This window comes from Corynebacterium phocae (genome assembly GCF_008693075.1).
Lineage (GTDB): Bacteria > Actinomycetota > Actinomycetes > Mycobacteriales > Mycobacteriaceae > Corynebacterium > Corynebacterium phocae.
Map to the genome: position 1 here is coordinate 114,547 of NZ_VXKJ01000030.1, position 57,671 is coordinate 172,217.

General features: G+C 59.6%; 47 protein-coding genes and 1 pseudogene (2 of these 48 only partly in view). 37 read left to right on the forward strand and 11 right to left on the reverse strand.

The window, feature by feature from the left end; translation table 11 throughout:
* The 21 genes and pseudogenes from F4V58_RS02750 to F4V58_RS12840 all read left to right on the forward strand — a co-directional run.
* Window positions 1–689, forward strand: partial view of a valine--tRNA ligase gene (locus tag F4V58_RS02750; RefSeq protein WP_075733159.1) — the 3' portion only. 2,074 nt of this gene lie to the left of the window's left edge; the window shows 689 of its 2,763 coding nt (coding positions 2,075–2,763); its start codon lies off the left edge, out of view; the stop codon is at window positions 687–689.
* A gap of 2 nt (window positions 690–691) precedes the next feature.
* Window positions 692–2,233 (forward strand): bifunctional tetrahydrofolate synthase/dihydrofolate synthase, encoded by a 1,542-nt coding sequence (gene folC / locus F4V58_RS02755; protein WP_075733161.1) that lies wholly within the window; start codon window positions 692–694, stop codon window positions 2,231–2,233.
* Window positions 2,230–2,685, forward strand: a complete 456-nt coding sequence (locus F4V58_RS02760) for a DUF4233 domain-containing protein (RefSeq protein WP_075733163.1) — start codon at window positions 2,230–2,232, stop codon at window positions 2,683–2,685. The genes folC and F4V58_RS02760 overlap by 4 nt, the downstream gene beginning before the upstream one ends.
* A 48-nt stretch (window positions 2,686–2,733) precedes the next feature.
* On the forward strand, window positions 2,734–3,063 hold the full coding sequence (locus F4V58_RS02765) for a hypothetical protein (protein ID WP_075736422.1): 330 nt from the start codon (window positions 2,734–2,736) through the stop codon (window positions 3,061–3,063).
* A gap of 60 nt (window positions 3,064–3,123) precedes the next feature.
* Window positions 3,124–3,534, forward strand: a complete 411-nt coding sequence (gene ndk, locus F4V58_RS02770) for a nucleoside-diphosphate kinase (protein WP_075733165.1) — start codon at window positions 3,124–3,126, stop codon at window positions 3,532–3,534.
* A 392-nt stretch (window positions 3,535–3,926) separates the two neighbouring features.
* Entirely contained in the window at window positions 3,927–8,066 is a 4,140-nt protein-coding gene (locus F4V58_RS02775) for an Rne/Rng family ribonuclease (protein ID WP_342743290.1), read from the forward strand.
* 236 nt (window positions 8,067–8,302) lie between these two features.
* Entirely contained in the window at window positions 8,303–8,608 is a 306-nt protein-coding gene (rplU, locus tag F4V58_RS02785; protein WP_075733167.1) for a 50S ribosomal protein L21, read from the forward strand.
* A 43-nt stretch (window positions 8,609–8,651) separates the two neighbouring features.
* Window positions 8,652–8,930 (forward strand): 50S ribosomal protein L27, encoded by a 279-nt coding sequence (rpmA, locus tag F4V58_RS02790; RefSeq protein ID WP_075733168.1) that lies wholly within the window; start codon window positions 8,652–8,654, stop codon window positions 8,928–8,930.
* Between the two features lie 172 nt (window positions 8,931–9,102).
* Window positions 9,103–10,632: a GTPase ObgE gene (obgE, locus tag F4V58_RS02795; protein ID WP_075733170.1), complete on the forward strand. Its 1,530-nt coding sequence runs from the start codon at window positions 9,103–9,105 to the stop codon at window positions 10,630–10,632.
* Window positions 10,633–10,800: 168 nt separating this feature from the next.
* Window positions 10,801–12,450: a SpaH/EbpB family LPXTG-anchored major pilin gene (locus F4V58_RS02800; RefSeq protein ID WP_075733172.1), complete on the forward strand. Its 1,650-nt coding sequence runs from the start codon at window positions 10,801–10,803 to the stop codon at window positions 12,448–12,450.
* Between the two features lie 68 nt (window positions 12,451–12,518).
* Entirely contained in the window at window positions 12,519–13,418 is a 900-nt protein-coding gene (locus F4V58_RS02805; RefSeq protein ID WP_075733174.1) for a class C sortase, read from the forward strand.
* Window position 13,419: 1 nt separating this feature from the next.
* Window positions 13,420–14,718, forward strand: a complete 1,299-nt coding sequence (locus F4V58_RS02810) for an isopeptide-forming domain-containing fimbrial protein (RefSeq protein WP_075733176.1) — start codon at window positions 13,420–13,422, stop codon at window positions 14,716–14,718.
* Window positions 14,719–18,897, forward strand: a complete 4,179-nt coding sequence (locus tag F4V58_RS02815) for a DUF5979 domain-containing protein (RefSeq protein WP_150385685.1) — start codon at window positions 14,719–14,721, stop codon at window positions 18,895–18,897. It begins immediately after the preceding gene.
* 10 nt (window positions 18,898–18,907) lie between these two features.
* Window positions 18,908–19,861, forward strand: coding sequence for a class C sortase (locus tag F4V58_RS02820; protein WP_245803021.1), 954 nt, complete (start codon window positions 18,908–18,910; stop codon window positions 19,859–19,861).
* A gap of 869 nt (window positions 19,862–20,730) precedes the next feature.
* Window positions 20,731–24,618 carry a DUF5979 domain-containing protein gene (locus tag F4V58_RS02825; protein WP_170252484.1) on the forward strand — a complete coding sequence of 1,296 codons (3,888 nt, stop codon included), beginning with the start codon at window positions 20,731–20,733 and terminating at the stop codon, window positions 24,616–24,618.
* Between the two features lie 413 nt (window positions 24,619–25,031).
* The gene (gene proB, locus F4V58_RS02830) at window positions 25,032–26,156 is read left to right on the forward strand and encodes a glutamate 5-kinase (protein ID WP_075733182.1); all 1,125 of its coding nucleotides are present in this window, start codon (window positions 25,032–25,034) and stop codon (window positions 26,154–26,156) included.
* A gap of 24 nt (window positions 26,157–26,180) precedes the next feature.
* Window positions 26,181–27,116, forward strand: a complete 936-nt coding sequence (locus tag F4V58_RS02835; protein ID WP_075733184.1) for a D-isomer specific 2-hydroxyacid dehydrogenase family protein — start codon at window positions 26,181–26,183, stop codon at window positions 27,114–27,116.
* A 3-nt stretch (window positions 27,117–27,119) separates the two neighbouring features.
* Window positions 27,120–28,025, forward strand: coding sequence for a D-isomer specific 2-hydroxyacid dehydrogenase family protein (locus F4V58_RS02840; RefSeq protein ID WP_075733186.1), 906 nt, complete (start codon window positions 27,120–27,122; stop codon window positions 28,023–28,025).
* A gap of 143 nt (window positions 28,026–28,168) precedes the next feature.
* Window positions 28,169–29,332 (forward strand): DNA cytosine methyltransferase, encoded by a 1,164-nt coding sequence (locus F4V58_RS02845; RefSeq protein WP_075733188.1) that lies wholly within the window; start codon window positions 28,169–28,171, stop codon window positions 29,330–29,332.
* A pseudogene (locus F4V58_RS12835) lies at window positions 29,325–29,636 on the forward strand (GIY-YIG nuclease family protein); the annotation flags it as partial. The gene F4V58_RS02845 and the pseudogene F4V58_RS12835, both read left to right, overlap by 8 nt.
* A gap of 198 nt (window positions 29,637–29,834) precedes the next feature.
* Complete coding sequence (locus tag F4V58_RS12840) at window positions 29,835–30,125, forward strand: hypothetical protein (RefSeq protein ID WP_245803071.1); 291 nt, start codon at window positions 29,835–29,837, stop codon at window positions 30,123–30,125.
* Between the two features lie 57 nt (window positions 30,126–30,182).
* Here the strand turns inward: F4V58_RS12840 and F4V58_RS02855 are convergent, their stop codons facing one another.
* Window positions 30,183–31,646 carry a PepSY-associated TM helix domain-containing protein gene (locus F4V58_RS02855; protein WP_075733192.1) on the reverse strand — a complete coding sequence of 488 codons (1,464 nt, stop codon included), beginning with the start codon at window positions 31,644–31,646 and terminating at the stop codon, window positions 30,183–30,185.
* Window positions 31,647–31,961: 315 nt separating this feature from the next.
* Between F4V58_RS02855 and F4V58_RS02860 the strand changes: the two genes are divergently transcribed.
* The 12 genes from F4V58_RS02860 (at window position 31,962) to F4V58_RS02915 (ending at window position 42,405) form a co-directional block, all read left to right on the forward strand.
* A complete protein-coding gene (locus F4V58_RS02860; RefSeq protein ID WP_075733194.1) occupies window positions 31,962–33,266 on the forward strand; it encodes a glutamate-5-semialdehyde dehydrogenase in 1,305 nt (434 codons plus the stop codon).
* A 20-nt stretch (window positions 33,267–33,286) separates the two neighbouring features.
* Complete coding sequence (locus tag F4V58_RS02865; RefSeq protein WP_245803022.1) at window positions 33,287–34,162, forward strand: hypothetical protein; 876 nt, start codon at window positions 33,287–33,289, stop codon at window positions 34,160–34,162.
* A 43-nt stretch (window positions 34,163–34,205) separates the two neighbouring features.
* Window positions 34,206–35,120, forward strand: a complete 915-nt coding sequence (locus tag F4V58_RS12695; protein ID WP_075733196.1) for a hypothetical protein — start codon at window positions 34,206–34,208, stop codon at window positions 35,118–35,120.
* On the forward strand, window positions 35,117–35,737 hold the full coding sequence (gene nadD, locus F4V58_RS02875) for a nicotinate-nucleotide adenylyltransferase (RefSeq protein WP_281247310.1): 621 nt from the start codon (window positions 35,117–35,119) through the stop codon (window positions 35,735–35,737). The genes F4V58_RS12695 and nadD overlap by 4 nt, the downstream gene beginning before the upstream one ends.
* A gap of 88 nt (window positions 35,738–35,825) precedes the next feature.
* Window positions 35,826–36,296, forward strand: coding sequence for a ribosome silencing factor (gene rsfS, locus F4V58_RS02880; RefSeq protein WP_075733200.1), 471 nt, complete (start codon window positions 35,826–35,828; stop codon window positions 36,294–36,296).
* Window positions 36,297–36,303: 7 nt separating this feature from the next.
* Window positions 36,304–37,002 carry a histidine phosphatase family protein gene (locus F4V58_RS02885; protein WP_075733202.1) on the forward strand — a complete coding sequence of 233 codons (699 nt, stop codon included), beginning with the start codon at window positions 36,304–36,306 and terminating at the stop codon, window positions 37,000–37,002.
* Window positions 37,002–37,886, forward strand: a complete 885-nt coding sequence (locus tag F4V58_RS02890) for a DegV family protein (protein WP_075733204.1) — start codon at window positions 37,002–37,004, stop codon at window positions 37,884–37,886. Before F4V58_RS02885 ends, F4V58_RS02890 begins: the two co-directional genes overlap by 1 nt.
* Window positions 37,887–38,183: 297 nt before the next feature.
* Window positions 38,184–38,885, forward strand: a complete 702-nt coding sequence (locus F4V58_RS02895; RefSeq protein ID WP_075733206.1) for a ComEA family DNA-binding protein — start codon at window positions 38,184–38,186, stop codon at window positions 38,883–38,885.
* A 17-nt stretch (window positions 38,886–38,902) separates the two neighbouring features.
* Window positions 38,903–40,411 carry a ComEC/Rec2 family competence protein gene (locus F4V58_RS02900; RefSeq protein WP_245803023.1) on the forward strand — a complete coding sequence of 503 codons (1,509 nt, stop codon included), beginning with the start codon at window positions 38,903–38,905 and terminating at the stop codon, window positions 40,409–40,411.
* Between the two features lie 9 nt (window positions 40,412–40,420).
* Window positions 40,421–41,362 (forward strand): DNA polymerase III subunit delta, encoded by a 942-nt coding sequence (gene holA / locus F4V58_RS02905; protein ID WP_075733208.1) that lies wholly within the window; start codon window positions 40,421–40,423, stop codon window positions 41,360–41,362.
* 5 nt (window positions 41,363–41,367) lie between these two features.
* On the forward strand, window positions 41,368–41,736 hold the full coding sequence (locus tag F4V58_RS02910; protein WP_075733210.1) for an ankyrin repeat domain-containing protein: 369 nt from the start codon (window positions 41,368–41,370) through the stop codon (window positions 41,734–41,736).
* 21 nt (window positions 41,737–41,757) lie between these two features.
* On the forward strand, window positions 41,758–42,405 hold the full coding sequence (locus tag F4V58_RS02915; protein WP_075733212.1) for a LysE family translocator: 648 nt from the start codon (window positions 41,758–41,760) through the stop codon (window positions 42,403–42,405).
* Here the strand turns inward: F4V58_RS02915 and F4V58_RS02920 are convergent.
* The 4 genes from F4V58_RS02920 to F4V58_RS02935 form a co-directional block, all read right to left on the reverse strand.
* Complete coding sequence (locus F4V58_RS02920; protein WP_075733214.1) at window positions 42,402–43,625, reverse strand: type II restriction enzyme; 1,224 nt, start codon at window positions 43,623–43,625, stop codon at window positions 42,402–42,404. The genes F4V58_RS02915 and F4V58_RS02920 overlap by 4 nt on opposite strands.
* Window positions 43,612–44,445 (reverse strand): DNA adenine methylase, encoded by an 834-nt coding sequence (locus F4V58_RS02925; protein ID WP_075733216.1) that lies wholly within the window; start codon window positions 44,443–44,445, stop codon window positions 43,612–43,614. The genes F4V58_RS02920 and F4V58_RS02925 overlap by 14 nt, the downstream gene beginning before the upstream one ends.
* 117 nt (window positions 44,446–44,562) lie before the next feature.
* Complete coding sequence (rpsT, locus tag F4V58_RS02930; RefSeq protein ID WP_075733218.1) at window positions 44,563–44,826, reverse strand: 30S ribosomal protein S20; 264 nt, start codon at window positions 44,824–44,826, stop codon at window positions 44,563–44,565.
* Between the two features lie 236 nt (window positions 44,827–45,062).
* Window positions 45,063–45,608: a type II toxin-antitoxin system PemK/MazF family toxin gene (locus F4V58_RS02935; RefSeq protein ID WP_084559662.1), complete on the reverse strand. Its 546-nt coding sequence runs from the start codon at window positions 45,606–45,608 to the stop codon at window positions 45,063–45,065.
* Window positions 45,609–45,628: 20 nt separating this feature from the next.
* Between F4V58_RS02935 and lepA the strand changes: the two genes are divergently transcribed.
* Complete coding sequence (gene lepA / locus F4V58_RS02940) at window positions 45,629–47,476, forward strand: translation elongation factor 4 (RefSeq protein WP_075733222.1); 1,848 nt, start codon at window positions 45,629–45,631, stop codon at window positions 47,474–47,476.
* A 165-nt stretch (window positions 47,477–47,641) separates the two neighbouring features.
* On the opposite strand, the gene F4V58_RS02945 is transcribed toward lepA, so the two are convergent.
* Window positions 47,642–48,772 carry an alpha/beta hydrolase gene (locus tag F4V58_RS02945; protein WP_075733224.1) on the reverse strand — a complete coding sequence of 377 codons (1,131 nt, stop codon included), beginning with the start codon at window positions 48,770–48,772 and terminating at the stop codon, window positions 47,642–47,644.
* A 62-nt stretch (window positions 48,773–48,834) separates the two neighbouring features.
* Here F4V58_RS02945 and F4V58_RS02950 point away from each other — a divergent pair, with 62 nt between their 5' ends.
* From F4V58_RS02950 to F4V58_RS12445, 3 genes are all read left to right on the forward strand, one after another.
* Entirely contained in the window at window positions 48,835–50,190 is a 1,356-nt protein-coding gene (locus F4V58_RS02950; protein WP_075733226.1) for a M20 metallopeptidase family protein, read from the forward strand.
* Between the two features lie 248 nt (window positions 50,191–50,438).
* Window positions 50,439–51,491: an HNH endonuclease signature motif containing protein gene (locus F4V58_RS02955; protein ID WP_075733228.1), complete on the forward strand. Its 1,053-nt coding sequence runs from the start codon at window positions 50,439–50,441 to the stop codon at window positions 51,489–51,491.
* Between the two features lie 218 nt (window positions 51,492–51,709).
* Window positions 51,710–51,853 carry a hypothetical protein gene (locus tag F4V58_RS12445; RefSeq protein ID WP_169833299.1) on the forward strand — a complete coding sequence of 48 codons (144 nt, stop codon included), beginning with the start codon at window positions 51,710–51,712 and terminating at the stop codon, window positions 51,851–51,853.
* 162 nt (window positions 51,854–52,015) lie between these two features.
* On the opposite strand, the gene F4V58_RS02960 is transcribed toward F4V58_RS12445, so the two are convergent.
* The 5 genes from F4V58_RS02960 to F4V58_RS02980 all read right to left on the reverse strand — a co-directional run.
* A complete protein-coding gene (locus F4V58_RS02960; RefSeq protein ID WP_075733230.1) occupies window positions 52,016–53,464 on the reverse strand; it encodes an ATP-binding cassette domain-containing protein in 1,449 nt (482 codons plus the stop codon).
* Window positions 53,457–54,281, reverse strand: coding sequence for an ABC transporter permease (locus F4V58_RS02965; RefSeq protein ID WP_075733232.1), 825 nt, complete (start codon window positions 54,279–54,281; stop codon window positions 53,457–53,459). The genes F4V58_RS02960 and F4V58_RS02965 overlap by 8 nt, the downstream gene beginning before the upstream one ends.
* Complete coding sequence (locus F4V58_RS02970) at window positions 54,278–55,213, reverse strand: ABC transporter permease (protein ID WP_075733234.1); 936 nt, start codon at window positions 55,211–55,213, stop codon at window positions 54,278–54,280. The genes F4V58_RS02965 and F4V58_RS02970 overlap by 4 nt, the downstream gene beginning before the upstream one ends.
* The gene (locus F4V58_RS02975; RefSeq protein WP_075736432.1) at window positions 55,210–56,727 is read right to left on the reverse strand and encodes an ABC transporter substrate-binding protein; all 1,518 of its coding nucleotides are present in this window, start codon (window positions 56,725–56,727) and stop codon (window positions 55,210–55,212) included. The genes F4V58_RS02970 and F4V58_RS02975 overlap by 4 nt, the downstream gene beginning before the upstream one ends.
* A 274-nt stretch (window positions 56,728–57,001) precedes the next feature.
* Window positions 57,002–57,671, reverse strand: the 3' portion of a protein-coding gene (locus tag F4V58_RS02980) for a GntR family transcriptional regulator (RefSeq protein ID WP_075733236.1). 92 nt of this gene lie beyond the right edge of the window; only the last 670 of its 762 coding nucleotides appear in the window; its start codon lies off the right edge, out of view — the gene reads right to left on this strand; the stop codon is at window positions 57,002–57,004.

Sequence of the window (57,671 nt, forward strand, 5' to 3'; positions counted from 1 at the left end):
TTTCCAAAACCCAGATTCCGCGCGATGGCCAGTCCCAGCAGGGCCGCAACACCCAGATTGTGCTGGGCCGGGTGCTAGATGTGCTGCTGCGTATGTTGCACCCCACCATGCCGTTTGTGACGGAGGTCCTGTGGAAGGCGCTGACTGGCAAGGAGTCCATTGTCATGGCGCCGTGGCCCACGGTGGCTGACACCAACGGCGGTGCCAGCGTGGATGAGGTGGCGGCCCGCCGCATTGCGGACGCGGAGAAGCTCATCACGGAGCTGCGCCGCTTCCGCTCGGACCAGGGCGTGAAGCCTTCCCAGAAGGTCCCTGGGCGCCTGGATTTTGCCAAGGTGGACTTGGAGGGCCAGGAAGAGATGATCCGCAATCTGGCTAACACCACCGCGCCGGAGGAGGACTTTGAGGCCAGCGCCTCCATTGAGGTGCGCTTAAGCCAGGGCACCGTGGAAATCTCGCTGGACACCTCTGGCACCGTGGACCTGGTGGCAGAGTGCAAACGCCTGGAAAAGGATTTGGCGAAGGCCAACAAGGAGCTGGAGCAGACCGCCAAGAAGCTGGGCAATGAGGCTTTCTTGGCCAAGGCGCCCGATGCCGTGGTGGACAAGATCCGCACCCGCCAACAGGTTGCACAAGAAGAGGTGGAGCGCATCAATGCCCGCCTTGCTGCCATGCCAGGGGCCAAGTAACAGTGACGGACAATCAGCCAGACAACCAGCCCGACTTCGAGATCGTTGACGCCCTCAAGGAGGGTACCGAGGACTCCCCGGTGGAAATCACGGAGTCCGGGTTGAAGCTCAACCTGGGCTTTGGCGATGAGGATGAGTACGCCGAGCCCGCCCCGGAAAAAGCCACCCCGGAGGAGCTCGTGGAGCTGGCCCGGGTGGACGCGGAGTTAAACCAGCGCTGGCCGGAGACCAAGATTGAGCCCAGCCTGGACCGTATCCAGCTGCTTATGGATTTGCTGGGCAACCCGGAAAAGTCCTTTGACGTCATTCACGTGGCCGGCACCAACGGCAAGTCCTCGACTTCGCGGATGATTGATTCGCTACTGCGTGGTTTCCACCGCCGCGTGGGGCTGCTCACCAGCCCGCACCTGCAGCTGGTGACTGAGCGCATAGGCATTGACGGCCACCCCATCCACCCGCGCGACTTTGTGCGCATTTGGGAGGAAATCAAGCCTTTTGTGGATATGGCGGATGCCCAATCTGAGGTCCCGCTGTCCAAGTTTGAGGTGCTGGTGGCCTTAGCTTATGCCGCCTTCGCAGACGCCCCGGTGGACGTTGCCGTGGTAGAAGTTGGCCTGGGTGGGACCTGGGACGCCTCCAACGTGGTCAACGGTGAGGTGGCCGTCATCATGCCCATTGGGCTAGATCACACGGACTACCTGGGGGAGAGCCTTAAAGAAATTGCTACCGAAAAAGCTGGGATCATCAAAGCACGTGAAAAAGACTCCCAAGACTTTGCCACCCCAGGGGAAAACATTGCCATCATCGCGGAACAGGACCCGGCCGTTATGGAGGTCATCATAGACCGCGCCGTGGAGGTAGATGCCGGCATTGCGCGCGCTGGAAAAGAGTTTGCCGCCCTGGAATCCCGCATTGCCGTGGGCGGCCAGCAGCTGATTATTCAGGGCCTGGGCGGGGTGTATGAGGACATCTTCTTGCCCCTGCACGGCGAGCACCAAGCCAAAAACGCTGCCGTGGCCCTAGCCGCTGTGGAGGCATTCTTTGGTGCCTCCAGCGACCGCCAGCTAGATGTTGCTAACGTGCGCAACGGCTTTGCCAAGGCCATTAGCCCCGGGCGCTTAGAGCGCGTGCGGACCTCACCCACCACGTTCATTGATGCCGCGCACAACCCGCACGGCGCTACCGCGTTGGGTAAAGCCTTGGACCGCGACTTTGATTTTGCCCGGTTAATTGGCGTGGTGGGAATCTTTGATGACAAAGACGCCGCCGGGATCCTCACCGCCTTGGAGCCCTACCTCAAAGAGGTGGTCATCACGCAAAACTCTTCCCCGCGCGCCATTGACGCCTATGAGCTCGCCGATATCGCGCTAGATATCTTCGGCGATGAGCGCGTTTACACCGAGCCGGACTTGCCTGGTGCCTACGCGCGTGCGGTGGAGCTGGCCGAAGACGCGGAGGTTCAGTCCGGCTCCGGTATCATCATCACCGGGTCGGTGGTCACCGCCGGTGACGCCCGCGCCATGTTTGGAAAGGAACCAGCATGAAATATGAGGACATCCCTGTAGCCGAGGAAAAGGAGCTGGGCCCCCTAGGGATTGGCCGCAAGCCGGTCAAAGACCCGCTCAAGCAGTTCAACGGCATGGTCACCGCCAACGGCCTGACCATGGAAATTATCACCCTGCTGCTGGTACTGCCCATGCTGCGCATGCTTTACGAGGGTTCCTTGTGGACCACCCCGAATATCATTTTCGTGGTGGCGCTCATTGTTATCCACGCGGCCATGTTTGCCGTCCTGCGCAAGCCTTGGGTGCTTACGCTCATCCTGGCTGTCCAGGTGGTAGCGGGTATTGCCGGGTTCTTTGTCCACTGGTCACTGACTTCCATCATGGTCATCTTCGGTTTGGTGTGGCTGCTGGCCATCTACCTGCGTTCAGTGCTCATTGAGCGCCTGCGCCGCGGTTACCTCACCACCCAGCACCTAGGAACAAAGGAATAGCCCCAGCTGGCAGTGCGGCACCCCAACCAGTCAGCTAAGCTCGTTGTTATGAAAGTTCTGTACTTTTTCATCGCCTCCCTAGCGTGCGTGGCAGCTATTGCTGCGCAGTGGCTGGGTCAGCCCCGCTGGATGGCTCTGCTTGCACTAGCGGTCGCGGGGCTGTGTCTGGTGCTTGGGCTTCTTCGTTCACAACCAGGTATGTCACGGAAGAGAATTGATTGGGATGATGAAAAGCAAGCCGAAATTGAAAGGCTTTTAGCTAACAACCAATACGGTACTGCTATTTCCCAAATAAAGCTGTGGTTTCCCCATACCAGTGATGGGGAGGCCAAGACGGTAGTGGAGTTCATCCAAAAAACGGGGAAGTACCCCAGCTAGATTTGGAGCGTCGTAGCACCCACCGCGAGTTCTTAGGAGGTCTGCGGTAACATGTGCCCTATGACTGAACGTACACTCATCCTGATCAAGCCAGACGGCGTAAACAACGGCCACGTAGGTGAGATTATCTCCCGCATTGAGCGCAAGGGCCTCAAACTTGTGGCCATGGACCTGCGCGTGACTGACCGCGAGACCGCTGAAAAGCACTATGCGGAGCACAAAGATAAGCCCTTCTTTGGCGAGCTCGTTGACTTCATCACCTCCGCACCCCTGGTTGCCGGTGTTGTGGAAGGCCCCCGCGCGATTGAGGCTTGGCGTCAGCTAGCCGGCGGCACTGACCCTGTGTCCAAGGCAACCCCCGGCACCATCCGTGGTGACTTTGCGCTCAACGTGGCAGAAAACGTAGTCCACGGTTCTGACTCCGCGGAGTCCGCGCAACGCGAAATCTCCATCTGGTTCCCCAACCTTTAAAACCCCAACCCCGGCACGTGCGCTGGCGTACCAACGCCACCTTATGTGTACTTAGTCCCAGGTGAGCTTGCTATAGGCTCTCCTGGGTTCCGGGCGTTTTGCTCTGCCGTTTGCTTCTACTGCTTTCCTTGCGCCGCCTGATATTGGCCAAAATTCCTAGGTGCGCGGCCAGACTTTCCCGAAAGTGTGAAACAATTAGGGGAGGCTATGACGGCAAGAACCTATAGCCACGATCTTTACCCAAAATTTAATACCTGTAAAACGCATACCTTTTGACACCGTTCCCGCGCGGCGGCCTTGTCATCTCATCGGTGGATTCATTTTCCGGTGTGGTGGCTTGTGCGCCCGGGGCGGCATGTCACCGAGACAAAAGAAAGAGTCAGGTGTGGCCTGTGGCTGCAAAGACTAAAGACAATAAGACTAAAGACAATAAGAGCAACCAAAACGAGCAGGGCGAAGCTGAATCTTCCACCGCGAAGACTTCCAAGCAGCCGGCCGCGAAGCGTACCCGAAAGACTACGCGCAAGACCACCTCTAAATCCTCCGCGCAAAGCAAGGAGGCTCCCGGCGCTGAGAAGAAGACCAAACGTAGTTCTACCCGGAAGACCGCCACTACTCGCCGTGGCACTACTACGGCCAAGAAGGCAGCGGATGGCACCAATGTGGGGGATTTCTCTGCAGCTGCGTCCCTAGCTTCCCGCCTGGACCGTTCGGAGATTCCCAACAAAATCCGTTTGCACGCCGTGGCAAAAATGGTGGGTTTGCAGACTAAGCAGGCCGTGGAACTCCTGGCCCAGCAGGGCATAAAGAAGGTTGCCCAGTCCTCGGTTACCGGGGAGGAGGCGAATGCGTTGCTGGATTCGATTATCGCTGCCGGCAAGCCGGCTGAGAAGCCTGCGCGCAAGACTACCCGCAAGCGCGCTACGGCAAAGACCGAGGACGTTGAGCCAACCAATGCTGCCGTTGAACCCGCGGCTGAACCCGCAGCCCTAGATTCCCCCGCAGAGGACAAGCCCGCCAAGCGCACCCGCAAGCGCGCCACTAGGCGCTCTGCCCGTTCAGGTGGCGAGCAGGAAAAATCCACCGCTACCCTTGCGGAGGGCCAGGGCGACGTGACTGGTGGCTCCGCAGCAGAAGCCCCTAACGCCGGTGTCCCCAACGCCGATGCCCCCAACGCCGGCGTCCCCAACGCCGAAGACCCCGCCAAGCTTGAGGAACGCGTTCGCAAGAACGTGGACAATGAGATTTCCCAGATTGAGCGCAAGGTGGAAGAGGAGCTGGACTCCCAGCAGCCAGCGGATGAGGCTCATCCAGACTCCCCGGCCGAACAGGACGCGGGCCAACCCCAGGACGGGCAACGCGACCGTGGTGATAACCGCCACGTAGACACCGGCACCGTTGACGTAGCTCAGCTACACGAGGCGCTGGTTGAGGCCGGTTTAGACCTGGAGGATCCTTTTGCACCCGTAGTTACTCCAAAGCCGGATTTGGATGATGATGAAGACGGCTTTGAATACGCCCCCATCTTCATGCCGCCCAAGGAGCCTTCTAAGCCCAAGCGCCGTTCCACCCGCAAGGCCAAGGAAGAGTCAGCGGCGGAGCCGGAGGAAGTCGAACAGATCGAAGAACCCCGCGGCATTCGCGGTTCCACCCGGATTGAGGCGCAGCGCCGCCGCCGGCAGGAACTGCGGGAAAAGGGCCGTGAGCGCAAGCACCTGGTGAGCCAGGCGGAGTTCTTGGCCCGCCGCGAGTCCGTGGAACGCACCATGGTGGTGCGGGAGAAAGAGCGCAACGACGGCGGTGGCAAGGTCACGCAGGTGGCGGTCTTGGAAGATAACCTCCTGGTGGAGCACTTTGTCACTAGTGAGACCCAAGCGTCCATGATTGGCAACATTTACTTGGGACGCGTCCAGAATGTTTTGCCATCCATGGAGGCCGCCTTCATTGATATCGGGCAGGGCCGCAACGGTGTGGTCTACGCCGGTGAGATTAACTGGCGCCAGGCTGGCCTTGGCGGACGCTCCCGCAAGATTGAACAGGCGTTGAAGTCCGGGGATCAGCTTCTGGTCCAGGTGGCTAAGGATCCGGTAGGGCACAAGGGGGCGCGTCTGACTACCCAGATTTCTTTGGCCGGGCGCTATTTGGTGTACGTGCCTAATGGGCGCAGCGCCGGTATTTCCCGCAAACTTCCCGTCCCGGAGCGTAAACGTTTGAAGGGGATTTTGGAGCGAGTTGTCCCCGATGATGGCGGAGCTATCATCCGTACGGCTGCGGAAAATGTTCCTGAACAGGCCATTGCTAAGGACGTTAACCGCCTGCATTCCATGTGGGAAGACATCCTTAAGCGGGCGAACAAGGAGAAGAGCTCTAAGGGCGCTAAGCCGGTTACTTTGTACGAAGAGCCCGACCTGCTGGTCAAGGTTGTCCGCGATCTTTTCAATGAGGATTTCCACAAGCTGGTAGTGGATGGCAACCGCTCTTTTAACACCATTGACCACTATGTTCAGTCGGTGGCGCCGGACCTTGCGGACCGCGTTGAGCGCTACGACCGCCGCGCCAACGGTGGGCAGGACGCCTTTGAGAGCTACCAGATTGATGAGCAGCTGCAAAAGGCGCTGTCGCGTCAGGTGTGGCTGCCCTCCGGCGGAACCCTGGTCATTGACCGCACTGAGGCCATGACGGTCATCGACGTCAATACTGGAAAGTTCACCGGGTCGGGCGGAAACCTTGAGGAGACCGTTACCAGGAACAACCTGGAGGCAGCTGAGGAAATCGTACGGCAGATGCGCCTACGGGACCTGGGCGGCATGATTGTGGTGGACTTCATTGACATGGTCCTGCCGGAAAACCAGGATTTGGTTTTGCGCCGCCTCAAGGAGGCCCTGGGCCGTGACCGTACCCGCCACCAGGTCTCCGAGGTCACCTCGCTGGGCCTAGTCCAGATGACCCGTAAGCGCCTGGGAACCGGCTTGGTTGAGACTTTCTCCACCGAGTGTGAGGCCTGTAACGGCCGCGGCATCTTGGTCCACGAGTACCCCGTGGATGAGGATGAGGAGTTCAACTCACAGCAGTCCCGCAAGGGCGGGAAGCCCCGCAAGCGCGCGAACGACCCCGCGCGCCATCCCGCTATTGTGGCCCTGCACCAGGACGGCCAAGACAGCCAGGACGACCAAGACGCTCAGGACGGCCAAGACAGCCAGGACGACCAGCTCAACCAAGACAGCCAGCACGATCAAGACTCTCACGATGACAGTGCGAGCCGGGAGAACCGCAACGGCCGAGGCAACCGAAATTCCAGGGGACGGAAGAAGCTACGCCGGGATGCTCGTTATCGCGAGGACGCTAGCCAGGATGACGCAACCCAGAATGGAGCGAACCCGGATCACGCGAACCAGTCCTCATCTTACGAGGACTTGGCGGACGCCGTTATCGCGCCGAGCACGGATTCATCCGCGCACGGTAGTGGTGACGCGGATTCCCAGGATGGGGATGAGCAGTCAGGCCGTGGCCGGGACCGGCGTGCCAAGCGCCGCCGGGGTACCCGCGGTAGCTCGCGTGGCCGCGCCGGGCGCTTAGGCACCCAGGATGGGGACCATCCCGACCCCGGGACCAACGCCCAGGAAGATACCAGCAACATTGAGGCCATTGCCCACGCGGCGGCCGATAACGCTGAGGCAACCGATGAGGTAGGGGAGTTCACCTCCTACATCCCGGACAATCAGGAGCAGGCCCAGGAGGCGCAAGAGCAGTCCCGCCGCAACCGACGCCGTCGCGCTACCAAGAAAGTCTCCGCTAAGAAGGACCGCCACCAGGTCAAGGACCAGAGTAAAGATCGCGGCAAGGAAGAAACCGGCAGGCGAAGCCAAGATAGTGACGCGCCACAGCCAGCCGGACTGACCTATGATGAGGCCCTGGCTGCGTTCGAGGCCTCGCCGCGCCGCAAGCGCAAAACTCGTGGTAATTCCCGCTCAGATCACAAGCCACGGCGCGAGGACTTCGCTCCTAGCGAGCAAGGGCAGGCCGGGCCGGAGCCGGAGGAAAAGCGGGAGAAGCGCACTCGCGTGAAGCCACAGCAGGACAAGGCACCGCGCGCCGCCAAGAGCGAGCGCAGCAGCGAGCAGGAAGTGGAAAGCGCCGCTTCGGCGCGTCGTCGCCGCCGGGTCGTCCGCAAGCTGACCCCGGAGCGCGCCGAAAAAGACGCCCCTAACAAGACCTCAGTAGCCAAGGCAGAGCCGAAGGCTGCCAAGGCCGCCCAGGCGGACGTTGAGGCTGGGAAGGCGTCAGAACAAGCGGAGGGTACGCAGCAACGCTCCCGACGCAGGGCGCGCAAGCGCGTAGCCGTTCGCCGCACCACGGGCGAAAGCACCAGCCCTAGCGCCGGCACTCCCGCTGGTTCAACCGCTGCTGGCAATGCGCCGGACGCGCAGGACCGGAAACCGTCTGAGAAGCAAGCCAAGGCTGACAATTCGAAGAAAAAGACGGTGAAGGGCCCTCACGGCCGCCGCCGTGTGGTGCGCAGAAGTACCACATAGGGCGCGTGTGGGGCGGGCGCAACACCCGCCCCTTTTACGCGGTTTGTAATTTGTGGCCTAAACGGGGTAGTCTTTGACAGTCGCTGTTTAGGCCACATCTGCGCACCGGCGTCCTCCTTGTGGGGCCCGCATGGTAAGCGCAGAGCCTAAACGCAATATTTTCAAAGTAAATGTCCATTCAAGGTCCATTCAAAATAGAAGGCCTTGAGCCGAGTTTAGATAAGGGGTAGCCCTCTATGTACGCGATCGTCAAGACCGGCGGCAAGCAGTACAAGGTTGCTGAAGGTGACCTCGTCAAGGTCGAGAAGATCGAGGGAGAGCCAGGTTCCACTGTTGCTCTCACCCCGGTTCTGCTCGTCGATGGCGCATCTGTTAAGTCGAAGGCAGAAGACCTGGAAAAGGCTTCCGTTTCCGCTGAGATCATTGAGCACGTTAAAGGCCCAAAGATCCGCATCCTGAAGTACAAGAACAAGACTGGTTACAAGAAGCGTATGGGACACCGTCAGCCCCTAACCGTTTTGAAGATTTCTGGTATCAAGTAAGCCTTAACCGGCTGTAGATTTTCCTTAAAAGGAGGGAAACCACATGGCACACAAGAAGGGTGCATCCAGCTCAAGCAACGGTCGCGATTCTGAGTCCAAGCGTCTTGGCGTCAAGCGTTTCGGTGGTCAGCAGGTTAATGCCGGCGAGATCATCGTGCGTCAGCGCGGTACCAAGTTCCACCCCGGTGAGAACGTTGGCCGTGGCGGTGACGACACCTTGTTCGCACTTGAGGCAGGCGCAGTTAAGTTCGCCATCAAGCGCAACCGTCGCGTCGTGAACATTGTTCCGGCTGAGGAAGTTGCTGCAGAAGTTTCTGCGTAAATTCCTTAAAAATCCGTTCTAGGGCTTGGGCTCCCATTCGTGGGAATCCCCAAGCCCTAGTTCTTTTATGTATGGCCATTTCGGGGAATAATCCTTGGGCCGTACGCATTGTTAGTAGCAGTAAGAATTATTTTGCCAATTAGTGATCTTTCTACGGAAAGGAAGAGGTTTCATGGCTCGTTTTATTGACCGCGTCGTATTGCATCTGCAGGCAGGCGACGGTGGGCACGGCTGTGCCTCTGTCCACCGTGAGAAGTTCAAGCCCCTGGGCGGCCCTGACGGCGGCAACGGTGGGCACGGGGGAGACGTCATCTTGGAGGTTTCCCCACAGATCCACACCTTGATGGATTTCCATTACCGTCCCCATATCAAGGCCGGTCGTGGTGGCAACGGTGCCGGGGACTGGCGCAACGGCGCCCGCGGTGAGGATCTCATCATGGAGGTCCCTGCCGGTACTGTGGTGTATTCGGAAAAAGGGGACATGTTAGCGGACCTTACGGTTCCAGGTACCCGATTTATCGCGGCTGAGGGCGGCTTTGGCGGCCTGGGTAACGCAGCCTTGGCCTCGTCCCAGCGCAAGGCTCCCGGTTTCGCGTTGCAGGGGGAACCCGGGCAGGCGCATGACCTTATCCTGGAGCTGAAGTCCATGGCGGACGTCGGCCTGGTGGGCTTTCCGTCTGCAGGCAAGTCCTCGCTTATCTCTGTCCTGTCTGCCGCCAAACCAAAAATCGGTGACTATCCCTTCACCACCCTGCAGCCCAATTTGGGCGTGGTGGACATGGGCAATGAGTCCTTCACCATTGCGGATGTCCCGGGCCTTATCCCGGGTGCTGCGGAAGGCAAGGGGCTTGGCCTGGATTTCCTCCGCCACATTGAGCGCACTGCCGTCCTGGCGCATGTTGTGGACACCGCCACCATGGAGCCTGGCCGCGACCCCATGTCGGATATCGAGGCCCTGGAAAAGGAACTCGAGGAGTACCAGCAGCTATTGGACAATGACACGGGTTTGGGCGATCTTAAAAACCGCCCCCGCATCATCATCCTGAATAAGGCTGACGTCCCTGAAGCCCAGGAGTTGGCTGAGTTTGTTAAAGAGGATCTGGAAGAGAAATTCGGCTGGCCGGTATTTATTATCTCCGCCGTCGCGCGCAAGGGGCTGGATCCTCTCAAGTACAAGCTGCTGGAGATGGTGAAGAAGCACCGGCGTACCCAGCCCAAGGTGAAGGCCGACAAGAACAAGACCATCATCCATCCGTTGGCTGTGGGTAAGAAGAAGGGCCACTTTGCTGACTTCCATGTCAAGGCTGACCCACAGGTTGAAGGCGGCTTCATTGTGGAAGGTGAGAAGATTGACCGGTGGATCACCCAGACTGACTTCGAGAATGAGGAGGCAATCGGCTACCTGGCGGACCGCCTGGCAAGGGCTGGCGTAGAGGATAAGCTCTTCAAGCTCGGTGCTGTGGAGGGCTGCCCGGTCACCATTGGTGGCATTACCTTCGAGTGGGAGCCTATGACGGGCGGTAACGCTACTGACGCCGGCCGTGGATTCGACGGCCGCCTCCATAGCACGGACCGCATGTCCGCTGCTGAGCGCAAGCGCGCCTCTCAGGCCCGCCGCGGCCTCATCGACGAACTCGACTTCGGTGATGAGGACAAGATTGTCACCCGTGAGCAAGCTAACAGGGACCGTTGGCAGGGTTAGGGCGACACATTATAGCATAAGGGGAGAATATTACAGTTGATATAGCATCGGGTTTGGTCTAGATTTTTTACTAAAGCGACAGAAAACTGCCAGCAAACTTTTCGCAAAGCGTTAAGCAGGCGGAAGCAGTGTCGCCCAAGTCCCTTCTAGTTCAACATAAGGATTCTTATGAACAATTTCTCCCGCAAAATGATCTCACTTTGCGCTGCCACCACCATTGCATGTGCTGGTGCCGGAATTGGCCTTCCTGTCGCTTTCGGACAGGACACTTTCCCTCGCACATTGGCACCCACCGATCTCCAAGACCAAACAAAATTCCTGGATAATGACCATGAGGTCACAATCAAGGTATCCAAGTACGTTGGTGAAGCTGGAGACCAGACCTCCCCACTTGCAGGAGTTGCTTTTGAGGTGCAGCAAGTGCAGGCTGCAAGCGGCCAAGGATTTGACTTCACCACCCAAGAAGCCTGGGAAGAGTTGAACCAACTGGTCGATGGTGACGTTGATCAGAAAATTGCTGACATCATCACCGGCAAGAAATTCGTTGGAACGGCGAAGACTGATGAAACCGGGGCGGACGGATCGGCCACCTTCACTTTCAACCCTGCTACGGACGACGTAACATACGGGCCTGGTGTCTATCTTGTAACTGAAAAGCTAGATGCTCAAGACGTGGAACAGTACAACCTTTCGGAAACGTCGCCATTCTTGGTAGTCGTACCGAGCCTGGATGACGCAGGAAACTGGGTTTATTCCCAGGAAGCGTTTCCGAAGAACCAGGAGATTAAAGCAACCAAAGAGGTTGATGACAATGACCTTACCCTGGGTAAGGATGTCAAATACCGGCTCCAGGTAAAGATCCCCTCCACAAACCTGGATACCCTGAAAGTTACCGATGAATTGGTACCGCAGCTGCAATATAAGGAGGATCTCGAGGTTGAGCTAGTCTCTGAATCTAGCACGACGCCTCCGGTGCCCCTTACCAAGGATACCGATTACACTTTGTCGGCCCCGCAGGCTAACAATCCAGGTGGAACAGTGGAGGTCGAATTTACCGATGAAGGCCGCAAAAAGGTGGAGGAGTTCTATAGTGGAAATACCAAGTTATCTCCAGCGACTCCAGCACATCATGACGGGATTATCCGTGTTGATTTCAGTGCAACGCTTGTAGAACTACCGGACAAGGGTATTCTGACGAACACCGCAAAGTTCGACATCAATGGAAAAATTCATTCCACTGATGATGACAAAGGCACTCCAGACAAAAGTGATGACACCCCGGCTAGTACGACGCTGGCAAACTTGGAGTTAACAAAGACCGGTAGTGACACTGCATCTGAACTCGAAGGGGCTGAGTTTGAACTGTACCGTTGTATTCAGGAGCAGGCGTCGAATGAATGGAAATTGCTCGGCGACAAGCTCTCCGTCGGCAATAGCTCGGCAGATCCTACTAATGTCGACAAGCTCATCACTGAGATCGATGCAACTACGAACAAAGCAATGTTCAAGGGCTATGGTCTGCCTGTTTCTTCGCATTCGACCAGTGTGCTCTCAACCAAAAACAATGATTTCTGTGTAATTGAGACGAAGTCTCCGGCTGGATTCGTTCGTAACCCTGAGATTCATCACCTTACTCTGGAGCAGCCTGCTGACCAGGCTCCGATCCTGAAAGCCTCCATTGATAACCAAAAGACCACCTTCCTGAACCAGTTGCCTGCAACTGGTGCATGGGGCATCATCTTAGTGTTCTTGGTTGGTCTGGGCTTGCTGGCTCGTGGTCTCTACACCACCCGCCGCGACAACCTGGCAACCGCTTAATTACTTAGCAATTAAGTAATTTGGTTCAACTCCACCCGGTCTTTCGGGTGGAGTTTCTGGAAAGAGAAATGATGATGGCTGTGAAACATAGAAAAGAAGCAACGAAGAAGAAAACCCGTCTTCGGGGCCCCATCTATATCATTCTGGCCATCATTGTTTTTCTTACTCCGGTGGTTATTACTCATCTTAAAAATATTGAGCAAAACCGCCTGGCGCAGTACTACTCGGAGTCGGTCCGCAACATTGAACCGGCCCAAAAGGCTTCGCTTTTGGAGGAAGCACGCGAGTACAACCGGAATTTACCCGAATTCGGCTCGCTAGACCCGTGGGTTAATGGTATCGACGTTAGTACTCCCGGATATAAACTTTATCTTGAACAACTAAATATTGATTCCATGATGGGGCGCCTTCGGGTTCCCTCTGTGGGGATTGACCTTCCTATCTATCATGGAACCTCGACCTCTACTCTTGCTCACGGCGTTGGCCACCTTTATGGCACGGCGCTTCCTGTAGGAGGGAAGGGAACACACTCAGTGTTGACAGGTCATACGGGGCTTGCAACATTGACTATGTTTGACAACCTCACACACATCAAAACCGGCGATGTCTTCACAATCGAGGTGCTTGATGAAACTCTTGCGTATGAAGTAGACCAGATTGTGACGGTGCTTCCGGAAGACGTAGCCAACATCAAGCCCGAGGTGGGACAGGACTTCGTTACTCTGGTCACCTGTACGCCCTACGGCATTAATACGCACCGCCTGTTGGTTAGGGGGCATCGGACGGAACTTATTGCCGAGCAGTTCGAAAAAACCTATACCAGCCCTTGGCAGGTGTGGATGAAACTTGCCGTGGCTATCTCTCTACTGGCTCTGCTTTATCTGTTCTTCCTTCTGTGGCGCCGTAGGCGCAAACAGAAGGAAGAAAATGGACAATCTCAAGCCGCACATTTAAAGGAATCTAATTAAAATGGTCAACAAAAAACAATATCGGTTAGGGCATATCTTCGGGGTGTTTCTGTTGGTTATTGTGTGCACTTTTGTGTTCATAGTTCCGGTGTCCTCGGCGCAGCCTTCGCGGACGCCTAACTTCTTGCAGATTGCTAAGTTGCTACCGGGGCCTGAGGATAGCTATGCGGGGTTGTTTGATGAGGCTGCTATTGTCGGCGCTGAATATCAGGCGTTGAAGCTTGATGGGCTGGGTGATGTGACTCCGGAGGAGTTGGGTCAGCTTGTCAAGGACAATCCTGAGTTGTTGACTGATGAGCCCGGTGTTGAGGTTGCCGGCACTTTTACTGCTACTTCTGATGACGCTGGTGTTGCTTTGTTCCAGGGGTTGGAAGAGGGGATTTACCAGATTACGGAGAAGTCGCGTCGGGTTGGTGACGTTCCGGAGTTGCTTAGTTCTCCGTTTTTGGTGATTGTGTCTGGTACGACGACTGCGGTGCGTAGCAAGATTCAGCCGTTGACGGTGACTAAGACTTCGCATGAGCCTGAAGTTCAATACAAGGATGAGATCGTTTATACCATCTCTTCTGGTGTTGTCCAGCCTGATGTTAATGGGAAGATTTCTAAGGCTCAGGTTAAGGACTCTTTGGATGGCGCCTTGGAATTTAAAAGCGTATCCAATGTAGTTATTTCTAATCTTGATGGTGACGTCAAGTTGGGGGAGTCCGACTATTTGGTAGAGGCTTCTGGGCAGGATGTTGTTGTCTCGCTGACTGATTCTGGTTTGACTAAGTTGAGTAAGAGACGGGCCAATCACCCGGAGACCACTTTGGAGTTGGATTTGACTGCCACGGTGGACAAGATGGTGTTAGGCAATACTCGTATTGATAACATTGCGTTTGTTGCGATGGATGGTTACTGCGGCTTTACCGGTCAGGATAAGGATTGTATTGATAGCATTCCGGCTGTTGAATCCGGTGTTGCTTCTTTCCACACCTCGCCTTTCGGTCCCATTGAGGGCATTATTACCGGGATTATTGGTTTGCTGATTACTGGTCTTGGAATTGGGCATTTGGGGAAGATGTTGCTCAACTTTGTGCCGGAGCAGGCCCAGCCGGCTCCGCAGCATACTGACGTGCCCAGCAAGGCTTCGGATCGTTGGGATGGCGGAAAGCTTGGTGACCTGGCTGAGACGGGCGCTAGTGTGCTGGGGGTTGTGGCGGTAGCACTTCTTCTGATACTTGCCGGTTGGTGGCTGATTGGTCGTAAACGTCGCAACGAAGACGAGGCTGAGCTCTCCTCTCTAGAAGGAGAAAAGTAGATGAGGGAATTCAAAATTTTAGATTTTTATAATATGCGACGTAACGAGGAGTTTGAAATGAATCAGGATAGCCGACATCAAGGGCGGTCGACATTCAGATTGTTAGCCCTGTTTCTTTCGTTGTTTGTTTTTAGTTTCCTCGTTGTTGTTCCATCGTCCCTTCAAAATAGTGCGGCTGCCGTTGAAACGAATGAGCAAGATCCATCGGTTAATGAGGCATTTAAAAATCGTAATTCAAAATTCAACCGTTATGGGGGCTGCGAGTATCGCCGCTCCGCACAATCCGTTTCGGTGCAGTGGGCACCCGAATTGTGTTGGTTAGATATTGGCGGCGTTCAGCAGGCACTGCAGAATTCATCTAGTAGTGAAGACTCTTGTGACCATTTCTCCCAGACAATTGGCGACCTGACGTTGTGCTTTAAACCTAAAAAGGTGAGAGGGGATCATTTCGTCTCCGTAAAAAGCGAAGTAGATATCCTTAAGCCAGGGGGGTCAGCTAGCACAACCTTTGGAGGAAGGTTTAATTTTAACCGCTACCCCGGTTCTAAAGCTTCTTCTCTTTTAACTTCCCAGCATAAAAACGTCACCGGGTTGAATGATTTTGCTGTTATTGAGTTTTCTGATATTAAAATCCTAGATTCGAGGAACAATCCTATAGAGGATTTTAGTTTCTATGTAGCGGATGCTCAGTCAACAGACTTCCATTATGACTCTACGTTTGGCGATATGATTACCATCGGCCCGGCCGAAAATTCTGTTGAAAAGCTCTTCGAAATGCGTCCAGGCATCAATGGAGGCTCTGGTCAAAACTGGCGCGCCGAATTGTGTCTAAAACATAACGGTCCAAGTGGTGATCTGTTTAAATCAGGGATTTACGAAGAGTGGGACAGTGAACTTCCAAAAAATGACTATCCCTACGTTTGTCACGCTGGAAATGCTCGAATACCATCTGGTTCCTTTTTGCTAGAAGTTAATAGCCCAAAGAATTTGGAAGTTGGACTATATTCAAAGTCCTCCAGCAGGGTGCCGCGCCACTTGCAGAGTGTGGCTTTCGCTTTGACCCTAAGCGAGATCGGTGGGCACGTCACGCAACCTGATACCTCTATCGAGGAGCGGGTTACTGGACAGAAGTCTCAGTTCAATTTTGCCGGGGGTAAATATTCCGGAGGCAATTTTGTTTCCATAAATACGAAACCTGGTGAGCTGGGACCGCTGCCCCGTAGGGCCGGTGGGACAACTAATTATGTCTTAAAAGATGAGATCATGTTTCGGTCCTGGGCTGAAGGGGTGGATGCTGCAAAAGCTCTAGACCGTTACAAAGCTGAATGGACTTGTAGGGTTGGTAACAGTAGCCCTGTCACCTTTACTAAAAATCGTCCCGCCGGTGGGTTCGTGGTTGAAGAAGGCAAAAAGGTTATCGATGGGAATGAGGTTGGGTATTCCGAGGTTAGGCATGCAAATGATGCGAACGAACCGATTTACTGCAAGGCTGATTGGGATTCCATCCTCGAACCATCCTCAGTTGATATTCACAAAACGGTAGATGGTTCTGGACCCGGTGCTGAAACCAATTACGGCTTCGAGTATGCCTGTGTAATTCCCGATAGTGCGAAAACTCCAGCCTCTCGGACTCCAAGTGGTCAAGAATCCAGCACCCTCGCACTCTTCAATTCAGCCTACCCTGGAATAGAGCAAAAGGGTACGGGGGCAGTGCGGAATAATGGAACCCTTAGTTTTGAAGGTCTAGTTGAAGGCTCTGAATGTACGTTCAAGGAAACTCCTGCGACTTTCGATGGGCACCGGCATGAAGTTTCATGGGATGGTAGTAACTTTGCTTCAGCTAGTGAAAACCCAAAGACTACGGTAGTTGGCTCAGGGGGCGGCAGCGTCACTTTGCAAGCTGTTAATAAATTTATCCCCGATCCACCTATAGTTAACTTGATGCAAACCGTTGAGGGGAGTGCTGCAGAAAGCGTAATCCCTTCCAACACGGCTAAAGAGTTTACTTACGACTTGGATTGTAAAAAGCCCAATTCTGGTGTCTCTGTAGATATTTCGAACAACCAGCAAGGAGTCTTGGTAGGTACTGCGCGAAGCGAGGTATCTAATGCAAATTCGCAGTGTGCTTTAACCGTAATAGACCCTGAGGTACCTGCTAACGTTGAGCGCACTAACCTTGTGGTCAAAGTCGGAGAAAATCAGACTACCGTTTCCCCCAGCGGTTCAAATAATCAATTCACCATTCCTTTGAAGAGCGGTCCTGGTGCGGTAACCGATGTTTCGGTGGTGTCTAATTATGAATTTAAAAAATCCGCTCTCAAAGTTAACGTTGAGCCGCAATGGCCGGATTCTGCGACGGATGATGATAAATCTGTTGCTATTCCGGTAAACTATGAATGTACTCCGCCGCAACCAGGTATCAACGGTACGGTTAACGTGTCCCCGGAAAAAGCAGCAAATGACAACGTAGAACCTGCTGTAATCAGCGATGTTCCGCTAAACGCTAGTTGCACATTAAAGATTGAGGTACCTAATGAATACAAGCGGTTTGAGCTGAGTGATGCCCCGATTGAGGTCCAGCATTATGATGCCAACAATGTTTTAACTTCTCTCGGTCGTTTAGATCCCGTTAATGGTATTACTTTCCCGGCAAACGATGACGTAGCTCCGCGCCTTTTTGACCATGTTGTAATCCGGCCCACCTTCAAAAGGCGGACAGTCGGTGTACGCGTAGTCAACTTTAAAAACCCTGAGGCTTCTACGTTGTTAACAGGGAATTTAAGCGACGGGAAGCGTTTTGAGAACGCTTTTGAGTGCGATGGTGAGACCTTTCCCTCTGACAACACTCAGGGTATAACTACCTTCGCTGACGCAGGGGATGCCTCGAATAGCGGTCTTTGGGGAACGAGCGCCCCAACTGGCGGGACAGTCGTTCAGCTTCCAGCCGGCGCAAAGTGTACTTATAAACTCCAAGGTTCTGCACTTGATGCTCATACGCACATCGACGTAACTAATGGAGACCGGAAGCCATACTCCCAAGTTGGTGCCTGGGGAGCGGAAGAACAGAAACCGAGTACGAACCCGACTTCACTCTTAGACGAGGAATCAAATGTCGATGATTCGAAGAAGTCACCCACTCTTACCTTTAGGGTGCCGGTTGCTAAGCCTGCTAACAATGAACCAGTAATGACTATTGCTTCTGAGACTTTCTTTAAAACGGCAGTTGCTGACGTTAAGTTCGTTAAAAAAGCGGAAGGCGCGGCTTCTGACGGGCAAGAGTTCCGTTTTAACCTGAAATGTGCGGATCAAACTGATAAAGAATTTGTCGTTGAGTCTGGGAAGAGTCATCTTCTTAAAAACATGAAAATTGGCAGGACCTGTTCCATAGAAGAAGTCGTCCCCGACCCCAGTCCTATTCCATTTGTAAAGACCGGAGAAAGCGGCACACTTGTTTCTCTAACCCCCGAGGCCGCTACTGCCTCCACGCCTCCAAAGTGGGATATTGAAGTTCTGCCTGTGGAAGATGCCTCTGATACTAATACCAGCGGTTCTAAGTGGTCAGTTGAGGCAATCAACACCATTCCGGGCATTGAACTGGAGAAGAAGATTAAGGGTGGGCTTATCTCTCCCATGACGCAAGCAGTATCCGGTTCGGTTCTTTTGCCGCTTGGCGCAGAAAAGATGACCGTGACCTATACAGCGGTCAATAAGTCGGGTAAGGCGCTCAATTCTCTGTCGCTGAAGGACCCAAGTTTGTCTGGACTTACCGTAGTTGACTCAGGAGGTAGCGAATACTCAATCGGACAAGATGGTGCCATTCCAGATGGCGTATGCAGTTGGAACTCGACTCAAACTCCTATGAACCTTGAAGGTAATCAAAGTGTTGGATGTTCTTTCGATGTGAAAATTCCGGATTCCGGCAATTACTATCACTACGAAGGGGACTCGGCTGTGGTTACCGCAACGGTTGCGGATTCCCCCCGGGATCTAAAGGACTCGGTAAGTGATTCTGCTGCAACCGACGCCATCAGGCTCTCTGCCTCGGTCAGCGGAATGTTGCCGCAGGCCGGTGTACCCACGCTGGTTCTTGTTCTGCTGCTGGGGCTTGGTACCCTGATCTTCGGTCTGTGGCGTTACCTTCGTCGCGAAGAAGAAGATGACCAACTGCAAGCAGCTTAAGGAATAGATAGTGGAAGTAGCCGTACCAGGCAGCTCGCGTGAGGGGTTGGGATCTAAGCCCCAGCCCCGGCACGCGAGGAAGAAGAAACGCGGGCGCAGTGGGGTGGTCTATATCCTGCTGGGTATCCTGGTACTGCTTTTTCCCATTTTTGCCACGCTGTACAACGATTATCAGCTGGACAAAACTGCACGGCAGTACGCGCAGAAGGTGAAAGAGATTGAACCCGGTGAAAGGGTCCAGCACTATATCGATGAAGCGCACGCGTACAACCAGAGGTTGGCGCAGTCCGGTCACCACGCCATGAAACCCGACCAAAGTTCGCCTGGGTTTGATGAATACATGGATACGCTGAACCCTCCGGAGACAAGCGGTATGATCGCGCGCATTGTCATTCCTTCGCTGGATATTGACTTGCCGGTTTATCACACCACTGCGCCGTCAGTCCTTTACCGGGGAGCGGGGCACATGTTCGGCTCAGATCTTCCCGTGGGCGGGGAGGGCACCAACGCGGTTATCTCAGCGCATACCGGCATGGTTAACGCTTCCATGTTTGATAACTTACCGCGCGTCAAAGACGGTGCTGAAATCTACATCGAGGTGATGGGGCAGACCTTGGCCTATGAGGTCACTAGCCGTCAGGTTGTTAAGCCCGATAAGTACGACGCAGTGACTTATGAGTCTGACCAGGATAAAATCACGTTGATTACGTGCACCCCTTACGGCATTAACACCGACCGGTTGCTGGTCACCGCTCACCGTATCCACAAGGATGATATCCAGATCGAGGAAACTTGGAAGCCAACCTTTTCCTGGTGGATGGTTCTGGCTCTGGTGCTCATTTTCCTGGTTCTGCTTATTGTTGTCATCCGGGAGTGGCGCAGGAAACGCCGCAGGCGCGCTGCCAAGGCTTTGGCATCAGCTGATGCAAATCCAGGTAATGGCCGGGAGTCAGATTCCTGCTAAAGCCGTTATCCGGGTTTGGTTGAACTTTTGGGCAATTCAGAGGGGTTGCTCCGGATCCCCTCAGACTGTCCCGGCACTAGCAAGGAGCTAACTAGAGTTTCATCCTTTATGGACCTGGTAGGAATTTGAGGTTTCCCTGTGATAATTCCTATGCCTGATATTAGGGATTGGTGGGATCTTCCTCACTGTCCGTTGGGGAGTAGGTGCTTATATGCCGGTGGTAGGCCTTTTGCTCTTTTGGGAGGAAGGCCAACGTTTCAATATATTTGTCAAACTCTCAGTTTGCTTACTATTCTGTAATATCGGGGCCTGTACAGATAGAGGCCCAAGAAGCTTCGATTGAAGCTTTGTTCCCCGCGGACAATTATTCCCTTCAGTTTTCTTACAAGAGTAGTTATGTACCTTTTCCACCGCAGCAGGTTCACCGTTTCTGCTTCCATGTTCCCTGGCACCGCCCTGGGGACTGGCAATGCCGATTACGGTGAGAGACGCCTTCAACCCAAAACTGGGCTTGGTGACCTACCCTGTCGAAATCCACTTCGTTCCCCGCAGCATGGGGGAGAGGTTGGTCCCGGAGTTTCCAAAACTTTTTTAAGCGGCATTAGTGAGACTTTCGATAACTGCGAGAAGTCCCCTGACCCCGGGCACCCTGAGGTGTGCTACCCCTTCTTCTTTGCAGGAGTTTCCAGTCCCAGAAGTTCTGTAGGTGGTCAACGGGTAGGTCGGAGTATTCCAAGAAAAGCTAGACACCCGCTGTCGCCTAGTGCAGGAACGCGGCTAACCGCCGCACACGTCCGGAAGGAAATCCTAACGCTGGGGAGGAGGGAACAACTGTGAGCACGTCAAACGAACACCGGAAAAGGGAAGGCATGATACCCATGAAATGCGCCAATACTCGGGTCATCGCGATTATGGCCGCCTTCGTTCTGATCCTTGTGGGACTTGCCGTTCCGCGTGGGTCGGTCTTTCCAGCGCCTGTCGCACACGCGGCACCGCCCGCTGGCCTGTTGGCTAACCCTAATACTAAATTCAGTGGCTGTGAGTTCCGCGTATCCTCTGAAGGGTCTCCAACCGAGGCGTTGGCGCCACAGCTGTGTTGGCTGGACTTTTCCCAGATCCGAGACCCTTGGGACGCGCCACAGCAATTTAGTCAGAAGATTGGTGATTTGACGCTCGAGTTCACAGCCCAAATCGTAGACGGTGGGCGTGAATACATGGACCTCACCCCGGAGGTCGTCTCCGGTGATAGCGGGTCTATTTTCGGTTACGATACCGAAGGGAAGGTTAACTTTGGTCTAGATCGTGACCCAGCGATAAACAATGCGATTCTTACTGGGGTTGAGAATCCTGGCAGCAATGCCCATCGCCCCGTGTTGCGCACACATTTGGGCTACAACCCTAGGGGTGGCAAGAAGAAGTATGTCGTGGTCAAGCTGGATGATATTCGAGTTTTTGGTAAAGATGGCCGACAGCTAGATAAGTACGATTTCGTGGTGATGGACGCGGAGCGCACCACTACCCGTGCCAATGGTTACCACGAGTTGATCTCGCTCAAAGCGGACTCTCGCGGCAAAGTGCAGCAGCCGTTATTCCTCCCCGAGGATTGGAACAACACTTGTAAGTGGTCCCGTAAGCCGGGTAATAACAACGGTATCAATTTCTCTTTTACGGGGCCGAACAGATGGAAATCGATAGCAGCAGCTGACTGGGAAGTCGACGGCAATACCTATGATTTTGTTTGTGCAGTTGATTACAGCGTTTACGAGCCTGGTGCGTTTCTTGTTTCCGTTAATAACCCCAAATCGCTGGAAGTTGGTATGTACACTTCCGGAATTGGTGGTGGTCAGCAGGCCATTGCTATCGCGCTGAACGTGGGCCGCCTGGGCGGTCACGTGGAAGCAGACACGTCCGCAGAACAGGCAATCTTGGCAAAGCAAACCACGTTCGACTTTGAAGCCGGTGCCATCAAGGACGCTTACGAGGCCGTGCTCAAACCTGAAACCGAAGAAGAAAAAGCGCAGAGCGTGAGTCAATATTCCACCCTCATCCGCAAAGTTTCCTACGAGGGGGCCATTCCGACATCCGCTGACCCTTACGTTTTCAGCTCCACGGCTACCACCCCGGATGGCAGTGACGTGTTTAAACGCTATACCCCGAAGTGGACGTGCCAGCTAGACCACGAGGTGTTCTCCCCGGATAATCTGCCGGAGGGCTTTGAAATTACTAACGGGGACAATGCCTCGAAGCTGAAGTATCCCAACACCGAAAACAAACCGCTGTACTGCAAGGTGGACTGGGAGCCGAAGTTCCGTGAGGCTTCTTTGACTGTAGAAAAGACCGTCACCGGCCTAGATACTGCGGTGGAGAAGTCCTTCGATTTCTCCTACCAGTGCACCCCGCTGCAGGCTTTTACTCAGGCTTTCGGTGATGTCCCCATGAGTGGCAATTTTCAGCTGAGCAAAGCCGCTGGGCTAACCAAGAAAGTTGATGGCCTGGTTGAAGGCGCGCGGTGCGAGGTCACTGAGGACCAGGCAACTGCCGGGGAGGTGGGGTACGACCACTCGTTCAGGTGGAACGGTAGGCGAAATAACAGGGGAGCCACAAGATTGACGCTTGAGGCCGGTGACGCTCCTGCCAACCGTCTCACCGCCACGAACACCTACACCAAGAAGTTCACCAATATCGAGCTAAGTAAGAAGCTAACTGGTTCTGCTGCGGCCGATATCGTTCCAGCAGGAAGCACCAAGAATTTCGACTTTGACTTGGAATGCCAGAACGCCCCTAAGAGCACCGTGTCTTTGACTCTGCGCAACCAGGGTGGCACCGTGACCACCGCAGGGGTGAAGAACATTACGCGCCTACCAGCGGGCGCGGAGTGCACGCTTACCCCGCAGTCCCCGGTGGAGCAGGACAACGTGGTATTTTCCTTCCGCCAGCTCGACCAGGACGGCAACCGGGTTGCCCGACACGAGTCACACGACCCGTTTACTCTCCGGCTTAAGGGGGAGCCTAACTCCACCACTAGGCTGGCCATTGAAGCTTCCTATATGCGAACCGCGCCGGTGATCATCCAGGCCACCACCGAAGGCCCCGGCAAGGAGCTTGGAGAGGCCCCTACGCGTTCTTTGGATATTGGCTACCGGTGTGAACTGGATGGCCAGACCGTGAAAGAAGACCGTGTCTCCCTGGTACCGGGTACTAGTGCCCAGGTAGAGGGGGTGCCCGTGGGTGCTACGTGTACCACCGACCTAGCGGAGGGCCAGCCGTACGAAAAGCCCCGCTTGGTGTTGGAGAAATCCACTAAACCCACAATCCAGGTAAAACGCGCGGATAATCGGTTGACCGTCAAGGCTTATTTTGACCTGCGTAGTGTCCCAGTGCGCGTGGTCAATATCCAGCACGGTGCCCCTGCGGAGCTCCACGACCGGGTTTTCGAGAACACAATTAGTTGCAAGTCGGAGGATTTCCAGACCACCACCACGGTGGGGGGCGCCCTGAGTGCCGGAAGTGCGGCTACTGACACCGCGCCTACGGGCGGGGACATAGCGGAGCTGCCCGCTGGCGCCCAGTGCAGTATTGCGCTGTCCGGTAACGCCTTGGAAGCCAGTCCGCTGCTGGATGTCACTGCCGGGGACCGCAAGCCCTATTCGCAGTTTGGTCTGTGGAGCGGCCAGCAGCCGGCAGACGCAAACCCGGACGCGGAGCTTTCGCCTGACACAAAGGTCACTGCGGAGATGAAGGCCCCCACGCTGACGTTCACCACGCCTAAGCAACCGGCTGCCCAAGGCCAGGAATCAGTGATGACCATCGCGGCGGAGACCTTCTTCGCCCCAGCCACTGCGGATGTGACCTTCACCAAGGAAGCTGACGGTGCAGCAAAGAAGAACGCGGAATATTCGTTTACCTCCACGTGCGGTGATGACTTCACGCTGCGCGCGGGTAAGTCCCACGTCTTTGCTGACGTGCCGGTGGGTACCACCTGCACCGTGACTGAGAACGTCACTGGGGCGCTTAGTCCTGTTGTCAGCGTCAGCAACAAGGCGCTTTCGGAAGACTACCGTCTAGACAATGTCCGTGCCCAGCAAGCAACGGCAAATAAGGGGCCGCAGTGGATCTTTGACGTCAAACCCGTGGCCCAGGCCACCGACACCGCGACGTCTGGGGATAAGTGGAAGCTGGTTGCCACCAACACCATTCCCGGCATCGCGTTAGAGAAGGATATTAAGGGCGGGGCAATCTCCGCTGCCACCAAGGCGGTGGCCGGTACGGTCATGCTTCCCGGTGGGGCTACCACCATGGAGCTAACCTACCGGGCGCGTAATCTGTCCACCGCGCCGCTGGAAAACCTCACGCTGAAGGACCCTTCCCTTGCTGGCTATGAGATTTCGGCTGACGGTGCTACCCACACAGTGGGGCAGGAAGGTGATATCCCGGCGGAAATTTGCCAGCTCGGTGAGCTTGCCGGGGAGGCGGAGGCGCAGTGTACCTTCACCGTTGCCATCCCCGGTGACGCGGATTCCTACTTCCATTACAAGGGGTCCAACGCCACCATTACCGCTGGGGTGGTTGGTGCTGTCCAGTCTGAAACTGTCACTGATACCGCTGCGACTGACGCCATCCGCCTTTCTGCCGCCGTGGCCTGGATGCTGCCGGAGTCTGGTATGCAGACCTTGGTTCTTTTCCTCGGTGTGGGAATTTTACTGTTGCTGTTTGGGCTAAGGCGTTACTTGCGTCGTGAGGAGGAAGAACTGGCCTAATCTTGCGTAGGAGCTCGGGGACGCTGTTTTCTTTGCTGTTTCGCTCGGCACTGTTCTGCACTGTTCTGCACTGTGCGCGGGCTATCATTCGAAGGAGACATCGCGGAAAGCAGCGTGACATCCTGGCCACCATGTGGGAACAAAGTGCATAATCACGCTGCAGGTTCTCCTGGTGGACATAGAACGTGGTCCCCTCGCACATCGTGAGCTTAACTGAGTCTTCGGCTTTTGGCCCTCGGGGTGGAAGTAGTCAGCGTTAAATGAACTGTGCCCCTTTTCCGCGAGGATTTGGCTACTGCGTGTTAGCTCTTGGGCTTAGCTCTTGTGCATAGCCCCTGCGCGCAGCCAACAGCGGCAACGCCGCCAGGATTAGAAGCGGGCTTGGGACAAGGAACAAGATAAGCTTTAAAACCATGAGCTTTAGCCCCGACCTCCGCCAGCAGCTTTCCACCGCCAAACGTATCGTCGTCAAGATTGGATCTTCGTCGCTTACTGACGTGGACGGGTTCCGCACCTCGCGGGAAAAGATTGACCAGATTGTGGACGCGGTGGCGGTGCGTATGCGGACTTCGGACGTGATTGTGGTGTCCTCGGGTGCGGTAGCGGCGGGCATCGGTCCGCTGGGGCTTTCGTCGCGCCCCCATGACCTGGCCACCAAGCAGGCGGCCGCAGCAGTGGGGCAAGTCCACCTGGCCAATGACTGGGGCGCGTCCTTTGCCCGCTACGGCAAGTCCGCGGCGCAGGTGCTGCTGACGGCATCTGACATTGGCAACCGGGAGCGGGCCCGCAACGCCCAGCGCACCATTGACCGCCTGCGCCAGCTGGGGTGCGTGCCCATTGTGAATGAAAATGACACGGTGGCTACCTCAGAAATGCACTTTGGTGACAATGACCGGCTCTCTGCGCTGGTGGCCAACCTGGTGGGCGCGGACGCGTTGTTTTTGTTCTCTGATGTTGATGGGCTCTATGACAAGAACCCCGCCCAGCCGGGGGCGCGCTTTCTCCCCGAAATCCGCAGCGGCCAGGACCTAAAAGGCGTGGTAGCCGGTGATGGCGGCAAGGTAGGCACCGGCGGGATGGCCACCAAAGTACAGGCCGCCCGCCTGGCCACGCGCGGCAATATTCCGGTGCTGCTCACCAGCGCAGATAACATAGGGCCCGCTCTTGCCAGTGCCTCCGTGGGCACCGTATTCCACACCCGCGAGGAAAAACACCTCAACTCCTGGAAATTCTGGGCGCTGTACTGCGCGGACTCCGGCGGGGCCGTGCGCATTGACGCCGGTGCTGTCGATGCCGTGGTTTCCGGCGGCAAATCCCTGCTAGCCGTGGGGGTTACCGAGGTAGTCGGGGAGTTTGCCCCGGGGGAGATCGTGGACATCCTGGGCCCGGAGGGAAACATCATCGGACGTGGGGAAGTGGGCTACTCCGCGGAGGACCTGCGCCGCATCAAAGGACAGCAGACCGCGCAGCTGCCAGATGAGTTCAGGCGCGCGGTGGTCCACGCGGATTACTTATCCAACTTTGCCAGCCGGATTTAGCTGATCTTAGCTAGGGTGGTGGCCATGAAGTTTTACATGGGACCCGCGAAATGGCCAGAGACAATCGCTGATATTGAGGCCGCCGGGCATGAACTGGTAGATAGCTTGGACAAGGCGCAGGCGTATGTGTGTACCACGCCCAACCCCAAGAAGGTGCCGCAGTTGCCACCGTCCGTGGAGTTCGTGCAGTACTGCTACACCGGTGTTGACCACCTTCTTGACGCCGGCGTGATTGTTGAAGGTGGGGTGCCGTGGTGCAACACTGCCGGTGCCTTTGCCAAGCCGGTAGCGGAGTCCGCCCTGGGGTTGCTGCTCTCCCAGGCGCACCACCATAAGGCTTTTGCTTTGGCCGCCACGTGGGACGTGGCGCGCGAGTTAGATGATTCCCAGGCGTGGCTCTACGGGCTAGGCTCCGGGGTCACAAGGCACGTGGCTATCTTTGGTGCCGGCGGGATTGGGCGGGAGCTCATCCGCCTGCTTCAGCCCTTTGGTGTGCACATCACGGCGGTAAACCGCAGCGGCCGCGCGGTTGCCGGCGCGGATGAAACCGTGGCTATGGAGCACGCTGGTGAGGTGTGGGGGAAGGCCGATTTCGTGGTCAACATCTTGCCGCTGACCCCGCAGACGCAGGGTCTGATTGACTACGCCACCTTCCAGGCCATGAAGCCCACCGCGGTGTTTGTCAACGTCGGGCGCGGCGCCACCGTGGTCACCGATGACCTAGTGCGGGCCGTCAAGGAAGGCCAGATTGCCGGCGCCGCCCTGGAAGTTGTGGACCCGGAGCCGCTGCCGGACGGCCACCCGCTTTACGGGCTGCCCAACGTGACGCTCACGCCGCATATGGGGGCATCGGCAAGTGTGGCTAAGTACCATTTAGGCCGGGTTTTTAACGCCAATGCGCAGGCCTTCCAACAGGGCAGGCCCATGCCCACCCACATCGACGTGAAAGCAGGATACTAGGACATGAAATACGCAATTGCGCCCCATGAATGGGAAGAAACCACCACCGCTTTGGAAGAAGCGGGCCATGAAAAGGCCGCGCTGGCAGACGCAGACTTCCTAGTATTTAACGGCCAGCCAGAGGAGTTCCCGGACCCCCTGCCGGACAACATTGGGCTGGTGCAGGTGCACTTTGCCGGAGTGGACCACATCCTGGACATCATTCGTTCCTCCGGTGCCCGCTGGTCCAACGCCGCCGGCCTCTACGCGCCCACGGTGGCGGAGTCCACCGTCGCGCTGCTACTAGCCCAGTTGCACGCCCACAAGCGCGTGGGCAATACCTGGGATAACCGCGATGAGGTCGAAGAACACACCAGCTTTCTGTTTGAAGACAAGACCGTGGCCATCCTGGGTGCCGGCGGGATTGGCAAGAAGCTCATTGAGATGCTCTCCGGATTTGGTCCGCGCATTGTGGCCGTCAACCGCTCCGGTGATGACGTGGAAGGCGCGGATGAGGTCATCCCGTTTTCTGACCTGGACACCGTCTGGGGCAAGGCTGATTACTTTGTGTTCCTAGCTCCGCTGACGGAGGAGACCAAGCACATGGGCAACGCGGAGGCCTTCCGCGCCATGCCCGCGCATGCCGTGGTGGTCAACGTGGGCCGCGGCCCGCTTATTGACACCGATGACCTGGTTCAAGCCCTGCGCGACGGGGAGATAGCTGGTGCTTGCCTGGACGTGACTGACCCGGAGCCGCTGCCGGACGGGCACCCGCTGTGGGAGATGCCCAGCGTGGTTATTACCCCGCACCTGGCCAACCCGCCCTATTCCATCCGCAAGCGCATTGGTGCGCACACCGTGGAGGTCGTTGCTGCGTGGGAGCAAGGCAAGGAGATCCCCACGGAGGTGGACCCGGAGGCCGGGTACTAGGCAGGGGCATTCGGTGCCTTGATTTAGCTACCTTTATGCTCGAGGATGGTGCTGAGCCAAGCCAGTGCCACGGGTAGAACTTTCCTGGGAAGCTCTGATCTGCGCGAATTACTAGGAGGGCTCAAGCGGGGTAGAATTGCTACATGCCGAAAATCACGCCAATCGAGATGGGTCGACCACGAGTCCTTGAGTTTTTTGCTGGGATTGGACTCGCCCGTATGGGGTTGGAAAAAGCCGGCTTTAGCGTGGTGTGGGCGAACGACATTGAAAAAGACAAGAAATCGATGTACGACCGACAGTTCGGGGAGTCTACTGCGCACTCCTATTCTTTAGGCGACATCGGTGAGGTTGGGGCCTCCGATCTTCCTGGGGGAACGTCTCTAGCGTGGGCCTCATCGCCGTGCACGGACTTATCCCTTGCTGGTACCAGGAAGGGCCTTGCAGGAAGCCAATCTGGAACCTTTTGGCACTTCGTACGGATCCTCGAAGAACTTGGTGAGGAACGGCCTCAATCTGTGGTCTTGGAAAATGTGACAGGACTAGCGACCTCTCACGGGGGAGAGGACATCCGTTCTGCCATCAAGGCATTCAATGAACTTGGGTACTCAGTTGACGTTCTAGCAATTGATGCTCGGCGTTTCCTTCCGCAATCGCGGCCGCGCATCTTCCTTGTGGGCTCGCAAAAACCGCCCGAAGCCAATGAGGAAGGGCCTTCAGAGCTGCGGCCTGAATGGATGCAGTGGATCTTTGCAGACCCTGAGCTCAGGACTCACCGGGCGGTACTGCCGTCCCCGCCGGCTCCCAACACCGGCGGGTTTAGCGAAACCGTGGAAGAGATGAACCTCAATGACTCGAGGTGGTGGGATTCTGAACGCACTGAGGCATTCTTTGAATCCCTATCTCCCATCCAGCGTGCCCGGGTGCTCTCCATGCAGAAAGGCGTGGAAGTCAAGTATCGGACCGCCTACCGCCGCACCCGCAAGGGCAAACCAGTGTGGGAAGTAAGGCCCGATGACATCTCGGGTTGTTTGCGAACTGCGCGCGGGGGCTCATCAAAGCAAGCAGTGGTCCGGCTTGGGAAAAACCGATTTCAAGTTCGTTGGATGACCCCTTTGGAGTATGCCCGTCTCATGGGTGCGGCAGAATACGACTTGAGCGCGGCGCGCACTAACCAGGCGCTCTTCGGCTTCGGTGACGCTGTGGCTGTACCAGTTGTTGAGTGGCTGGCGGAGAACTATCTGCTACCTCTCATTGCAGGGACCTTGGAAGCACCGGCCTTCCAAGGGGAAGTGAGAAAATATGGGTAGCAGAGGCATAGCAAGCTACAACGATTCAGACGGGGATCCCCCGGCCAAAAGAACTCTGCCTACACGCTTTGTACAGGGATTTAGAGAGTTGCTTTCAGAGGCTCTAGCGACCGAAGACGAATTGAGTGGAGTGAAACTCAGTAGGTGCGTTGGCGTCTATGCGTTCTACGACTACGACGGGGAACCAATTTATGTTGGCCAAACTACCGAGAACTTCGCCACGCGTATCGGTAGGCACCTTCGGGGGCAACGGTCAGACACACTTGCTTACCGAATTTTGGACCCTTTCGAGGTCGCGGAGATGGAATTGTTTCCGATCACTTACCCTAGCGGGGCCTCAAGGGCCGAACGCAGGCTCTATACAGACGCCGTTGAGTACACTGCTTACGTTCATGCCATTAGAAACTCGAAGTATAAGGCAATTCTGAATGAAAAATTTCCGCCTTTTGCTCCCGAAGTTAAGCTGCCAAAGTCCTATCGATTTAACCTGATCCCGGAAGGTATGCGGGAAGACCGTGAGCACCCGGATGTTCGTATTGCACGGCGGGCGGAGACGTTGTCGCGTGTGGCGGCGGTAGCGCACGAACGTGGAGAGGTATCCAATGGCCTGCGGCGCGTCATCGTAATCCAGGCCGTTCGCTTGGCTGATCTGGCGGCCGCCAGGTTGGCCTACGCCGAGGGCAGGAAGCGCCCCTCACCGGAAGCAATTGACGTGCAAGCCTTGGTAGGAAATACGGTTCCAGAATTTGCCCCGGACCTGGATATCCGCTTTCCCTCCCCACCGGTAAGCTAACCGGTCGCGAAAAGCCCACACCGTCAGAGCCTGGCCGGTGTGGGCTTACGCGTGTTGCTATGACGTGGGGAGAAGTTCAGGGTCTTCAGACACCGCCTGTTTTGACGCCGCTTGCTTTGGCGTGTGGGCGCGGGTGGCCAGCGCCTTGACGCGCCGGGAGAGCACCCAGTCGGCTAACAGCATGGCCGCCAGGCTCACGCCGAAGACGGGCAGGTAGACGCCCACAGTCAGCAGGAACAGGGCCACCAGCAGCTTATCGCGGGTGCCCAGTGGTTGGTAGGGGCCGGGCACGCCGGCAATGGCGCCGGCGCGGGTGCCGCGCTTGAACCACAACACGTAGCCAATCAAGCACAGCGCGGTGATACCAATGCCCGTGAAAAACAGCAGGATCTGCAGCGGCAGGCCAAACAGGATTCCCATGTGGAGGTAAATGCCCCAGCTGGTCAGTTTGCTAAACAGCGGCAGCTGGTTGAAGGGAAGGCGGTCAACAACGGCCCCGGTGGCGGGGTTGATGCTTACGGCGTCAGAGGTCATGCGCCACGGCGTCCAGCGCTCACTGGCCTGCCACGCGTGGTCAGTGTCTTTGGGCGGGAACAGCCGTAGGGAGCCGGTGAGGCCCTCGCTCTTGGCGGTGGCCCAGACGGTGTCCACGTGGCTGGCTAGTTCCGCGGCGGTGTAAGTTTCTACTTCTTCTTCTGCTGCGGCCGCGCCGTGGTGGTGCTCGTGCCCGGAGGCCGGGGCCGCAGCCTTAGCCGGGTCGAGCGCGGTGTTGACGGGCGCGGACTTCCAGCCGAAAAACTCTACGGTCTTGCCCACGTTGTTCCCGGAGAACGGTGCCCAGGTCAGGCCAGTAACGGACAGCCCCAGCATGGCTACCAGCAAACCGGCGCCGATGATCCCGTGCACGTTAGTCCACCAGTTACGGCTGGCCTTAGCACTGCCGGAGCGGCCGGTGAAAAAACGTTTGCCGCCTACGCGCTTTAACCAGAGGAAGACGCCGCCTAGGGCCACAAACCACATCCAGGAGGCGGCAAGCTCAGCGTAGAGTTCACCTGGTGGGCCCAGGTAGAGGTCGTGGTGGGCCTCGGAGATGAGCTTGCGCAGGGGCAGCTCACCCAGGCCGGAGTAGCTGGCCTCATCGCCAATGACTTCGCCGGTGCCGGGGTTGACAAAAATGCTGCGCAGGCGGCCGCCTTCAAGCTCCGGGTCTGCTAGCAGCACACGGGTGGAGTCCTGCGGTTCAGCGGCCGGCCATACTTGGGCCAGCTCCATGTCTGGGTACTGGGCCTGGGCGTTGGTGACCTGCTCTTCGAGGGAGACCGGGTGGTCGGTTGCTGCCACTTTGAGGATGTCGCGGTAGACCACGTTTTCCATGGTCGGCGCCAGGGCGTAGAGCGCGCCGGTGAGCGCGGCGATGATGATGAATGGGCCGATGAACATTCCGGCGTAGAAGTGAATACGCCTAATCAGCGGGGCGAGCCCCGATTTTTTGGCCCCTGTTGAGGCCTGGACGTCAGTCATGGGAGGACTTTTCTCCTTGTGATCGGTTTTGAGTTGTCTGAGTTGGGTGAAACTTTCGAAAGTTCAGGTTCGGCCGCTAGCGGCAGTGATGAAACAGTCGAGCGGGGTGGTCAATTGGTTCCCGCCCTCCGCGCGGTTGTGTGTACTTTCCGGCCTAATTGATAATTTTTGGATTAGCCGGGAACTTTTTTCAGCGAGTGAAAGCGCCTATAAATGGCGGTTTGCTGGTGTGTAGCGCCCGGGAACGGCGAACTTTTGTGTTTAATCCCACACAATTGGGCCAGGCGGTGCTGGCCGCTGGGCTAGAGTTGGATTATGAGTTCAAAAAACAGTGCCGTAACTAGCGCCGTAACCCGCGAAGAAGAACGCCAGGAAGTGCTCGCCCGGGCCGCCGCAGCCAAGAAGGTTGCACCCCAGGTAGCGCAGCTTCCCACGCCGGTGAAAAACGCCATCCTGCTGGCTGCGGCCGGCAATCTGGTGGAGCGCGCGCCAGAGATTCTGGAAGCCAACGCCCGGGACGTAGCCGCGGGCCGCGAGCGCGGGTTTAATGACTCCCTCATTGACCGCCTGAGCCTTGATAAGGACCGGATAGCCGGGATTGCTTCCGGCCTGCGGCAGGTGGCCAGCCTGCGTGACCCGGTGGGGGAGGTCCTGCGCGGGCATACGATGGACAACGGCATTCAGATGACCCAGGTGCGCGTGCCACTGGGCGTGATGGGCATGGTCTACGAGGCCCGCCCGAATGTCACCGTGGACGCCTTTGGCCTGGCCATGAAGTCCGGCAACGTGGCGCTTCTGCGCGGGTCAAAGTCCGCCGTGCATTCCAATCAGGCGCTAGTGGAGATCCTGCAAGATACGGTGGTAGACCACGGCCTGCCACGCGAGGTAGTCCAGCTGCTGCCGTGCCAAACGCACGACTCCGTCCAAGACCTCATCACCGCCCGCGGCCTAGTGGACGTGGTCATCCCGCGCGGCGGCGCGGGCCTAATCGAGGCCGTGGTCACCGGCGCTACCGTGCCCACCATTGAGACCGGAACGGGCAACTGTCACTTCTACGTCGACGCCTCGGCGGACGTGGACAAGGCCATAGACATGGTGTTAAACGGCAAAACCCGCCGGCCCTCAGTATGCAACGCCACTGAGACGGTCCTGCTTGACGCCGCGCTGCCGGACGCGGACAAACTGCGGGTCGTTCTCGCGCTACAGGACGCCGGGGTGACGGTACACGGGGACGTGGGGGAACTAGGGGGCATCGGCGTAGAAGGCGCGGTGCAGGCCACGGAGGAAGAGTGGGCATCGGAATTTCTGTCCATGGACATCTGCGCCAAGGTGGTAGACGGCGTCAGCGGCGCCATCGCACACATTGCCACATACTCCACCGGCCACACCGAGGGCATTGCGGCGCAAAACGCGGACGTTTTGACCGCGTTTGCCGGCGGCGTGGACTCCGCAGCCGTCATGCTCAACGCCTCCACCGCGTTCACCGACGGTGAGGTCTACGGCATGGGCGCAGAAATAGGCATCTCCACGCAAAAACTCCACGCGCGCGGGCCCATGGCGCTGCCGGAGCTGACCTCCACCAAATGGATTTTGCAGGGCAATGGTCAAACTAGGCCTTAGCCAGGCGCTAAAGTAGAGGGGTGAAAAAGACTCTAGCTACTTTAACCACCTGCCTGCTGGCGTGCAGCCCGGTATTCAGCGGCCACGCGGCGGCTAGCCCGGCACCGGCACCCGCCCCGGCAGCGTGCCCCGAGATTGCCGTGGTGGCCGCCCGGGGCTCAGACCAAAACGCCGCGCAAGGCGAATACCTGGGCCCGCAGACTTACGGCACGCGCACCTCCAACGGCTATGAAGGCCGCAACTTCATTTCCTTTTTCCACTTCGTGGACTCCCGCCACCCAGGACTGATGGACAAAGTTCAGGTAATTGGCCTAGATGAGGAACAATACCCGGCCGCCATGAATGTCCCCCCGCTGGCCAAAGAAGGGGAAGTGCTCTCCTTTGGACAAGTGCTAGAGCGCATGCACTTCATTGTCACCCACTACTCCTTGGGGCAAATGGCCTGGGGCACCACCTTCGGGCTGCTGGACTCCCTGCGCCGGGGTGAAGAAAACGCGCCGGGCGTGGTGGCGGAATACGAACGCCGCACCGGCTGCAAACCCCGCTACATTGTGGCCGGTTACTCCCAGGGCGCTATTGTTGCCACCTCGTTGGAAAAGCCCCTTGCCGCACAGGGCAAGCTCCACGGCGCTTTTTACCTGGGCAACCCCCTACACCGGCCCGCCGGCATGTCCGTGTGGTACCCGCACCAGCTGGCGCCCCTGCCGCCCCACGCGCGGATTGACTACTGCCTAGCGGGGGACTTTTCTTGCACACTCACCCCAGAAAACGCGCTGTTGGCGCTGAGAGACAAAGCCAAGTTGCACGCCTCCTACTTCCAGGACGCGGCAGCGGGCAACCCCACCGCGCAAGACATTGCTGTGGCGGATAGGTTTGCCAGCCTCATACGCGGGTAAGATGTGGCGGAGTTTAAATACCCTCTGTACAGAAAGTTCAACGGTGCGTACTTCTTTTCTTTCCCGTCTAGCGGGTATCGGCGTCGCGGTAGCCGCCACGGTTACCACGCTGGCCGTGCCCGCAGCCCAAGCCCAAACCTGCCCCGCCGTAGTGGTGGTGGCCGCGCGCGGCTCTGGCCAAAACGGGCATATTTACCCCACCCGCTACTCCGGCCAAGAGCCCTTTGCCTCCAACGGCTGGGAGGGGGAAACCATCCGGGCCATGCTGCACACCGTGGAATCACGCTACCGGGCCACCCACGGCGGGCAGTCCGTCATGCGCGACGTCTACGTCCTGGGGCTAAGCCCGCAGGACTACCCGGCTACCTATCCGGAATACACCGTGCCCAACGTGGCGGTCCCGCAATCGCTGCCGGAGGTTATCTCCATAGCCCAGCAGTGGACCATACCGGTGATTAACACCGGAATCCGCGTGGCGCAGGAATTCTTTGCCTCCGTGGGCACCGGGCGCTCCGGTGTTATGCGCGCTATTGACGGCTACGAGCGTGCCTCCGGTTGCCGCCCGCAGTACATCCTGACCGGCTTTAGCCAGGGTGCCATGATTTTGGCCGAACATGAGCGCGACTTAGCCGCCCGCGGGCAGCTGGCGGGCGTGGTGTACATGGGTAGCCCCAACACCGCGGCCGGGGACCCGTTTACGGTGGGTAACACCACCGGCTGGGGCGGAATTTTGGGCTGGTGGCCGTTCAATAACACCGTGGCCTCCCGGGCCACAGTCAACCGCGTCAACTACTGCCTGCCGCTGGACGGCGTGTGCGATATCTCCCGGGAGAACCTGGAAGCCGCCCGCGCAGCCGGGGGTGGCAACCACGGCCGGTACTTCCTGTGGGGCTCGCAGTGGGACGCCCACGTGGCGGACCAGGTAGGCCGGTGGGTAGACCAGGTGAGGTTCCGGTGAAAGAACGCGTAGGCATAATGGGTGGGACCTTTGACCCCATCCACAACGGGCACCTGGTGGCCGCCAGTGAGGTGGCCCACCGCTTCCAGCTAGACCGCGTGGTTTTTGTGCCCACCGGCCAGCCGTGGCAAAAGGCGGGGCGCGGGGTAACTCCGGCGGAACACCGCTACCTGATGACCACCATTGCCACCGCTTCAAACCCCAGCTTCAGGGTCTCCCGCGTAGACATTGACCGGGAAGGCCCCACCTACACCATTGACACGCTGCGCGATATGAGAGAAATCTTGCCCCAGGCGCAGCTGTACTTCATCACCGGCGCGGACGCCTTGGCCGGAATCATGGAGTGGCGTGATTGGGACACCATGCTGGGCATGGCCAAATTCGTGGGCGTTACCCGCCCCGGCTACAAGCTGACTAAGGAGATGCTGCCAGAGTGCGCGCAGTCCAGCGTGGAGCTGGTGGACATCCCGGCCATGGCCATTTCTTCTACCGATTGCCGCCGCCGCGCCCAGGAAGGAAAACCGGTGTGGTACCTGGTGCCGGACGGGGTGGTGCAGTACATGGCAAAGAATAAGTTGTACCGGCAGGATCAAAATCCGGTGCTTGACAAGGATTGATTTTCGGGTTGACTAGGAAAATTCCGGCTATTCGTGTCAAACTGTAGGGACTTAAGTTATACGCCCCCCATTTTTTAAGGAAATACATTTGTCTATTACTGACGTAGCCCGCACAATGGCTGAGATTTCGGCCAAGGCTGCCGATGAAAAGCTCGGTTCCAACATTGCCGTCATCGACGTTTCTGACGTGATTGCTATCACCGAGGTCTTTGTCATTGTCTCCGCCGAAACCGAGCGCCAGGTATCCGCCATCGTTGATGAAATCGAAGATGAGATGACCAAGGCCGGCTATGAGCCCAAGCGCCGCGAGGGCAACCGCGAATTCCGCTGGGTGCTGCTTGACTACGGCAACGCCGTCATCCACGTCCAGCGCGAAACCGAGCGTGAATACTACGGCCTGGACCGCCTCTACCACGACTGCCCGCTCATCGAGGTGGAAGGCATTGAGACCCCGGAGCGCCCCGGAGAGTGGTCCAATGAGGTTAATATCCGCGAGGTCACCGAGCTCGACGAAATCCCTCTGGCCGGCCCGGAGCCGGAAGAAGAAGAGGAGTATTAAAACCCCAATGAGCCGCCGCCTTTTTCTGATCCGCCACGGCCAGACCACCTACAACGTGACTGGCCGTATGCAGGGGCACCTGGACACCGAGCTCTCCCCTTTGGGCTATGAGCAGGCCCGGGTGGCGGCTTCGCTCCTGGCTGATAAGGGCATCACCCGTATTATTTCCTCCGATTTGGTGCGCGCTCACGAGACCGCGCGCGTGATTTCGGAGCAGCTCCACGTGCCCTTTACTGCCGATGCCCGCCTGCGGGAAACCCACCTAGGCCAGTGGCAGGGCCGCACTTCCGCGGAAGTAGACGCGGAGAGCCCATCCGTGCGCGCCATCTGGCGCCACGACCCCACCTGGCCGCCGCCCGGCGGGGAATCCCGCGTGGACGTGGCGCGCCGCGCCCGGCCGGTCATTGATGAGCTCATGCGCACCTATCCCGAGTGGGACAACGGGGCGGTGCTGGTGGTAGCCCACGGCGGCACCATCACCTCCCTGACGTGTTCGCTATTGGGCCTTGCCCACCAGCAGTACAGTCTGTTGTCCGGGCTGAAAAACACGCACTGGGCGCAGCTGACCGCCAGGCCCAAGCTAAACCTTAAAAACCCGGGGGCTTCGGTGGATTTCACCCCGGAGACTGTACCTAGTGCTAGCTGGTATTTTGACGGCTGGAACATGGGGGCGCGCGTGAGCGGTGACGCCGGGGCGGACGTCTAGTGGCCGTCCGGGTAGTTACTGACAGCGCCGCCGGTTTGCCTGCGGATATGGCCAGTGACCTAGACATCACGGTGTTGGACCTGCACGTGATGGATCAGCAGACCAAGGACGGGGTGGAGCAATCCACCTCCGGGCTCACCGCGCTGGAGCTGGCCGCCGCCTTTGGGCGCCAGGCGCAGTTGTCCACGCGGGAGATCTTTGGCGAATCCCGCGAGGACGGCGTCCTGGCCATTCATCTCTCCCGCGAGCTGTCTTCTACCTGGTCGGCCGCCGTGGCTGCCTCCGGGGTGTTCCCGGATACCGTCCGGGTCCTCGATTCCACCACGGCCGGCATGGTGCAAGGGGCGGCGGCCATGGCGGCGGCCACCCTGGCTAAGCAAGGCGCAACCTTGGACGAGTGCTACGACGCCGCCTTTGACATCATCTCGCGCGGGCGCACCTGGGTCTACATTCACTCCACCGAGGACCTGCGCAAGTCCGGCCGGATTTCCGCGGCCACCGTAATGATTTCCACCGCGCTGTTGGCCATCCGCCCCATCATGGCCATCCACGGCGGCAAGCTGGAGATGGTGGGCAAGACCCGCACCCAGACCAAGGCTTTTACCAAGATGGTGGAGCTAGTCCAAGAACGCGCGGAGAACCAGGCGTGTTTTGTGGCCATCCAGTTCAGCCCGGACGCCCAGGACGCGGCGGAAAAGCTCCACGCCCTGCTAGAAGCCGCTCTTGATGCTGACTCTAGTTTCCTCTTAGTGCCCCTCACCGACGTCCTGGCGGTCCATGCCGGCCCCGGCGCGATTGGCGTGTCCGTGGTTTTTGGCCAGGAGCAGGTGGACCACACCCCGGCTAAGCACCCGCTGTTTAAGAGCAAGAAGGCTGATTCTTAAGGGGCCTTGGCCACAAGCCACAAGCCACAGGCCACAAGCCACAGGCCCCAAGCCACAAGCCACAAGCCACAAGCCACAGGCCACAGGCCACAAGCCACAGGCCACAGACCACAGACTCTGGCCCGGCTTCTGGCCCGGCGCGGCGGTCCACAGGTTTTCACGAAACCACCGTAATTGGCCCAAAACCTGTGGATAACTTCCGCCGGTGGGCCGGGATGGGCCGCTTTCGTGGAGGTTATCCACAGGCCGGCCGGAACGCTCTGGTGCGCTGCGCCAATCTTGCCTACCGTTAGGGGCGTGGCTCGGAATAAGAATGCGCGTTCGGGCGCGGGGCGGCTGCAGGACTTGCTGCAGCCAACGGGGGAAGAAGCGCTCCTTAACGTTGAGTATCCGCGTCCGCGGTTTGGCGTGCCGGTAAGGCAGGCGGTGGTGGTGGCGGCGGTGCTGGTGGCGGTGGCCGTGCTCTACCTGCTTAGCGCACCGCGGGTGGTGGAGCCCACCTCAGCGGTTCCCGGTGGGGTGGTTGGCGTGACGGCGGCTACCGGTGCGCCGCTCCAGGCCCCGGTTGGCGCAGGAGCGGGGGAGCCCAGTGAGCTGGTGGTGTCCGTGGTGGGCAATGTAGAGGTCCCCGGGCTGGTCACGCTGGCCCCGGGTGCGCGGGTGGCGGACGCGCTAGCGCATGCCCGGCCACTGCCGGACGCCAACCTCACCGACGTCAACCACGCGGCGCGGCTAAGCGATGGCCAGCAGATAAACGTCCGCCCCCAAGGTCAGCCGCAGCCACCCGAGCCCGGTGGGCAGACGGCGGGCAAGGTGAGTCTCAACACCGCCAACGCCGCGCAGCTCACCCAAATCAGCGGGGTGGGGGAGGTCACCGCAGCAGCGATAGTGGCGCACCGGGAGCGCATTGGGGCCTTTAGCGACATCGCGCAGCTGCAAGATATCAACGGGATTGGTCCGGCCAAGTTTACCCAGATTTCCGCGCAGGTCACGCTGTGAGCGGGGAGGGCAAGCGCGTGACTGCCGCCCCGGGCGCGGCTATGAGTGAGCTGCGTCTGCTGCCCGCCGCGCTGGCGGCCTGGCTGGTCTTGCTGCTGCCGGTACCGGGGAACCTGGTGGCGTTGGCGGTGGGCGCCGCCGTGGCGTGGGGGCTTGGACAACGTGGCCAGGCCGTGCTCATCCCGGGGGTGGGCCTAGCTACCATCATCCGCGCCGCCGTGGTGCCGGCACCGTCCACAACGGTCACCGCCACACCCCGGCGCTTAAGCTCCGGCCAGTGGGCCGTACCGCTGGGCCCCGACACCAAATTCTTTGACCACCTGCCCGCAGGCGCGGTCAAAGGCAGCCACTACATAAACGGCAGCTTTGCCCCGCCCACCGGCTGGTCCGGCTTTGCTCACGAGGTTTCCACGTCCTTTGCCCAAGCTGTCACGGCCACGGTGGGCCCGTCCAGCCAGGGGCTCATCCCCGGCATGGTGCTAGGGGACACCTCGCTGCAAACGCAGGCGGAGCGGGAGATGTTCATCAGCACCGGGCTAAGCCACCTGAGCGCAGTCTCCGGTGCCAACATCTCCTTGGTGACCACGGCGGCGTTTATCTGCATGCGTCTGCTGGGGGCCAGCCCGCGGCTGCAGGTGGCTGGGGCCGTTGCCGCGATGGCGGTGTTCGTAGGCCTGGTGGGCCCGGAGCCTTCCGTAATGCGCGCCAGCGTGACGGGTTTGGTGGGGCTGGCGGCAGTGGTGGCATCGGCAAGAATGCAGCCCATCCACGCGCTATCGCTGGGCGTGATTGCGCTGCTTATGCTGCGCCCCGGCCTGGCCGGTGATTTTGGCTTCGCGCTGTCAGTGGCCGCTACCGCCGGGATTGTGGTGGCCTTTCCCTACCTCTACCGCGCGCTGGCCCCGGTGCGGCTGCCAGACATCCTCACCCGCGCGCTCGCGGTTGCCATTGCTGCCGATGCCGCCACCATCCCCATCGTCGCAGCCATGACCGGGCAAGTCTCAGTGGTAGCGGTCCTAGCGAACATCCTGGTGGCCCCCGCCACCGCGCCAGTGACCATCTTGGGGCTTATGGCCGTTATTGCCGCCCCACTGGGCCTGGCTACGCCCCTGCTGCACGCGGTGGAGCCTTTTACCTGGTGGATCTACCACGTGGCGCAGTGGGCGGCGGGCCTGAACGTAACTACGGTGGTGGCTAGCCCCGTGGCGGTTGTGCTGGCCTACGGGTGGGTGTTCCGGTTGCTCCGGCACCCGCGGTGGGTGCTGGCCGCGGCGGTGGTGGGACTGGTGGTTCTGTGCGTACCGCGCGGGCAGCCTGCGCGCCTGGACACGGTGGTGGCTATTGTCAGTGAGGAGCAGGCGCGGGATGTGCCCGGGGTGGACGCCTACGTGATTTCCTCCCCCGGGCCGCCCAACGCACGGCCGGTGCGCACACCCGGCGGGATCCCGGTGCTCTACCCGCAGCGCGATGGGCCAGTGCGCGTGATGGCCGACGGTACGCAGCGCGGCCGGTTTGGCGCGCGCTAGGATAGGGGCATGAATCTAGCGCCCGTACACCTAATTGTTGGTGATGATGAATTCCTCATAGAGCGCGCCCGCCAGGCCATCCAGGCGCAGGTGCCCGGCGCGGAGGTCACCGTCCTGCCGGCCGCGGAGGTAAACCCGCCGGCCATCCTGGAAGCCACCAGCCCCTCCCTTTTTGCCGAGGACCGCGTGATAGTCATCACCGTGCCCGACCGCGCCGGGGCGGAGTTTGTACGCACGCTGGTTGACGCCGCCAAGCACCCGGCGCCGGGGATGACCGTGGTGATAATCGTTAAAGCGAAGGCAGCTAAGAACAAAAAGCCGCCGGAGATTGTGGCCAAGTTGTCCCGGCTGGCGCAGGTCCATGAGGCCTATTCCCTTAACCCGCGCGACCTGCTGCCGTGGCTGACGCGGGAGTTCCAGTCTTATAACGTGCGCCCTACGCCTGATGTCATCCACGCGGTACTAGACGGGGTGGGTTCAGATTTACGCGCCCTGGCCTCGGCGGTATCGCAGTTGGTGGCGGATACCGGCGGCAACGTGGACTTGGGCGCGGTGCGCGCGTACTACTCCGGGATCGCGGAGGTAGCCAACTGGGACATAGCCGACGCCGCCGTGGCCGGGCGCACCGAAGCCGCCGTGTCCACCTGCCGGCGCGCACTGCAATTAGGTGCCAAGCCGGTGTCCATTGCCTTTGCGTTGGCATCCAAGGTCTCCGCCGTGGCGCGGCTCTACGACGCCCGCGGTGACCACTTCGCGCTGGCCAAAGACCTGGGAATGAACCCCTACGCGGTCAAAGCCACCATGCCCGTGGCCCGCCGGTGGACAGGTGCCAACGTCACGCGCGCAGTGATAGTGGTCGACAATCTAGCCGCGGAGGTAGTAGGCCAAGGCAATGACGCCGAGTATGCTGTGGAAGCTGCCGTGAAAAAGATCTGCGAACTAGCGAGGTAAAAACCGTGACTGACATAGAACAATTAGCCACCAAGCTGTTTGACTTTGCCCGCGCGGGTGACAGGGCGCTCCTGTCCTACGTGGAGCAAGGAGTCAACGTTAACTTGGTCAACCAGGACGGCCAATCCTTCCTCATGCTGGCGGCCTACAACGGCCACGTGGACCTGGTGCACGGGCTGCTGGCGGCGGGGGCGGACGTGAACTTGCTCAACGACCGGGGGCAATCACCGCTGGCCGGGGTCATTTTTAAAGGTGATGACGCGTTGGTGGACGTGCTCCTAACCGCTGGCGCGGACCCGCAGGCAGGTACGCCCTCGGCGCTGGATACTGCCCGGATGTTCGGCCGTGAAGATCTCGTTTCGCGCTTAGGCTAGCTTTCCGGTTAAGGTAGCCCGGTGACTTTTAGCGCGTTTTTAACCATCATTTTCGCCAACCTGCTTGGAGCTGCCTCGCCGGGACCGGACGTCATCCTGATTACCCGGTTGGCTACCAAGTCACGCCGCCATGCGCTGGCTGCGGTGTTTGGGATCATCACCGGCGTGACCATGTGGGTGACGCTCACCGTCCTGGGTGCAGCGGCGCTACTTACCGCCTTCCCCTCCTTGCTGGGAATAATCCAGGTCGTGGGCGGGTGCCTGTTGGTGTACATGGGGTACCAAACGGTCCGGGGTGGGCTGGCTGCGCGCGGTGCCGTGCCCGCAGACCTCGCACAGGCGGAGGCCATGCTGGGGCGCCTGCGCGGCGCGTATTACCAGGGCTTGGCCACCAACCTGGCCAACCCCAAGATTGTGCTGTTTTTGTCCGCGTTGATTGCGCCGCTGCTGCCGCCCTCGCCCAGCCTGGGCGTGGCACTGACGCTCATTGCGGCCATGGTGCTCAGCTGCTTGGCCATGTTCGTGTTGATGAGCTTTGTCATCTCCACCGCGCGGGTGCGCCGCAAAATGCTGGCCGTGGGCCCGCTCATTGATATTTTGGCCGGAAGTTTCTTCATGCTGGCCGGAACCGGGTTGATTATCAGCGGGCTGCGCGACGTATTGACCTAGCCCGGCTGCGCCAGCTCCATAGCCCACGTGGCCCACGAGTGGACGGTCTTAGCCCGGCGCCGGCAGGTGCTGTCACTTAGCCCCAGGGCGCTAATTGCGTTCGCGATGACCGCCGGCGCCGGAACCTGCCCGCTGGCAAAGGCCTGCGCCAGCACGTCATGGAAAACCGGGCGGGCCGCCAGCGCGCGGATCAGCACCAAGTTGCGGGAGTCGCGGCTTTCGGCGCTAACTAGCTGCGCGCCCGGCAGAGTCAGCCGCAGGGAGTCATCAACTAGCCCCAGGTAGCGGGCGGCGGCGCAGTAATAATCCGCCTGGCGCGGGGTGAAGTCATACTCCGCGCAAATTTCTGCCTTGCTCAGCGGCCGCTGCTCCAACAACTCGACCAGGTTGATGACGCGGCCAAAGTTATCCGCCTGGGGGAAAGCCACCGGGGTGTCTACCACGGAGACCGCGCGCACCGCCTCCAGCAGAGTCTGGGCCTGCAATAAAGACGGCGCCAGGGCGTAGCGGGCGGAGTCCACCAGGCGAATGCTGTGCAAGTTACTGGGGTCGGTGAACTCAAAACGGTAGAGGTTGACCAGGCCGTTGGTGTAGACCATGTAGACCGGCACCACCGGCTTGCTTAAGCTGAGCTGGAAGCGACGGAAAGGAAAATAGAGCTGCCGGATATTAAAATCCCGGGAGATGTGGTTCTTGGCCTCCACTATCACCAGGTGGTGCAAGGACTCAAAGCCGCCGTCAATTTCCATCTGAGCGCGCTCGACGGTGAAATCCCGGCCGGCCAACCGCAGCGGGATATCCAGGGTGGACATGCGCCCGCTCATAGTGGGGTAGTAGGGGCCGTGGCCCAGGAAGTCATCTAACATCCCGGCCACGACGCCGGCGTTGAGCGCCACGGCCTCGGAAGTTATGCGCCCCATGGTCTCTATCCCCGGCGGGATGCGCAAAGTTTTGACCGGGCCGGAAATGTCCGGGAAAGGATGGAAAAGGGAGAACTTGCCCACCAGGTAGTGACTCCGGCTCACCGGGATGACGTTGAGGCCGGCCTGGCGCAGTGGGGCGGGCACCGCAGTGGAAAAGTCATGCTTTGCCATGAGCCGGGGTTCCCGGCCGGAAATTTTTCCAAGCTCCCGGGAGGAGATGGTGAAATAGCCGTCCCGGGCAAGCGCGGCCCGGTGGGCGGCAAGGACCTTTTCCCAGCCGGTGTCATTTAGTCCCATAATTGCGCACCAGGACCTCGGGAACCTTGCCGCGTTTGGAGGCAACGGAGTTGACCGCGCGCGTGGCGTGAACAATCTCTACCGTGAAATCCGCGTACAGCTCCTGGATGAAGTCCGTGGCGGAATTTGACAACAAGAACTTCACGCCGCGCTCATTTAGTTCCTCGCAGGTGTGCTGCAACCGGATTTGGTCCGCGCGGCCAAACCCGCCGGATTGGTAGCCGGTGAAATTGCTGGTGGGGTTGACCGGGTCATAAGGGGGGTCGAAGTAAACAAAGTCCCCGGCCCGGGCACCCGCTATCACGCTGGCGTAGTCCGCGTTGAGCAGCTCGATGTCATTGGTGCGCAGATACCGCGATACCGCGCGCAGCGTGGGCTCATCGCAAATAGCGGGGTTAGCGTAGCGACCAAAGGGGGCATTGAACTGGCCGGCGTTGTTGACCCGGTACAGGCCGTTGTAGCAGGTCTTGTTGAGGTAGATGGTGCGCGCGGCGCGTTGGATGGGGCTCCAGCTAGCAAACTCCGGCGCGCGGTCCCGGGCGCGCATATCGTAGAAGAAGTCCTCATCATTAGGAAAGCTGCTGAGCAGCCGGATGAGCTCCGTGCAGTTGTCCCGGACCTGGGTGTAGACGTTGACCAGCTCCGCGTTGAGGTCGCCCACGGTGGCGGCCGCGGGGGACTGCGAAAACAGTACGGCACCGCCGCCCAGGAAGGGCTCGAAGTAGCGCCCGGCGAGGGCGTCAGGCAGGGCGGCTTTAATCTGCGGGAGCAGCTGGCGCTTTCCGCCCACCCATTTGAGCACTGGCTTAAGTTCTGTCATAACGTCTCACTATCCTAATGCCCCGGGCAGATAAACCCCACAAAGTTCGAATGGGTATTCGAAAGCGGGCTGAAAAGAAAATCCCCGCACTGAGGCGGGGAAATTACTTTAAAGCTCTTAGTCCATCTTGTTCAGGGCAGCTGCCATGCCGGACTTCTTGTTGGCGGCAGCGTTGCGGTGGAAGACACCCTTGGATACGGCCTTGTCCAGGGAGCGGGATGCTGCGCGGAGCTGCGTTTCAGCACCGGCCTTGTCTCCAGCCTCAACGAGGGCGCGGAATTTGCGGATTTCGGTGCGAACGGCAGAACGAACTGCCTTGTTGCGCAGGCGGGACTTCTCATTGGTGAGAATGCGCTTTTTCTTGGACTTGATATTTGCCATGTTAAAAATACCTCTTGATATCGAAATTGATTAAGTAGCGGCTTTTAAGTGGGGACTGGTCTTAAGTGGAAGGTGCGAGCGTTCCTGGCGAACCCAAGGTCCTGTCCGTCGTGTCTCACACGCCCTGCACTTAAAAAGCAACCCGCCAATGATAGCTTAAGCCCGCTGCGCTGGCCAAATCGGGCGGGCGGGTTAGCTGCGGCGGCTGGGTCAGGCGGGTGGGTCAGGCGGGTGGGTTAGCCCCAGCGGTAGGTGGAACGCAGACGGTTGGCAATCCTCTCAAAGCGGCGGGCAGGGAAAAGCACACCCTGCCGGCGAACCTGTTCCTCGGAGATTTCCAGGACCCGGTCCATACGGATCCAGCACTGCCGGCCCTGGTCATCCCATTCCCCGGCGCCTATTTCCAGCCACCAGCTTTCATCGGCGTGTTCGGGGTTGGGGGAAATGGCCAGCCCCAGGATGGTGGTGCGGGTGCGCCCCACGACCAAGATGGCGCGCTCCTGCGGCGGATCCTGCGGAGTGTCCGCCGGTGCCCACACCCACACGACCTCACCGGAGTCAGCCTGGCCGTCCATGTCCGGGGTGAAAAAGATTGACCGCGCCCGGTCCTCGGTCCGCTCAATGTGGATAGTGGCCGCCTTCCGGCGTCCCGTGGGGCGTTGTTCCCCCAGCAGTCCCAAACGGTCGTTAATCCGGCGCAGTCCCTTATCTAGCGGTTGCGCGTCGCGGATTGCCAACGCCTGTTTAAATAGGTGCCATCCGGTTGGGTGCGGGGTCATCATATCCAGTAGTCTAGTGGATTATGTCTAAGAATTTTGCGGCCACCACGTTTACGGATCTCTCTCAGATTCGGAACTTTTGCATCATCGCCCACATCGACCACGGCAAGTCGACCCTGGCTGACCGCATTTTGCAGTACTCCCAGGTAGTAGCGGCGCGCGATATGCGCGACCAGTTCCTGGATAACATGGATATTGAGCGTGAACGCGGTATTACCATCAAGGCCCAGAACGTGCGCTTGCCGTGGGTCCCGCGCAGCGGCAAGCATCAGGGGGAGGAAATTGTCTTCCAGATGATTGACACCCCAGGCCACGTGGACTTCACTTATGAGGTCTCGCGTGCGCTGGAGGCGTGTGAGGGGGCAGTCCTACTTGTCGATGCCGCCCAGGGGATCGAGGCCCAGACACTGGCCAACTTGTATTTGGCCATGGAAAACGATCTGGAGATCATCCCGGTACTGAACAAGATTGATTTGCCGGCAGCAGACCCGGATAAGTTCGCAGAAGAAATCAGCAACATCATTGGCTGCACCCCGGATGAGGTACTGCGCGTGTCCGGCAAGACGGGCGAGGGCGTGGAGGAACTGCTGGACCGCGTAGCCGAGCTGGTGCCGCCGCCTAGCACGGACAAGCCTTTGGACGCGCCGGCCCGCGCCATGATCTTTGACTCCGTCTATGACACCTACCGGGGCGTGGTGACCTATATCCGCATGATTGACGGCAAGCTGTTGCCGCGGCAGAAAGTCACCATGATGTCCACGGGGGCCAACCATGAGCTGTTGGAAGTGGGCATCGTCAGCCCCACCATGCAAAAGTGTCAGGGCCTGGGCCCCGGTGAGGTGGGCTACCTGATTACGGGCGTGAAAAACGTGCGTGAGACCAAGGTTGGGGACACCGTTACCTGGGCCAACAACGGCGCGGAAACGGCGCTCAAGGGCTACCAGGAGCCCAAGCCCATGGTGTATTCCGGGCTTTTCCCCATCTCCCAGGCGGATTTCCCCGACTTGCGCGACGCCCTGGAAAAGCTGCAGTTAAACGACGCCTCCCTGACTTTTGAGCCGGAGACTTCCGTGGCGCTGGGCTTTGGCTTCCGCTGTGGCTTCCTAGGGCTGCTGCACATGGAAATCACCCGCGACCGCCTGGAGCGCGAGTTTGACCTGGACCTGATTTCCACCGCGCCTTCGGTAACCTACCGCGTGGTGGCCGAAGACGGCAGCGAGCAGGTCATCCACAACCCCTCGGACTGGCCGGGCGGTAAGCTGCGGGAGGTCTATGAGCCCATTGTGAAGACCACCATAATCGTGCCGGCGGAATTCGTGGGCACCACCATGGAGCTGTGCCAGTCCAAGCGCGGCCAGATGGGTGGCATGGACTACCTTTCCGAGGACCGCGTGGAGCTGCGGTACACCATGCCGCTGGGTGAGATCATCTTTGACTTCTTTGACCAACTGAAGTCGCGCACCAAGGGCTACGCCTCTCTCAACTATGAGGAGGCCGGGGAGCAGATGGCGGACCTGGTCAAGGTGGACGTGCTGCTCAACGGCGAGCCCGTGGATGCGTTCTCCGCGATTGTCCACCGCGACTCCGCGCTGTGGTACGGCAATAAGATGACCAAGAAGCTCAAGGAGCTTATCCCGCGCCAGCAGTTCGAGGTCCCCATCCAGGCGGCCATTGGTTCCAAGGTCATTGCGCGTGAGAACATCCGCGCCATGCGCAAAGACGTGCTGGCCAAGTGCTACGGCGGAGATATTTCGCGTAAGCGCAAGCTGCTGGAAAAGCAGAAAGCCGGTAAGAAGCGCATGAAGAACCTGGGCTCGGTGTCGGTGCCGCAGGAGGCCTTCGTGGCGGCGCTGTCTACGGACGAGAACTAGCGCCACCGCTGCCTGCGCCGGGCTCGCCTGGGCACCGGAGGGACCAGCGGGTGCGCCGGGCTCGCCTGGGCACCGGAGGGACCAGCGGGTGCGCCGGGCCCACCAGGTTGCGGGCGTCCAGCTACATTGGGCCCACCACCGCAGCGCGGGCTTGATGGCGGGGCGTTACCGCAGGGCGGGCTCGATGGCCTCCCACGCGGGGGCCAGCTGCTGCTCGAACGCCACCCAACCGTGGATACCGCGCGGCAGGTAGTGCGTGGAGTGGTCGATGCCGGAACGGCTGAGGGCATCGGCAAGACGGCGCGTGCAAAGCAGTGAGCCAGTCTCCATCAACGACCCGCCCACCTGGTCAGAAAAAGGTTTGCCCTGCAGGCTTCGGATTTCCTCATCGGTGACCTCCCCGCTAGCTGCGGATAGGTGAATGCGGGTCCCGCGCAGGCCGTCTGGGTGGCCCAGGACGTCATTGCGGTGCCACAGCTCACTGCCCTGCGGGCCCCACATGTTCTCCGCCCGGCCGCCCGCACTGGACACCGTGAGATAAGCAGACTCCCGGCCCAGGCGGTCCACGGTGGAATAGCACCCGGACAAGGCCGCCACCGCGTCGAAGAGCCCTGGGTGGTTATTGGCCATCATCATCGCGCCCGTGGCGCCCATGGACAGGCCGATGGCCCCGCGCTTGCCGTTGTGCCACACCGCCTGCTGCGCCAGCGGCATGAGCTCTTTGGTATAAAAAGTCTCCCACTTCATCCGGCCCAAGCGCGGGTCGTCATGCAGCCAGTCCTGCCACATCGATCCGCGGCCCTGGTTGGGGATGATGACCGTGGGCCGGCCCGGGCCCGGCGGGAACGTGCGCTGGGCAATCCCGCGCGAAATCCAGCCGGAGGTCTGCGGGCTTTCCACCCCCTCGAACATGTAGATAATGGGGCCGCCGCTGCCCACCAGGACATCGGCCTCAATGTTTCTGCCCATAGAAGGCGAGGCAATCACCCAGCGCTCCCGGCCCGGCTCCTCCGTGGCGCGGCGCTGGACAATCCGGGCGGACGTGATAGTGGGATCCACCGGGTAAGGCATATTCGGGTCTACCTGCTGGTAGGAATCCAAGATGGCGCGCTGGTGCGGGCCCAGCAGGTCCAGCAACCCGTAGGCGCTGTGGATAGCCCCGGCGTTGAAGTTGTGATCCCGGGTGAGGTCCTGGTGGACCTGCTGCTCAAAAGTGCCCGGGCGAGCGCCGGCCGCCGGGGTGCCAACAGCCAAGGAAAGTACGGTGGTTAAAGCTAAGGTGCGGAGAACTCGCAACGGGAAACTCCTTGGAAAAGGGGAAAGGGAATTGTCAATTCAATCGCCTATACTAGAGCCTTATGACCAACCCCGGAGTATCCCAGACCGCAGTTTCGTCACAAACTCTCAAGCAGTTGCCCCCATTGCCCGCCCCCAACGCCCAATTGGGCGGCGCACCGGCCGTGGACGTGCTCCGGGACAAGGCCAATGAGTTGCTGCCCGAACTCCAGGAGCTGCGCCGTGACTTACACGCCCACCCGGAGCTGGGAAACCACCTCCCCGAAACTCAGGCCCGCGTGCTGCGCGAGCTAGAGGGACTGCCGCTGGAGGTTATTCCCGGTATCGGCGTCAGTTCCGTGGTGGCCGTCCTGCGCGGCGGAAAGCGCGGAGACCACCCCGTTTCGGTGCTGCTGCGCGCGGACATGGACGGCCTGGAGGTCACCGAGCGCACCGGTATGCCTTATGCCGCGAAAAACGGCAACATGCACGCCTGCGGGCATGACCTGCACACCTCCGCCCTGGTGGGGGCGGCCAAGGTCCTGTGCGAGGTCAAAGAGGACATCCAAGGCGACATCATCTTCATGTTCCAGCCTGGCGAAGAAGGCCCGGGGGGCGCGCGGCCCATGATTGAAGAGGGCGTGCTTGACGCCGCCGGGCGCCGGCCCATTGCCGCCTACGGCATCCACGTGGGCCCGCAGGACTTTGGCAACTTCTACCACCATCCGGGGCCCATGATGGCGTCATCGTCCAACTTGCAAGTCACCGTGTTGGGCAAGGGCGGGCACGGCTCCCGCCCGCATGACGCCATTGACCCGGTGGCGGCGCTGGCGGAGATTCAGGTGGCGCTGCAAACCGCGGTTACCCGCCGTTTTGATGCGCTCAACCCGGTGGTCATTACCGTGACCAAGCTGTGGGCTGGGGACGGCGCCATCAACGCCATCCCGGACAAGGCCGGCTTTTTTGCCACGGTGCGCGTACTGGATGACACCGCCATTGACCGCGTGCGCCAGGTGATTACTGAGGTCACCACCAACGTGGCGGCCGCGCACCGCTGCTCCGTGGATATTGAGTTTGAGATTTTGTACCCCACCACCAAAACCAACCCGCGGGAAAACGCCTTCGCTGCCGGCGTGTGGGCACGCCAGTTTGGCGCAGACCGCGTGCTCCCGCTGGGCACGCCCATGATGGCCAGTGAGGACTTCGGCGTGGTGCTGCAACAGGTCCCAGGCACCTTCGTGTGGCTAGGCACTGCCGATGCCCACGTGCCTTACGCCAAGCGCGAATGGAACCACTCGCCGCTGGCGCGCTTCGATGATCACATTTTGGGCGACCAGGCTGCCGCGTTGGCAGCGGTGGCGGTCGAGCGCCTGGCGGCGGAGGAATCGCATCCTTCGCCCACCATTCACGCGGCTAGGCAGGCAGCGCAGCAGGCGTAGCGGCACGGGTTTTCACTGTGGCGTTGGTCATGTGGGATCTGTGGTTTTGTGAGTTTGGGTGGACTCGGGCAACGTGGTGTGAACTGGCCTTTTGTGCTCCCGTAGCCGGTGGTGCGGGATCTGTCAAGGGGGTCTGAATCCGCGCTGGTCGGCCTGTGGATAACTCCCCGGTGGCCGGCGGCCGGGGTGTGGATGTGGGTTTTACTAGCCCTTGCGCGGTGCTTGCGCGGGGCTTTAGGGTGTGAACCATGAACCTTAAGACATGTGCACAGCTGCTTTCGCAAGGCGTTGACCTTGCCAAAGAAGCCTTTGCCATGTCCGCCCAGGACCTTGCCGGGTGGGGCCTGAGCCCAGAATTCGTGGACGGGCTCAAAGCGGTAGGAACCACGTATTTCGGTGCCACCACCTTCACCGGCAAGCAGGCCAAGGCCCGCGCCGCGCTGGCTGGCACCCCGCACGATCTGGCCAGTTTGCTCCTCATTGAGCAGCTGGTGGCCAAGGCACCCACGGAGATTAAGCGGTGGGATATGCGCATCAAGCTGTGCGCTACCAACCAGAAGTTTGTTGCCCGCGCGGGAAAGGCCATGGTGGAGGGCTTCAAGCAGGAGCGCAAGGCCAAGAAGGAACCTCGAACTCCCGGGGTGAAAATCACCCACCGGGAGGAAGGGGATCTGGACTCACTGGTCATTACCGACACCTCGCGCAATATTGCGGATATGTACGGCGTTATTGCGTCTGCGTCTGCGTCTGCGTCTGTGGATTCCCAGGACCCGGCCGCCGGCGCGCGTGCGGTTATCCTGGACGGTGCCCAGGGCGCGCTGCCAGCCATTAACACCAACGTTGTTATCCAGCTGCCCGATTTCATCACCATCGTGCACGGCAATGGCGCCGATGTCACCCTCAAGCTCACCGACGGCACCACCATGACCGGCCAGGAATACCTTGAGCGCACGCTCCCGGATTGCGGGTTTGTCACCCTGGTTCACCCCGTTGAAGGGCCGGTGAACCTCTACCAGTTTGAGCGTTTTGCTTCCTGGAAGCAACGCCTGATGTTGGGGGCTTTGTTCCAGCGGTGCTTGTGGCCGGAGTGCACCGTGCCCACCGATGACTGCGAATACCACCACATCGAGGGCTGGTCCGGCGGCGGGCCAACCAACGTCAACAACCTCATCCCGCTGTGCCAGTATCACAACCGGGTGAATGAGGACAACGGGGTGCGCAAGAGGGGCCGGATGGAAGTGGTTGACCGCCGGGTGGCGTGGATCTCCCCGCGCGGTGGGCCCCCAAAGTTTGTGACCTGACGGTTTGTGACCTGACGCCAGGTCACCTGACGCCAGGTCATCGCCAACCAGCACGAAGCAAAACCCCAGGGTGGCAGGATTCTGCTGCCCCATTCGTGCTGCCTTATCCGCGCGGCCCGCTGCCAACCATCACCAGTTCGAGGGGACAAAAAGCGAATAGGTGGGCTAAGATTTCTTCGAGCACAGAGAAAATCCGACTGAAAGCCAGGTGAATGTGAATGGCTATTTTTGATTCTCTAGGCCCTGACCACGGGGAATCCGCTTTCCCGGCCACAGACCTGGAAGAAGCCTTTGCGGTCTTTGACTACCCGGAAGAACACGTTGTGGACCCGGACTTGCAGCTGCGCTGGTACTCTTCCTAGCGTCCGGCCCCCGCGCGTCCGGCCACCGCTGTAGTACTGGGCCTTGGTACGGAGATCGTTCAGTCTGGCCCCCGCGCGTCCGGCCACCGCAAACCTGGCAGCCGGACGTTGCTGTGTTCTAGGCGCTGGGGTTTTAGGCGCTGTGTTTTTAGGCGCTGTGTTTTAGGCGCTGGGCCGGCCAGTGGGCAGTGGTCCGGCGGCAGCGGCGTCAATGAGCGCGCGGGTGTAGCCGTCGGCGGGGTTGGCCCAGATGTCCTCCGTCCGGCCGGTTTCCACCAGCTGCCCGGCGTGGAGCACCGCCACGGTATCGCACACCTGCCGCATCACGGCCAAGTCGTGGGTGACAAAAACCAAGGTGAGCCCCCGGCTATCGACCAGCTTGGCCAGCAGATCCAGAATGGTGCGCCGGACGGAAACATCAAGCGCGGAGACGGCCTCGTCGGCGAGCAGAATATCAGGATCACCTATGACCGCGCGGGCGATGGAAATCCGCTGGCGCTGGCCACCGGAGAACTCGTGGGGGTAGCGCCCCGCCCCGGAGGGGTCTATCCCGACCTCGGCGAGGATTGACTCCACCTCGCTGCGGGTGGCACCGCGTTTGCCTTCCGCCACTATCTTCCACACCGGCAGGCGAGGGTTGAGCGAGGACTGCGGATCCTGGAATACCATCTGTACCCGGCCAGTGACCGCCACTGTGCCGGAGGTGGGCTGGGCCAGGCCAGCCACCAGCTTGATGAGCGTGGTCTTTCCAGAACCCGAACCGCCCACCAGGCCCAGGCGCTGCCCGCGGGCCACGTGCAGGCTGACCCCATCTAGGACCTGGCGCCCGCGGTAGGACTTGGTTACATTGCGCAGCTCAATGGCGGTTCCGGTGGCCGGGCGCGGCGGTGCCGGTTCTCCGGGCAAAGAAGCGCTGACCAGCGCGCGGGTGTAGTCCTCCCGGGGCTGCGAAAGCACCTCGCGGGTGGGGCCTTGTTCCACCGCGCGGCCGGCGTGCATGACCACCACCGAGGTACACATCCGCGCAATTACCCGGAGATCGTGGCTGATGAACAACAACGCGGTGCCGTGCTCGGTTACTAGCCGGTCGATGAGTTCGAGGATGTCCGCCTGCGTGGTGGCATCGAGCGCGGTGGTGGGCTCGTCGCAAATGAGCAGGTCCGGGTTTCCGGCCATGGCCATGGCAATGAGCACGCGCTGGCGCTGGCCACCGGAAAGTTGGTGGGGAAAGCGCCCGGACAGCGCAGGGTCTAGGCCCACGGATGTCAGCGCCTGCGCCGAGGCCCCCGCAAAGCCCAACTGCCGGCCGATGGTCATCAGCGGGTCCAACGCGCTCATAGGCTCCTGGAAGACCATGGCCATCTTCTTGCCGCGCAAACCCCGCAGGGCGCGGTCGGGTAGGCCCACTAGCTCATCCCCGTCCAGCAGCACGGAGCCGCCGGTGCGCAGATTCTTAGCCAGCAGCCCCATGATGGCCAGCGCGGTCAGGGACTTGCCGGAACCGGATTCACCAATCAACCCCAGCCGGCCGCCGGGCGCCACCGCAAAAGTCAGCCGGTGAAGCAGCTCCGCGGACCGCGTGGAGACAGTTAAGTCGCGTACTTTAAGCATTGAGTCCTCCCCGCAGGCGTGGATCTAGTAGGTCGCGTAGGCCGTCGCCCAGCAGGTTAAAGCCCAGGACTGTCAGCCCAATGGCCAGGCCCGGCCACAGCGCCAGCAGCGGGTGGGTGCCCAGCAACGTTTGGGCGTCTTGGAGCATACGCCCCCAGGAGGCGGCGGGCGCGGGGGTTCCCAGGCCCAGGTAGGATAGTCCGGCCTCTGCCAGGATGGCCAGCGCGAAGAACACGGTGGCCTGCACGGTTACAAGCCCCGCGATGTTGGGCGCTATGTGCCGCAGCGCGATGACTGGTCCTGGCACCTTGGATACGCGCGCGGAGGCAATGAAGTCCAGGTGCAGAATCTGCATGGCACCGGAACGCGCCACGCGGGCAAACGAGGGCACCCCAGCGACCCCGATGGCCGCCATCGCCGTGAGCGTGGACGGGCCCCACACCGCGCCGGCCACGATGGCCAGCAGCAGGCCTGGAAACGCCAGCATGAGGTCCGCGGTGCGCATGACCACGTTGTCCACGAACCCGCCGCGCATGGCGGCCAGGATTCCCAGCGGCACGCCGATAACCGCCGCGATGGTCACCGCCACCACGCCCACATACAGCGTGATGTGCGATCCGGCCATGATGCGGGAGAAGACGTCGCGCCCAAAGCGGTCGGTGCCCAGCAGGTGTTCGGCGTTGGGCCCGGCAAGCCGCACTTCCGGCACGGCGTGGACCGGGTCATAAGGCGTCCAAAATAGCGCGACCACAGCCATGGTCACGGTGATTGCTACCAGCGCGGCACCCACCCAGCCGGTGAGGGGGAAACGTCTCATGAGCGAGCCTCCTTCAGGCGCGGGTCAATGCTGCGGTAGGCCACGTCCACAACCAGGTTCACGCACAGGGTAAAGGCCACGAATAGCATGATGAGGGTCTGCACGGTGGTCAGGTCGCGGTTGGAGACGGCATCGAGCAGCATGGTGCCAATCCCCGGGATTACGAAGACTTTTTCGATGACCACCGCGCCCGCGGCCATGCTGGTTAGCTGCAGCCCGGCCACGGTGAGCACGGGTAGCGCGGCGTTGCGCAGGCCGTGGCGGTTTATGGCTTGACTTCTCGATGCCCCCAGCGAGCGCGCCGTCCGAATATAGTCCTGGTCCGCAGTCTCTAGCACCGCGGAGCGCACGTAACGTGTGAGGATAGCGCCCTGCACTGAGGCCAGCGCCATTACCGGTAACACCAGGTGCCGGCTAAAAGCCGCAAAACCTTGGTTGGGCGGGATCCAGCCGTTGGCGGGCAGTAGCTGGTAGTGGATGGCAAACACCGTCACCAGCAAGATGCCCAGCAAAAAGCTGGGGATGGCTATTCCCGCTTGGGCAAGCGCCGTTATTACCGTGGCGGTGGGATGGCCGTTGCGCCGTGCTAGCCACACGCCAACGGGGATTGCGCAGGCTAGCGCTACCACCATGGCCGAAAGCGCCAGGATGAGCGAGACTTGGGCGCGGTCTATGACCTGGGCGGTGATATCTGTCTGGGAAGTCAAGCTGGTGCCCAGGTTCCCGGTGAGTAGGCCAGATACCCATTCCCAGTATTGGGTCCACAGGGGTTTATCTAGTCCCAGCGTGGCGCTTAGCTGGTCTACTTTTTCAGTGGTGGCGTTGACGCCCAACGCCACGCGGGCCGGGTTGCCGGGAACCGCGCGCATGAGCAAGAAGATGAGCACCGAGGCCGCAGCCAGGGTGGCTACAAAGCGGGCGAGGATTCTCATTTTTCCTCCACGGTTTTGAGCACTAGGCCGTCGGTGACCTGCGTGGGGTTGACCCCGGAGATACCCGGCGCGGTTAATACGATGTTGGGGAAGTTCAGCACTGTCAGCGCCGGCATGTCCTCCATGATGGCGTCCACGGATTGCTGCATGAGCTGGGTGGACTTTGTGGGGTTGGTGGCGGTGTCGGCGTGGGCAAAGAGCTGTTGGGTGCGGGCGGAGTCATAGCCAATGTAGTAGTCCGGGGATCCAAAGATTTTGGTGATATCGCGGGGCTCCACGTGGGCAATCATGGACATTTGATAGTCTTTGGCGCCAAAGACTTGGCTTAACCAGACCGCTGGGAATTCTGCGGTTTCTAGGGTGACTTGAAAGCCAATGTCTTTGAGCTGGGAGTAGACCAGCTCGGAGAGCATTTGGGTATAGGGCAGGGAGGGAACGGTGATACGCAGTGGGGTTCCTACCGCGCCGGCTTCTTCCATAAGCTGGCGGGCTCGCTCCGGGTTGAAGGGGTAGTAGTTTTTGTCCGTGAACCACGGGTCCGCCGGTGCTACGGGAGCCCCGCCGGTGTCTTGGCCCAGGCCGTTGAAGAGCACCTGGTTGGCGGCCTCGCGGTCGATCCCGTAGGCCACCGCTTGGCGCACCCGGGGGTCGTTAAAGGGGGCGGCTTGGTTGTTCATGGAAATGAGTAGCTCGCCGTTGGTGCTGCCTTGAAGCACGCGGAAGCGCTTCGGGATGGTGGATAAAAGCTCGGGGTTTTGCACGCCCAAGACCACGTCCACGCTGCCGGATTGCAGGGCGTTGACCGAGGAGATGGTGTCCGGGAAGTATTTGATGGTGATGTCCTCGTGGGCTTTTTCTCCCCAGTAGTCCGGGTTGACGCGCAGTGCCACGAAGTCCGCTGGGGTGAAATTTGCTACGGTGAACGGCCCGGTGCCCACCGGGTTGGAGGCTAGTTTGTCCATTGCGCTGGGAGTCATCATGGCGCCTACGGCGGTGGACATGGACCACAACCACCGCTGTGAGGGCTCCTGGAGGGTGACTTCGAGGGTGTGATTGTCTATGGCACGGGCGCTGTCAACGACGTCTAGCTGTGAGGAGATTCCGTTGGCCCAGTCATTGCGTACGTAGTTGATGGAAAAAGCGGCGGTTTCTGCAGTGAAGGCGTCTCCGTTGGAGAAGGTGATTGCCTCCCGGAGGTGGAAGGTGTACTTCTTGCCGTCGGGGGAGACGTCCCAGCTGTGTGCCAGGAGGGGCTCTATCTCTCCGCTGTCCGGGTTGATGGTCACTAGGGTTTCGTAGACGTTGCCCATGAGTGCGGCGGGGATGGCGGCGCCGCCGGTGGTGGTGAAATCGAGGGAGGTCGCGGCCACGGTGGAGGCAAAGACCACGGCGGGGTCGCTGCCGGCGGTGACTACGGCGGTGTGCCCGGCCGAACACGCCGAAAGCGCCGAAAGCGCCGTCGCGGCTCCCACCCCGGCACACACTACCGCCGCCGTCCGCCGGGTCCTGAACATCAGCGCCTGTGGCACCCGCGCCTGTGGCACCCGCGCCTGCGCTGCCACCCCGCGCGTAGTTGGGGTCCCCGGTTCCTGGTGCCGCGCGCCTGCGGTCAGGGCTGCGCGGGCGGACGCCGCCAGTCGGCGCGTGGAAGACCGGCGCGTGGAAGACCGGCGGGTGGTAGACCGGCGGGTGGTAGACCAGCGTGCGGGCGGCTGGCGAACTGTCAGCAGGCGCAGCAAAAACTCGGGGGGACGCATGGGTCTAAGGGTAACGCGTTTTCTCAGGATCCTAAACGACCTCGTGGAGAATGTTCAGCCGCAGGGGAGAAGAGGTTCCCCGAACCGTGGACAAAGAAATCTGGACCCCCTCCGCGCGGTACTTGTAGCGCCCGTATTCTACTGGTTCACCGTTGTGGTCATGTAGGTACAAGCGCACGTACCACAGCGGCTCGCCCTCCTTTACCCCCAGGAGTTCGGCGTCTTCTTTGTTCGCACGAATAGTGCGCAGCACCCGGTTGACGTTGTCCACGGGAACGCCTGCCGACGCTAGCATGCGGTGCAGCGAGGGATCCGTGTCGTCGAAACCCATGATGTGCCGGCCCACATCCAGTGGGAAATAATGCTCCTGGATCATGCGGATTTCATCATCTAGGCTGCGCAACCGCTTGAGGTAAACAATGGACTCGCCTTCAGGGATGCTCAGGGCGCTAGCTGCTTCCTCAGGCGCGGGGACTCTGCCCAGAACTAGAATTTTCTGACTGACCTTGAGCCCACATTCGTTATAGCGCGCGGAGGCAGAGTAGGTAGATTCGAAGTTTTCTGCAGTGAAGTTTCCTAGCACTACGGAGCGCCGCCCACGGCCGGAGGAGATAGCTCCCTGCGCGCGCAGGGTGGCCATGGCTTGGCGCACGGGGCCACGCGAGGTATCGAACTGTTCGCACAGCTCGGCTTCACTGGGG

Bases quoted from the DNA above. Each gene is read 5' to 3' on its own strand.
- F4V58_RS02760 (WP_075733163.1), top strand. From the start codon at position 2,230: ATGAAATATGAGGACATCCCTGTAGCCGAGGAAAAGGAGCTGGGCCCC.
- F4V58_RS02765 (WP_075736422.1), top strand. From the start codon at position 2,734: ATGAAAGTTCTGTACTTTTTCATCGCCTCCCTAGCGTGCGTGGCAGCT.
- ndk (WP_075733165.1), top strand. From the start codon at position 3,124: ATGACTGAACGTACACTCATCCTGATCAAGCCAGACGGCGTAAACAAC.
- rplU (WP_075733167.1), top strand. From the start codon at position 8,303: ATGTACGCGATCGTCAAGACCGGCGGCAAGCAGTACAAGGTTGCTGAA.
- rpmA (WP_075733168.1), top strand. From the start codon at position 8,652: ATGGCACACAAGAAGGGTGCATCCAGCTCAAGCAACGGTCGCGATTCT.
- obgE (WP_075733170.1), top strand. From the start codon at position 9,103: ATGGCTCGTTTTATTGACCGCGTCGTATTGCATCTGCAGGCAGGCGAC.
- F4V58_RS02800 (WP_075733172.1), top strand. From the start codon at position 10,801: ATGAACAATTTCTCCCGCAAAATGATCTCACTTTGCGCTGCCACCACC.
- F4V58_RS02805 (WP_075733174.1), top strand. From the start codon at position 12,519: ATGATGATGGCTGTGAAACATAGAAAAGAAGCAACGAAGAAGAAAACC.
- F4V58_RS02810 (WP_075733176.1), top strand. From the start codon at position 13,420: ATGGTCAACAAAAAACAATATCGGTTAGGGCATATCTTCGGGGTGTTT.
- F4V58_RS02815 (WP_150385685.1), top strand. From the start codon at position 14,719: ATGAGGGAATTCAAAATTTTAGATTTTTATAATATGCGACGTAACGAG.
- F4V58_RS02825 (WP_170252484.1), top strand. From the start codon at position 20,731: ATGATACCCATGAAATGCGCCAATACTCGGGTCATCGCGATTATGGCC.
- proB (WP_075733182.1), top strand. From the start codon at position 25,032: ATGAGCTTTAGCCCCGACCTCCGCCAGCAGCTTTCCACCGCCAAACGT.
- F4V58_RS02835 (WP_075733184.1), top strand. From the start codon at position 26,181: ATGAAGTTTTACATGGGACCCGCGAAATGGCCAGAGACAATCGCTGAT.
- F4V58_RS02840 (WP_075733186.1), top strand. From the start codon at position 27,120: ATGAAATACGCAATTGCGCCCCATGAATGGGAAGAAACCACCACCGCT.
- F4V58_RS02845 (WP_075733188.1), top strand. From the start codon at position 28,169: ATGCCGAAAATCACGCCAATCGAGATGGGTCGACCACGAGTCCTTGAG.
- F4V58_RS12840 (WP_245803071.1), top strand. From the start codon at position 29,835: ATGCGGGAAGACCGTGAGCACCCGGATGTTCGTATTGCACGGCGGGCG.
- F4V58_RS02855 (WP_075733192.1), bottom strand. From the start codon at position 31,646: ATGACTGACGTCCAGGCCTCAACAGGGGCCAAAAAATCGGGGCTCGCC.
- F4V58_RS02860 (WP_075733194.1), top strand. From the start codon at position 31,962: ATGAGTTCAAAAAACAGTGCCGTAACTAGCGCCGTAACCCGCGAAGAA.
- F4V58_RS02885 (WP_075733202.1), top strand. From the start codon at position 36,304: ATGAGCCGCCGCCTTTTTCTGATCCGCCACGGCCAGACCACCTACAAC.
- holA (WP_075733208.1), top strand. From the start codon at position 40,421: ATGAATCTAGCGCCCGTACACCTAATTGTTGGTGATGATGAATTCCTC.
- F4V58_RS02920 (WP_075733214.1), bottom strand. From the start codon at position 43,625: ATGGGACTAAATGACACCGGCTGGGAAAAGGTCCTTGCCGCCCACCGG.
- F4V58_RS02925 (WP_075733216.1), bottom strand. From the start codon at position 44,445: ATGACAGAACTTAAGCCAGTGCTCAAATGGGTGGGCGGAAAGCGCCAG.
- rpsT (WP_075733218.1), bottom strand. From the start codon at position 44,826: ATGGCAAATATCAAGTCCAAGAAAAAGCGCATTCTCACCAATGAGAAG.
- F4V58_RS02935 (WP_084559662.1), bottom strand. From the start codon at position 45,608: ATGATGACCCCGCACCCAACCGGATGGCACCTATTTAAACAGGCGTTG.
- lepA (WP_075733222.1), top strand. From the start codon at position 45,629: ATGTCTAAGAATTTTGCGGCCACCACGTTTACGGATCTCTCTCAGATT.
- F4V58_RS02950 (WP_075733226.1), top strand. From the start codon at position 48,835: ATGACCAACCCCGGAGTATCCCAGACCGCAGTTTCGTCACAAACTCTC.
- F4V58_RS02955 (WP_075733228.1), top strand. From the start codon at position 50,439: ATGAACCTTAAGACATGTGCACAGCTGCTTTCGCAAGGCGTTGACCTT.
- F4V58_RS12445 (WP_169833299.1), top strand. From the start codon at position 51,710: ATGGCTATTTTTGATTCTCTAGGCCCTGACCACGGGGAATCCGCTTTC.
- F4V58_RS02960 (WP_075733230.1), bottom strand. From the start codon at position 53,464: ATGCTTAAAGTACGCGACTTAACTGTCTCCACGCGGTCCGCGGAGCTG.
- F4V58_RS02965 (WP_075733232.1), bottom strand. From the start codon at position 54,281: ATGAGACGTTTCCCCCTCACCGGCTGGGTGGGTGCCGCGCTGGTAGCA.
- F4V58_RS02970 (WP_075733234.1), bottom strand. From the start codon at position 55,213: ATGAGAATCCTCGCCCGCTTTGTAGCCACCCTGGCTGCGGCCTCGGTG.
- F4V58_RS02975 (WP_075736432.1), bottom strand. From the start codon at position 56,727: ATGTTCAGGACCCGGCGGACGGCGGCGGTAGTGTGTGCCGGGGTGGGA.